Annotated in this window: 44 protein-coding genes and 1 pseudogene (1 of these 45 running past the window's edge); 29 read left to right on the forward strand and 16 right to left on the reverse strand. The window is 44.4% G+C overall.

From position 1 onward, the window contains the following. From LT679_RS00005 to LT679_RS00020, 4 genes and pseudogenes are all read left to right on the forward strand, one after another. Positions 1–415, forward strand: a pseudogene (locus tag LT679_RS00005) (phosphoglucosamine mutase); the annotation flags it as partial. Positions 416–503: 88 nt separating this feature from the next. Next, entirely contained in the window at positions 504–1,640 is a 1,137-nt protein-coding gene (locus LT679_RS00010; protein ID WP_232174846.1) for a cysteine desulfurase family protein, read from the forward strand. 128 nt (positions 1,641–1,768) lie between these two features. Beyond that, entirely contained in the window at positions 1,769–2,392 is a 624-nt protein-coding gene (locus LT679_RS00015) for a hypothetical protein (RefSeq protein WP_232174847.1), read from the forward strand. 147 nt (positions 2,393–2,539) lie between these two features. Further along, positions 2,540–2,941, forward strand: a complete 402-nt coding sequence (locus LT679_RS00020; RefSeq protein WP_232174848.1) for a hypothetical protein — start codon at positions 2,540–2,542, stop codon at positions 2,939–2,941. Positions 2,942–3,002: 61 nt separating this feature from the next. On the opposite strand, the gene LT679_RS00025 is transcribed toward LT679_RS00020, so the two are convergent. Then, positions 3,003–3,809, reverse strand: a complete 807-nt coding sequence (locus LT679_RS00025) for an SDR family oxidoreductase (RefSeq protein WP_232174849.1) — start codon at positions 3,807–3,809, stop codon at positions 3,003–3,005. 208 nt (positions 3,810–4,017) lie between these two features. Here LT679_RS00025 and LT679_RS00030 point away from each other — a divergent pair, with 208 nt between their 5' ends. Continuing rightward, complete coding sequence (locus LT679_RS00030; protein ID WP_232174850.1) at positions 4,018–6,774, forward strand: hybrid sensor histidine kinase/response regulator transcription factor; 2,757 nt, start codon at positions 4,018–4,020, stop codon at positions 6,772–6,774. A gap of 519 nt (positions 6,775–7,293) precedes the next feature. Beyond that, on the forward strand, positions 7,294–8,874 hold the full coding sequence (locus LT679_RS00035) for a M20/M25/M40 family metallo-hydrolase (protein WP_232174851.1): 1,581 nt from the start codon (positions 7,294–7,296) through the stop codon (positions 8,872–8,874). A gap of 64 nt (positions 8,875–8,938) precedes the next feature. Here the strand turns inward: LT679_RS00035 and LT679_RS00040 are convergent, their stop codons facing one another. Further along, positions 8,939–9,148, reverse strand: a complete 210-nt coding sequence (locus LT679_RS00040; RefSeq protein ID WP_228950437.1) for a hypothetical protein — start codon at positions 9,146–9,148, stop codon at positions 8,939–8,941. A gap of 61 nt (positions 9,149–9,209) precedes the next feature. Between LT679_RS00040 and LT679_RS00045 the strand changes: the two genes are divergently transcribed. Both LT679_RS00045 and LT679_RS00050 read left to right on the forward strand, forming a co-directional pair. Further along, a complete protein-coding gene (locus tag LT679_RS00045; protein WP_232174852.1) occupies positions 9,210–9,683 on the forward strand; it encodes a response regulator transcription factor in 474 nt (157 codons plus the stop codon). 110 nt (positions 9,684–9,793) lie between these two features. Further along, entirely contained in the window at positions 9,794–10,327 is a 534-nt protein-coding gene (locus LT679_RS00050; protein ID WP_232174853.1) for a DUF4199 domain-containing protein, read from the forward strand. 130 nt (positions 10,328–10,457) lie between these two features. Here the strand turns inward: LT679_RS00050 and LT679_RS00055 are convergent, their stop codons facing one another. After that, positions 10,458–11,900 (reverse strand): DUF3943 domain-containing protein, encoded by a 1,443-nt coding sequence (locus LT679_RS00055; protein WP_232174854.1) that lies wholly within the window; start codon positions 11,898–11,900, stop codon positions 10,458–10,460. A 201-nt stretch (positions 11,901–12,101) separates the two neighbouring features. Between LT679_RS00055 and LT679_RS00060 the strand changes: the two genes are divergently transcribed. The 8 genes from LT679_RS00060 (at position 12,102) to LT679_RS00095 (ending at position 26,708) form a co-directional block, all read left to right on the forward strand. After that, a complete protein-coding gene (locus LT679_RS00060) occupies positions 12,102–13,316 on the forward strand; it encodes a Pycsar system effector family protein (protein WP_232174855.1) in 1,215 nt (404 codons plus the stop codon). Beyond that, positions 13,306–15,354: a polyphosphate kinase 1 gene (ppk1, locus tag LT679_RS00065; RefSeq protein ID WP_232174856.1), complete on the forward strand. Its 2,049-nt coding sequence runs from the start codon at positions 13,306–13,308 to the stop codon at positions 15,352–15,354. Before LT679_RS00060 ends, ppk1 begins: the two co-directional genes overlap by 11 nt. Further along, a complete protein-coding gene (locus LT679_RS00070; protein WP_232174857.1) occupies positions 15,338–16,222 on the forward strand; it encodes an SdiA-regulated domain-containing protein in 885 nt (294 codons plus the stop codon). Before ppk1 ends, LT679_RS00070 begins: the two co-directional genes overlap by 17 nt. A gap of 39 nt (positions 16,223–16,261) precedes the next feature. Next, positions 16,262–16,879: a phosphatase PAP2 family protein gene (locus LT679_RS00075; protein ID WP_232174858.1), complete on the forward strand. Its 618-nt coding sequence runs from the start codon at positions 16,262–16,264 to the stop codon at positions 16,877–16,879. Beyond that, on the forward strand, positions 16,809–20,480 hold the full coding sequence (locus LT679_RS00080; protein ID WP_232174859.1) for a BamA/TamA family outer membrane protein: 3,672 nt from the start codon (positions 16,809–16,811) through the stop codon (positions 20,478–20,480). The genes LT679_RS00075 and LT679_RS00080 overlap by 71 nt, the downstream gene beginning before the upstream one ends. A 17-nt stretch (positions 20,481–20,497) precedes the next feature. Next, the gene (locus tag LT679_RS00085; protein ID WP_232174860.1) at positions 20,498–22,843 is read left to right on the forward strand and encodes a hypothetical protein; all 2,346 of its coding nucleotides are present in this window, start codon (positions 20,498–20,500) and stop codon (positions 22,841–22,843) included. A 35-nt stretch (positions 22,844–22,878) separates the two neighbouring features. After that, a complete protein-coding gene (locus LT679_RS00090) occupies positions 22,879–25,455 on the forward strand; it encodes a BamA/TamA family outer membrane protein (protein WP_232174861.1) in 2,577 nt (858 codons plus the stop codon). 233 nt (positions 25,456–25,688) lie between these two features. Beyond that, entirely contained in the window at positions 25,689–26,708 is a 1,020-nt protein-coding gene (locus LT679_RS00095) for a LacI family DNA-binding transcriptional regulator (RefSeq protein WP_232174862.1), read from the forward strand. A 2-nt stretch (positions 26,709–26,710) separates the two neighbouring features. Here the strand turns inward: LT679_RS00095 and LT679_RS00100 are convergent, their stop codons facing one another. Next, positions 26,711–28,996 carry a mechanosensitive ion channel family protein gene (locus tag LT679_RS00100; RefSeq protein ID WP_232174863.1) on the reverse strand — a complete coding sequence of 762 codons (2,286 nt, stop codon included), beginning with the start codon at positions 28,994–28,996 and terminating at the stop codon, positions 26,711–26,713. 277 nt (positions 28,997–29,273) lie between these two features. Here LT679_RS00100 and LT679_RS00105 point away from each other — a divergent pair, with 277 nt between their 5' ends. The 3 genes from LT679_RS00105 to guaB all read left to right on the forward strand — a co-directional run bounded on the left by LT679_RS00105 (position 29,274) and on the right by guaB (position 33,584). Next, entirely contained in the window at positions 29,274–30,545 is a 1,272-nt protein-coding gene (locus LT679_RS00105; protein ID WP_232174864.1) for a M16 family metallopeptidase, read from the forward strand. A gap of 104 nt (positions 30,546–30,649) precedes the next feature. Then, on the forward strand, positions 30,650–31,927 hold the full coding sequence (locus LT679_RS00110) for a M16 family metallopeptidase (RefSeq protein ID WP_232174865.1): 1,278 nt from the start codon (positions 30,650–30,652) through the stop codon (positions 31,925–31,927). A 187-nt stretch (positions 31,928–32,114) separates the two neighbouring features. Further along, positions 32,115–33,584: an IMP dehydrogenase gene (guaB, locus tag LT679_RS00115; RefSeq protein ID WP_232174866.1), complete on the forward strand. Its 1,470-nt coding sequence runs from the start codon at positions 32,115–32,117 to the stop codon at positions 33,582–33,584. A 92-nt stretch (positions 33,585–33,676) separates the two neighbouring features. Here guaB and LT679_RS00120 read toward each other — a convergent pair whose 3' ends face one another. Further along, a complete protein-coding gene (locus LT679_RS00120; RefSeq protein WP_232174867.1) occupies positions 33,677–34,078 on the reverse strand; it encodes a DUF1573 domain-containing protein in 402 nt (133 codons plus the stop codon). Between the two features lie 130 nt (positions 34,079–34,208). On the opposite strand from LT679_RS00120, the gene LT679_RS00125 reads away from it, so the two are divergent. The 6 genes from LT679_RS00125 (at position 34,209) to LT679_RS00150 (ending at position 40,130) form a co-directional block, all read left to right on the forward strand. Beyond that, positions 34,209–36,641, forward strand: coding sequence for an alpha-ketoacid dehydrogenase subunit alpha/beta (locus LT679_RS00125; RefSeq protein WP_232174868.1), 2,433 nt, complete (start codon positions 34,209–34,211; stop codon positions 36,639–36,641). 41 nt (positions 36,642–36,682) lie between these two features. Beyond that, complete coding sequence (locus LT679_RS00130) at positions 36,683–37,291, forward strand: porin family protein (protein WP_232174869.1); 609 nt, start codon at positions 36,683–36,685, stop codon at positions 37,289–37,291. A 149-nt stretch (positions 37,292–37,440) separates the two neighbouring features. Then, entirely contained in the window at positions 37,441–38,049 is a 609-nt protein-coding gene (locus LT679_RS00135; RefSeq protein ID WP_232174870.1) for a porin family protein, read from the forward strand. Between the two features lie 164 nt (positions 38,050–38,213). Next, positions 38,214–38,465 carry a hypothetical protein gene (locus LT679_RS00140; protein WP_232174871.1) on the forward strand — a complete coding sequence of 84 codons (252 nt, stop codon included), beginning with the start codon at positions 38,214–38,216 and terminating at the stop codon, positions 38,463–38,465. Between the two features lie 76 nt (positions 38,466–38,541). Beyond that, the gene (locus tag LT679_RS00145; RefSeq protein WP_232174872.1) at positions 38,542–39,123 is read left to right on the forward strand and encodes a nitroreductase family protein; all 582 of its coding nucleotides are present in this window, start codon (positions 38,542–38,544) and stop codon (positions 39,121–39,123) included. A gap of 197 nt (positions 39,124–39,320) precedes the next feature. Further along, positions 39,321–40,130 carry a murein L,D-transpeptidase catalytic domain family protein gene (locus LT679_RS00150; protein ID WP_232174873.1) on the forward strand — a complete coding sequence of 270 codons (810 nt, stop codon included), beginning with the start codon at positions 39,321–39,323 and terminating at the stop codon, positions 40,128–40,130. Positions 40,131–40,205: 75 nt separating this feature from the next. Here LT679_RS00150 and LT679_RS00155 read toward each other — a convergent pair whose 3' ends face one another. After that, on the reverse strand, positions 40,206–41,741 hold the full coding sequence (locus LT679_RS00155) for a L,D-transpeptidase family protein (protein WP_232174874.1): 1,536 nt from the start codon (positions 41,739–41,741) through the stop codon (positions 40,206–40,208). A gap of 100 nt (positions 41,742–41,841) precedes the next feature. Here LT679_RS00155 and LT679_RS00160 point away from each other — a divergent pair, with 100 nt between their 5' ends. Next, on the forward strand, positions 41,842–42,360 hold the full coding sequence (locus LT679_RS00160) for a DinB family protein (protein WP_232174875.1): 519 nt from the start codon (positions 41,842–41,844) through the stop codon (positions 42,358–42,360). Here LT679_RS00160 and LT679_RS00165 read toward each other — a convergent pair. The 6 genes from LT679_RS00165 to LT679_RS00190 form a co-directional block, all read right to left on the reverse strand. Then, positions 42,355–42,981, reverse strand: a complete 627-nt coding sequence (locus LT679_RS00165; protein WP_232174876.1) for an HAD family hydrolase — start codon at positions 42,979–42,981, stop codon at positions 42,355–42,357. The two genes, LT679_RS00160 and LT679_RS00165, sit on opposite strands and share 6 nt — an antisense overlap. A 39-nt stretch (positions 42,982–43,020) precedes the next feature. Continuing rightward, positions 43,021–44,109 carry a chorismate synthase gene (gene aroC, locus LT679_RS00170; RefSeq protein WP_232174877.1) on the reverse strand — a complete coding sequence of 363 codons (1,089 nt, stop codon included), beginning with the start codon at positions 44,107–44,109 and terminating at the stop codon, positions 43,021–43,023. 84 nt (positions 44,110–44,193) lie between these two features. After that, entirely contained in the window at positions 44,194–45,492 is a 1,299-nt protein-coding gene (gene aroA / locus LT679_RS00175) for a 3-phosphoshikimate 1-carboxyvinyltransferase (RefSeq protein WP_232174878.1), read from the reverse strand. Positions 45,493–45,501: 9 nt separating this feature from the next. Then, a complete protein-coding gene (locus LT679_RS00180) occupies positions 45,502–46,626 on the reverse strand; it encodes a chorismate mutase (protein WP_228950463.1) in 1,125 nt (374 codons plus the stop codon). A gap of 116 nt (positions 46,627–46,742) precedes the next feature. Next, entirely contained in the window at positions 46,743–47,603 is an 861-nt protein-coding gene (locus LT679_RS00185) for a prephenate dehydratase (RefSeq protein ID WP_232174879.1), read from the reverse strand. 253 nt (positions 47,604–47,856) lie between these two features. Beyond that, positions 47,857–48,828 (reverse strand): hypothetical protein, encoded by a 972-nt coding sequence (locus LT679_RS00190; RefSeq protein WP_232174880.1) that lies wholly within the window; start codon positions 48,826–48,828, stop codon positions 47,857–47,859. 101 nt (positions 48,829–48,929) lie between these two features. Between LT679_RS00190 and LT679_RS00195 the strand changes: the two genes are divergently transcribed. Further along, the gene (locus LT679_RS00195; RefSeq protein WP_232174881.1) at positions 48,930–49,112 is read left to right on the forward strand and encodes a hypothetical protein; all 183 of its coding nucleotides are present in this window, start codon (positions 48,930–48,932) and stop codon (positions 49,110–49,112) included. 728 nt (positions 49,113–49,840) lie between these two features. Here the strand turns inward: LT679_RS00195 and LT679_RS00200 are convergent. The 3 genes from LT679_RS00200 to LT679_RS00210 form a co-directional block, all read right to left on the reverse strand. Beyond that, positions 49,841–50,197, reverse strand: coding sequence for a response regulator (locus tag LT679_RS00200; RefSeq protein ID WP_232174882.1), 357 nt, complete (start codon positions 50,195–50,197; stop codon positions 49,841–49,843). Positions 50,198–50,240: 43 nt separating this feature from the next. Beyond that, the gene (locus tag LT679_RS00205; protein WP_232174883.1) at positions 50,241–53,168 is read right to left on the reverse strand and encodes a PAS domain-containing protein; all 2,928 of its coding nucleotides are present in this window, start codon (positions 53,166–53,168) and stop codon (positions 50,241–50,243) included. 156 nt (positions 53,169–53,324) lie between these two features. After that, the gene (locus LT679_RS00210) at positions 53,325–55,949 is read right to left on the reverse strand and encodes a PAS domain-containing protein (protein ID WP_232174884.1); all 2,625 of its coding nucleotides are present in this window, start codon (positions 55,947–55,949) and stop codon (positions 53,325–53,327) included. Between the two features lie 534 nt (positions 55,950–56,483). Here LT679_RS00210 and LT679_RS00220 point away from each other — a divergent pair. Together LT679_RS00220 and LT679_RS00225 are read left to right on the forward strand one after the other, a co-directional pair. Further along, positions 56,484–57,053, forward strand: a complete 570-nt coding sequence (locus LT679_RS00220; protein WP_232174885.1) for a Crp/Fnr family transcriptional regulator — start codon at positions 56,484–56,486, stop codon at positions 57,051–57,053. A gap of 60 nt (positions 57,054–57,113) precedes the next feature. Further along, positions 57,114–57,494 (forward strand): DUF4260 domain-containing protein, encoded by a 381-nt coding sequence (locus tag LT679_RS00225; RefSeq protein WP_232174886.1) that lies wholly within the window; start codon positions 57,114–57,116, stop codon positions 57,492–57,494. A gap of 51 nt (positions 57,495–57,545) precedes the next feature. Here the strand turns inward: LT679_RS00225 and LT679_RS00230 are convergent, their stop codons facing one another. Continuing rightward, a protein-coding gene (locus LT679_RS00230) for a winged helix-turn-helix transcriptional regulator (RefSeq protein WP_232174887.1) crosses the window boundary here: on the reverse strand, positions 57,546–57,671 show its final stretch. Its footprint extends 222 nt past the window's final position; the window shows 126 of its 348 coding nt (coding positions 223–348); the start codon falls outside the window, past its right edge — the gene reads right to left on this strand; it ends in the stop codon at positions 57,546–57,548.

Consider the following 57,671-nt stretch of genomic DNA (forward strand, 5'->3'; position numbering starts at 1 on the left):
TGCCATCATCGGTGGCGAAGGTAACGGCGGGATCATTTATCCTGAATTGCACTATGGCAGAGATGCGCTGGTCGGCATCGCCCTGTTCCTGACGCACCTGGCAAAGGAAAAGAAAACCATATCTGAACTAAAAAAAACTTACCCGGAATACTATATCTCTAAAAACAAGATAGAGCTGCAGGCGGGGATGGATATCGACAACTTACTTAAACAGGTCGAAGAAAAATACCAAGATCAACCCTACAGCACAATAGACGGGTTAAAGATAGAATTTGATAAAGAATGGGTACATTTGCGCCGGTCGAACACTGAACCGATCATTAGGATCTATTCGGAGTCATCAAGCGAGGCAGCAGCAACTGCTTTGGCCGAAAAACTCATTGCCGATATGAAGGCGATTTTAGGGATTGCGTAAGGTGTTAAAACGGTAATATCAGCCGTTATATTAAGGACGTAAACAACCGTGAGCGGAGCGATCTGCCCACACATAACTGATCAATATAATGCGTGTTTATTTTGATAATGCGGCCACTACGCCGCTTGACCCAGAGGTGTTAAAAGAAATGTACAAGGTGATGGAAAGTCAGTTTGGCAACCCGTCATCAATACATGCACATGGCCGCGAAGCGCGTACGCTTATCGAGCGAGCGCGTAAAACCATTGCCAACTTACTGCACACATCACCAGCCGAAATATTTTTCACTAGTGGCGGTACCGAGGCGGATAACACCGCCATTAAATGTGGTATTGTTGACCATGGTTTAAAACATGCCATCACCAGCAGGCTGGAGCACCATGCGGTGCTGCATACGCTTGAGGCGATGGAGAAAACAGGCATTATAAAACTGAGCTTTGTTGATACCGATCATAAAGGCAATATTGATTACGCCCATCTCGAAAAATTGCTGCAGGATAACGAGCGCAGCTTTGTATCACTGATGCATGCCAATAACGAGATTGGTACGCTTACTGATATTGAGCGCGTTGGCGAACTGTGCGAACAATATGACGCAATTTTTCATAGCGATACCGTACAAACTATGGGGCACTTTACGCATGATTTGAGTAAGCTGAAGGTGCACTTTCTGGTTTGTTCGGCACATAAGCTGCACGGTCCTAAAGGCGTAGGCTTTTTGCACATCAATCATCGCATCAAAATAAAACCGATGATACACGGAGGTTCGCAGGAGCGTAATATGCGTGGCGGTACCGAGAATGTATACGGTATCGCAGGTTTAGCCAAATCGCTCGAGTTGGCGTATACCGAAATGGAAGAACACCGCGCGCATGTACAAGGCATCAAAACCTATATGATAGAGCAGCTCAAGGCCGAGATACCGGGCATAAGCTTTAATGGGGAAATTGATCCGGACAAGAGCTTATACACCGTGCTCAACGTATCGTTCCCCGAAATGGAAATGGCGGATATGCTGTTGTTCAACCTGGATATTGCAGGTATATCGGCGTCGGGCGGTAGTGCCTGTAGCTCCGGTACTGATATAGGCTCGCACGTGTTAGGGGCTATCGGCGCTAATCCGTCAAGGGCATCAGTGAGGTTTTCCTTTTCAAAATATAGCACTAAAGAAGAGGTAGATTACACCGTGGCAAAGCTTAAAGATGTTTGCCTGGTAAAAGCGTAATATCCTCTATACAGGTTATTAACAAACCTGAAAAGATTATTTATACAACGGCCGGTTGATTTCTTAATTAAAGAAAACAATCGGCCATTTTTATAGGTTACTTAATTAGTAATTAAAATTGATAACCTATGATGACAACAAACGATATGGCCTGGAATGATCGGGATGATCAGTTGAGGCGAGAAAGCGAAAACAACTATACTGGTCAGGAATATTCAACTTCGGGTCGCGCTGTTGATCCTGACGAGGAAGAATTGGACGAGGATGATGAACTTGCTTTAGAGGATGATGACGAATTGGATTCAGGCCTTGAAGATGAGGAGTTGGATGATACCGACCCGTTATACGATGAAGAGGACGAAGACGACGATACTTTAACCGGAGGCTACACCAATACGCTTAGTAATGATGCCGCGTTCGACCGTAATTATGATGCCTCGGAAGGTAGCGAGTTTAACGAGGATAAGGATTTTGAAGCACATTTGAATCCGGAATCGGTTGATCCTGACCCGAACGAGATACCTGAAAAGGAAGAGTCGGAAAATGAAGGTTCGGGTTACACACCAAGCCGCGAGTACAGCGAACCCCAGGAAGGTAATGACGCCTCTTACAGTGAGCAAACAGATGTGACTCCGCCTGAGCACCGGGAATTCCCTGCCGAAGGACCTGCTAAGACAGATTTTGAAGCACGCCCGCATGGACGCACTACCGGCCGAATGTTAGGCCATGAGCCAGGTACCGAAGGTATTTAAATAACGATAAATGTAATGGAGAGGCCGGTTAGTGATAATCGGCCTTTTATTTTGTCGTCCATTTGTCATTCCGTAACAGATAGGTGGGGTAGGTTAAACCATCGCTATTCATCACAGTCATAACTATACAAACAACGATAGAACGTAATGAAAAAGTTGATATTGATGATGGCTTTTTTAGCCGGTTTAGGTGTAGCGGCCAATGCACAAACAGAGGTTAGGCCTCATAAAACAGCTCAGCAAAAGGCAGATATATTGAGCAAAAAAATGCAGAGCGAGTTAGCGCTAACGCAGGAGCAATCAGTTAAGGTGCATGATATTTTGCTTAAACAGGCAACAAGTGTTGATAGCCTTAAGGCGGTGAAAAATGAGGGTGATAAAAAGCACCATAACCGCAAGGCAATTAAAGCGATAATGGAAACAACCGATAAGCAGATAACCGGTGTGTTAAATGCCGATCAGGTTAAAAAATATAACCAGCTTAAGGCAGAGAAGGTGTATAAGATGCAGAAGAAGAGAGCCGAACAAGCTGGTAAAGTGCAAGGTTGATTTGATGTGGTAGATTGATTATGTTTAGTGAGAGAAGAGCGGGCGAAAGCCCGCTCTTTGTTTATATCAGTTTGTGCTTAAAGTGGTAGTTGAGCAGTTTTGGTACATTAATGCTGTTCACCTCTTTCCATTCATTTAATTCATCAATAAATTCAGGAGCCGTTAAATTACTTTGTTCGGCAGCTTTAGCATAAAATTGAGTCTTCGGCGGGTGTTCAGGTGTGCAGGCGTTATAGGTGTGGCCAAATGCTCTCTTCTCTAAAATTGCGCTGGTGATGCCCAGGCAATCATCCAGGTGAATCATATTAACAGGTGCTTGCCCATTGGGGATATTTGATTTACCGGCGAAAAAGCGCCCCGCGTCACGGCCCGGCCCAAACAACCCGCCAAAACGGATGATGGTAGTTGTAAAAGCAGGTTCGGCTCTAAGTAAATTCTCAACAGCAAGTAATACATTGCCTGATTCGGTCGAGGGCTGGGGCGAAACTGTTTCCGTTACCACACTATTGTTATCGCCATATACACTGGTCGAGCTTATGTAAATTACGTGCTCAATGGTATCGCTTGCCTTTGCCGCCTTTACGATATTTTTTATTTGCGGGATATAGTTCTCGCCATTACCACTCCGCACTTTCGGCGGGATTGCAATTACCAATATTTTGCTCTCAAAAAATAAAGGGTTTAAAGCATTCTGTTCATCGGCGGCATCAATTAAAAACGATTCAATGCCGTATTTGCTTAGTAATGTTAATTTTTCTGAGGTGGTAGTTGAGCCTTTTACTGCGTATCCGGATTGTACCAGTTGCTTGGCTAATGCGAGACCATACCATCCACAGCCTAAAATACTTATCGTGTCTTCTGCTTCCATTGCTGGTAAAGCTACTAAAGCAAGTCTATTTATGGCTAAGATTATTTTTATAAGATTAGATTTTTAATTCTGTGTTAAGTATCAATCTTAAAATTATAGTTTGCAATTAATGTCAAATTTACAAGTAAGTGGTAGTTTATTTTGTACTTTAGTACCACTTATAGTTGTGCAAAAAATTTATACTCCCCTTTTAATTTTTTTTGCCACCATGGCCACCCTGGCTATTGGCGGATCGTGTGCAATGGCGCAAGTTCCCAGCGATAGCCTGGTCAAAAAAGTAAAATCGATAAAAAATCCTGACTCGGCTTTGGCTTATGCCGATGCGCAGATAAGCTTAGCCAAACGAAATAAGGATCGGTCGCTTGAGGGGCGCGCCTTATACGCTAAATCATACCGCTTGTACATGAATGGCGATGAACTCGGCGCCCTTAATCTGGCCCGTAACGCCCATAAGCTGGTTACCCCGCGCGATTCATTTGTCTATATAAAATCGGCCACCATGATGGCTTATATGCTTGGCCGCCATAGTGGTGAGTTAGATGCCTTGAAAATAGCTTTCGATGCGCTTAAAGTGGCCGAGGCACATAAATGGAAACGGCTGGGAGCGGATTGCCATATTTGCATCGCGGATATTTACCGTTCAATGGACCGGCCCTCGCAGGCCCTTACCCATGCGCAGCAGGTCGCGGTTGATATGAAGTTTTCAAAAGACACTTCCATGTACATCATCGCGCTCAGTACCTTGTCGAACATATATTCCCAGCGAAATTTCCAGACCAAGTACAACATCATCAAGGCTGTGGAGTACATGGAACAAATACTAACAAAACCTTACGCGGCTAAGCTTACTACCTTTGAGCGTGCGCGATATTTGAGTAACCTGGGGCGGCTTTACGAAATGCAGAAGCGGTTTGATAAGGCAAGCATAGTTTTACTTGAGGCTGTTGACATATGCGAACGCGAAAAGTACCCGGCCATAGCAAAGCACGCGTTGAATGAGATGGCGACTTTGCGTAACGATCAGGGCCGGTATCAGGAAAGTATAGCGTTTTCTAAGCGGGCGCTGGCAATACAAAGTGATGAGCAAACCAGCCGTTTAATGCAGCGCAATATTTACAACCGCCTTAGCGACTCATACGAAGGTTTGGGCGATTATAAAGAAGCGTTAAAATATTACAGGCGTTACCGCGATCTGAGTGATACCATTACAAGTTTGGGCTTAACCAATGCCGCAACGGAATTGAATGAAAAGTACAAGCTTGACAAGCGCCTGCTACTTGAAGAAGCTAAATCAAAACTGGCCAGGCAACAGCGGAATTTTAGTGTAATTATTGTTTTTATTATAGTTATCGGTTTCATTGTATTATATAGATGGTATTATTTAAAACGACAACGGGAAGCTAAATTGCTTGTTAAGGAGCATAAGCAACTCGCAAAGTTGGATGCCATGAAAACCAGCTTTTTCGCCAATATCAGCCATGAGCTACGCACTCCGTTAACGTTAATTATGGGTCCGCTCGATGTGCTTGTCAATCAGCAGATTTTAAGTGAAGAAAAACGCAGGATGCATCTTGATACTGTTTGGCGTAACAGTAAAAAGTTGCTGGGAATGGTTAACGAGTTACTTGATCTGGGTAAAATTGAGGCGGGTAATTTGCCAATACGCCTGCAAAAAGTGAATTTGTTGCCGTTTGTACGTATGCTATGCCAGGGCTTTTCGTCAGCGGCAGAACATAGGCAAATACGCTATTCTATTATTTGTTGTATCGTTAAAGAGATGGTGGTGGAGATTGACCGCGAGAAGTTGGAGAAGATCATCAATAACCTGATATCTAACGCGGTAAAATTTACACCTGCAAACGGTTCCATCTACGTAAATGCCATTGCCAAAGCGAGCCAATTTGAGTTTACGGTATCTAACACCGGTACAGGTATTCACCCTGATGATTTGAAACATATTTTTGACAGGTATTATCAGGGCAATAAAGTTACGGCCGAAGGCGGTACGGGTATTGGTTTGGCTATCTCGCGCGAATACGCGGAATTGCTTGGCGGTAAAATAGAAATTGATAACGAGTGGGGCAAAGGCGTTGTTTTCAAGTTGAATCTACCGCTTAATATTGTTAACGAATTACCTGAACAAGAGGGTGCCGGCGCGCTGGAAGATGAGGAAGAAAGTTTACCGGCAGTTGGGGGGCAGTTTACGGTTATGGTGGTAGAAGACCACAGTGAAATGGCACATTATATCGCTACTATTTTAAAGTCCAATTATCAGGTAGTTACTGTGAATAATGGTGTTGAGGCACTTACCAGGCTTGACGAGATGCCGCATAAGCCTGATCTGATAATATCTGATGTGATGATGCCTTTGATGGATGGCTTTTTGCTGTTGGAACACTTGAAAAAACATGACGAATATCACCGTATCCCGGTAATAATGCTCACTGCGCTTTCCGATTCGCCAAATAAGCTAAAGGCGCTTACTATTGGGGTTGATGATTATATAACCAAACCATTTTTAAGTAATGAGTTAATGGCCCGAGTGGCTAACCTGCTGGGCAATGTACAAAGCCGGAAATTAGAAGCCGTTATAACAAATGGCGATGAAGCTGACGACGATGATAGTCGGGACTTAACAACCTCACCTGCAGATTTGGCCTGGTTAAACCAGGTTGAGCAGCTTATACGCAAACAGGTTGGAAAAACGGACTTGAATATCGCAATGCTGAGTTATGATCTCAACCTGAGTGAGCGGCAGTTAAACCGCCGTATCAAAGCCATAACCGGGCTCACCCCAAACAAGTACATCAGGGTAATACGTTTACAAATTGCCCGCGAGGCAATTGACAGTGGCAAACACCGTACGGTGGCCGAAATTTCGTACGCTGCAGGGTTTGAAACACCTGCTTACTTCTCTAAACTTTTTAAAGCCCATTATGGGCGGGATGTTAACGAACTTTTATAAGCAGATCGATGTCCGTTTCATTTGCGTTGATTTAGTGCGAGTTAACAAATTGTGTCGGTTTTGTTAAAACTTAAAATGGCAGTTATGTTAACGTAAATGTCAGTTTTGTTCGTAGGTATTTACCCACATTTGGGTATAAACTATAACAAACTCAATTCGAATGAATATTTTAATTGACGAGCAAAATTTAACGAGTATGGTTATCTCCCCAAAGCCCAGAGCCGTTGTTGTATGCCCGCGCTGTAATAATGATCAATGCGACCGTATACCCAGAAGCAAGATTGTAAAGGTGTTATTTTCAGATAACATGCGACATTACAAATGCGCAAAGTGTTTCAAAAAGTTTTACAGATCCAGTCAGGAATAAACTTTCACCTTAAACCATCTTTATAAACTTAGGTACCCGTTCTTTATAGCGGTTTTAATGTGATGCTCTCCGGAAACGGAGAGCATATTTTTTTTTAGTAAAATAGCTGTTGCATCATTGGGATGATTTTTAAAACTTACTAATTTAACAGCATGAAATTAACTGACCTTTACTTTAAACCGGCCAAAGCCCTGGCCGCTGTCGGCGTTTTTGCCGCGTTTTCAGGCAGCTATGCGTCTTTTGCCCAAACAAAGGATGCCGTTATTGATAATATTGTTAAGGAAGCCAATCAAAACTCACAGCTAAAAACCCTCGCGCATGAGTTGCTTGATGTTGTTGGGCCGCGCCTTGTAGGTACACCGCAAATGGAGCAGGCTAATAACTGGGCAGTTGAAAAATATAAAAGCTGGGGTGTTGCCGCCCGTAACGAAAAATGGGGCGAGTGGCGTGGCTGGGAGCGTGGCATATCACATATTGATATGGTATCGCCGCGGGTACATACCCTTGAGGCTACCCAACTGGCCTGGAGCCCGGGCATGAAAAAAAGCGTAACCGCTGAGTTGATCATTATTCCTGATGTAGCCGATTCGGTAGCGTTTAAAAAATGGCTGCCTGCCGTTAAAGGTAAGTTTGTGTTAATATCTATGATGCAGCCGACAGGCCGCCCTGATTATAACTGGAAAGAATTTGCTACACCGGAATCATTTGAAAAAATGAAGAAGGAACGTACCGCTCAAACAGAGGCATGGGCCGCGCGCATTCGTAAAACCGGCTACAATGGCCGCACGCTGCCGGTAGCGCTTGAAAACGCGGGGGCTGCCGGTGTGGTGATCAATAACTGGTCGGCCGGGTTTGGCGTTGATAAAATATTTGGCGCTTACACCAAAAGAGTACCTACCATTGATGTAGCGCTTGAAGATTATGGCTTGCTTTACCGCTTGATCGAGTCGGGGCATAAACCAAAGATCCGGGTGCAAACCGAGTCAAAAGAGCATGGCGTTGTGCCAACATTTAACACCATCGCCGAAATTAAGGGTAGCGAAAAACCAAATGAATATGTAATCCTATCAGCTCACTTTGACTCATGGGATGGCGGCACCGGCGCTACCGACAACGGTACAGGTACGCTTACCATGATGGAAGCAATGCGTATCCTGAAAAAGATATATCCAAATCCTAAACGCACCATCCTGGTAGGCCATTGGGGTAGCGAAGAGCAGGGCCTGAACGGATCGCGCGCCTTTGTTGAAGATCATCCTGAAATAGTAAAAAACATACAGGCTTTATTTAACCAGGATAACGGTACAGGCCGGGTGGTTAACCTGAGTGGCCAAGGCTTTTTGCATGCGTATGATTATCTGGGCCGTTGGTTAAGCAAGGTGCCTGATAGCATCCGTAACCAAATCGAAACATCGTTCCCAGGTGCACCGGGCCGTGGCGGGTCAGACTTTGCATCGTTTGTAGCAGCGGGCGCCCCTGCATTTTCGCTGAGCTCAAACAGTTGGTCGTACGGCAACTATACCTGGCACACTAACCGTGATACTTATGATAAGATAGTATTTGATGATTTGCGTAACAACGCCATGTTAGCAGCCATATTAGCTTACCTGGCCAGCGAAGATCCGGCTAAAACATCAAACGAAAAAAGCGTGATGCCTGTTAACCCTCGCACAGGTGAGCAGGTTAAATGGCCCGATCAAACTTCGCCAACCCGTAAAGGTGGTTTGGATTAAGTTTTATCCGCTATTCATAACAACAAAGGCACCCATTCGGTGCCTTTGTTGTTATAAGATAGTTTTACTTTTTTGATGTGGCTACTATTACAATGCCGCCTATCAGCAATACGCCGCCGAGGTAGGGTGGCCAGCTTACCGTTTTTTCTTTATCTGCCGATACTTGTATAGGTCCGGCATCTATCACTTTCTCTTTTTTGGTGTAGGTAAAGCCAGTCCATATCAGCATAGCGGCACCTATAACAATTAGTATTATTCCGGTAACTCTGTTCATAATCTTTAGTTTGTGTATGTGATAAGTAGCACGGGTGGCAAAATGTTTTATTTTTGATGACATGACCAGCACCTTTTGGCTCAAATATCGATCGATATTGCTCTATGGCTTATTGTTAGCCTTACTGCTTTTTTTGCTGAAATGGCTCGAGGTGCGATTGATCATGGTAAACCATTCGTTTGAAATATATGCCGGCAGCATCGCCCTGATTTTTACTGTGCTGGGTATATGGTTGGCTGTAAAGCTAACCAGCCCCAAAGTAAGGACTGTGGTTATTGAAAAACAGGTTTTTGTTAATCCTTCCGCAGATTTCGCTCTGAATGAAAAAGCCCTGCAAGTTACGGGTTTAAGCACCCGGGAGTTAGAGGTGCTGCAATTGATGGCGCAGGGCCTGAGCAACCAACAGATAGCAGATCAACTGTATGTATCATTAAACACCGTTAAAACCCACAGTTCAAAAGTACTCGAAAAGCTGGAAGCGGGCAGGCGCACACAGGCGGTGGATAAGGCACGTAAGCTGGGGATTGTTCCATAAAGCTCATGATTTAGTATGATAAAGGGTGATTTTCTACAAAATCACCCTAAAGTATGAGCGTTGATACCGCCATGATAACCATTTTTACCACCCACAAAACTTTATAACACATGAAAAAATATGTAATTACTTTCGGGGTTATCGCCGGCATTATTGTAAGCGCGATGATGGTTTATTCTATCACGTCGTGCTATAACTCGCTTGATTTTGAAGGCAGTGAGGTTATTGGCTATAGCTCCATGATCATTGCGTTCTCCTTTATTTTTGTAGCGATAAAAAACTATCGCGATAAAATCAGCGCAGGTATTATTTCATTTGGTAAGGCCTTCCGGATAGGGCTGTTGATTACCTTGGTGGCATCAACTATTTATGTGCTGGTGTGGTTGGTATACTTCTACAATTTTGTGCCCGATTTTATGGACAAATACACAGCCCATGCCATACAGCAAGCTAAAGAAAGCGGCTTGTCAGCTATAGAATTAAAAGATCAAACCGAGCAGATTTCCGGCATGAGCAAGATGTATAAAAATCCGTTGTTTGTAGTGTTGTTTACCTATATGGAAATTATGCCTGTAGGTTTGATCATCTCGGTGATAGCCGCGTTAATACTGAAGCGCAATACTCCAAAGGTGGTAACGGTATAGCATTGTTTGTTTAACAGGCTTAGCGTAATTGTCATTTCAAATGAGGTAAGAGGAGAAATCCGTTAGAATTTTAGTAAAACGATAGGTGTCTCTTTTTACCTCCTCAATATAAACATTAACATATAAGAGCTTACAAATCAAATGTATACCTTGCTGAAACTCGCAGGAAAGGGTATTTTTTATTTACATCCGGATGTTCATCATACTTACCTTCCAGGATGAAATAACCGGGTTCGGCAAGCACCGAAAGATTTTTAAGCGCACGGTACCTAACCTCGCTGGTTAGCGTATGTAAAAAATAATGAGAATTGTTGCCGTTTACGGTTTTAAGCCATGCGCCGCGGTAATCAAGCCCGAAAAAGAAACGGTCGGTTATATTCAGGCTACCACTGCCGCCAATGCTGGCACCCGAAGTATAATCGTAATTGCGCTCGTTATACACATAAGTGTTGGGTACAGCAGCCAATATTACCGCTCCCGCGCTGAAAGCAGTATTTAACTTAACATTATCAAGCAGTTGATACTGTGAAAATAAGTTCATCTTCACGCTTTGGCCGCCGTAAAAAAATGCTTCGTTTTCGTAATAATCATAATTGGCAGATAGTATGGCCAGGTGTTTTATCCTGTCGCTGTTGCGCAGTTCCCAGCCTGCTATAGAGCCGTAAACGTTGATTGCGTTAACTTTAGAACTATCATCCTGGCCAAGCTCAACGTTAACAATGATGTTACTGAAGGGAGTACTGTAATCATCATACGGGTTACCGTAAATAAACTTAGCCCTGGCAAACCAGCCGAATTTTCCCTTGGCACCCGGCAAACTATAGCTATTGGGGTTGAAGCGCCTTGCACCAAGGTCAAGCTCTACGCTTATTTTGGTGGAATCATAATCGGCTGTGTTACGATTAACCTTGCCCCACTTTCCGTCAATTATCCGGTTAAGGCCATTCATGGGGTTCACTATAAAGCCAATTACCTCGTTCATCTGCCGCTTAAACCCGGTGGCCCGGTTGTTTACTATCCGGTTAGCCAAACGGTGCGTCATCTCACCCAATACTACGCCTCCAAAGGTGGTATTCACAAAATCATTAGGTGATGGTGGCTCATTCTCGCCAAAGGTTTCCCATAAATAACTGCCCGCGGCGGTTGCCAGTGCCGACTGGCCAAATGTATAACCATTTGAACGGAAAGCGTTGAAATACAAGCTGCCATGATAAGGATGGCCAAATTGGTTGGTTTTAAAAATATCCTTATCCCAGGTCCAGCTACCAGGTTTTATATTGTGTTTAATTGAGCTCCAGGTAACATTTGCATACGGCGCTTTTGATATGAACTTGCTATAGCTAAAGGGGATAGCTTCTGCCAAAAGCAGCTCACCGCCGGCGCGCCAAAAATTCTTTTTACGTGGCTGGCGAAAATGATCGGGCAATTTAAGTTCGAGCGTATCGGCTATTATTTTAGCCCCGTCGGTAGCGTTTTGGGCTTTGGCGGGTTTACAACATGCAAGTGTAAAAATAGCAAGCAGGGCAAAACCGGTTAGCGGCTTGGCAAGTTTATAGGGGGCGCAGAAAAACATAATCAATAACGGTGTGGTGCGGCTATCCTCTTAATCAGGAATAGGTAGTAAATAAATAAATTGTTAAGATTGTTTTAAGCCGGCGTAAGATGTTTTTAACAGTGAGAGAATAAAAACAAGTTTAACACGTTAATACGCCGTCCTTATTTTGCATAAACACACTAATAAGCGATATTTATATCATATTCACCAAACACACACATGAATTACAAACAATTGCTGGACGAGGTAAAAGATCATGTCATTAAATACTTTCGTGATCATAATAACCCTAATCTGGTATATCATAACTTAGGCCATACCAAAAATGTGGTTGGCGCCGCTATGCAGATAGCTAACCACTACCAGCTTAATGATGAGGATTACTTTATTGTAATAGCCGGTGCCTGGTTTCACGATACCGGTTACATGGTTGATGCCTCAAAGCACGAAGAAAGCAGCGCTCAGGTTGCGACAGATTATCTGAAGCATAAAGGAGTTGACGCGGCGGTGATCGCTAAAGTTCAGGGTGTAATAATGGCTACCAAAATGCCGCAGAAGCCTAACGGGTTGCTACAGGAGATCATGTGTGATGCAGACCTTTTTCACCTGGGTACGGTTGATCAGCGCAAGGGCAGCAGGCAGCTGCGCGAGGAGATGCTGCTATTCTGCAAAATGGATATTAATAAGGCCGACTGGCGGCAAAAGACCATCAATTTGATGGAAAATCACCGCTATTTTACCGACTACTGCCGTTTGTTACTGGATGATCAGAAAGCGAAAAATCTGGAGGCTCTGAAAGAAAGGCAAAGTAAAAACGACGCTAAGCAACAGGATATATTGGTTTTTGATAAGCAACGCGAGGAAAAAAAAGATGAGGATGAGCCGGAGAAAAAAAAGAAAGACCGCCCGGAGCGAGGCATCGAAACCATGTTCAGGATCAGTTCAACCAACCATCAGCGCCTGAGCGATATGGCCGATAATAAGGCGCACATCATGATTACGGTAAACTCCATCATCCTGTCGGCCATTATCAGTTTGGTGTTGCGCAAGCTGGATCAGGACAGTACCTGGCTTATACCAACCGTGATGCTGATATCCGTGAGTTTGCTTACCATAACATTTTCCATACTGGCTACACGCCCTTCTATTCCTGACGGTCGTTTTACGCTCAATAACCTTAAAAATAAGGATGTAAACCTTTTGTTTTTTGGCAATTTCTACCGCATGTCTTTAGATGAATACAGCGCGGGTATGTTCCAGTTGATGGAGGATAAGGAGTTTTTGTATGGTAACCTCATCCGCGATAATTTTTCGCAAGGGGTGGTGTTAGGCAAAAAATACCGCCTGCTGCGTATATCATACAACATATTTATGTTCGGGTTGATTGTTTCGGTTTTCGCTTACATCATCGCGTCGATACTTAATGGAAAGTAATAATCTGTTTAACGACCGTGACCTGAGCTGGCTATCGTTTAACGGGCGTGTGCTGGCCGAAGCTACCCAATCTGCCGTTCCGTTGCTTGAACGCATCAAATTCCTGTCGATCTTTTCATCAAACCTCGACGAATTTTACCGGGTGCGTATGCCGGTGCTGGCGGCATTTCAAAAAATTACGAGTGATGGCGATGAGGCGAATACAGCTAACTTGCAGCAGGCGCGTGATATCATCATGTCACAGCAGCAATTGTTTGGCAAAACGCTGACAGGGCAAATAATCCCGCAATTAAAGCAAAACGGCATTCACCTTTTTTATAATGAGGCGATACCTGATAAGTATCATGCTTTGCTTAAAGCCTATTTTTACAGCGATGTGCTTGGCTTTTTACAGCCGGTATGTGTGGGTGTAAATGATATCAATTTCTTTCCGGAGAATAACAAGCTTTACTTTTTGGCTGTAACCGAAAACAACGGTCAGCAGGAAACGGTGATTGTGAATATCCCGTCAGACAAAGTACCTCGTTTTTACACCGCTGATCTTGATGGCGAAACGGCCGTTTTTTTCCTGGATGATATTATGCGGCTTAACCTCAACACGCTTTTTCCGTGCAAAAACGTTAAAGGCTGCTACAGCTTTAAAATAACGCGCGATGCGGAGCTTGATCTGAAAGATGAGTACACCAGCGACGTTGCCGAGCAGGTAGAGAAGCAGCTTAACAAACGCGACCAGGGTTTAGCCACGCGTTTTTTGTTTGAGCCGGGCATTCCATTATACAGCCTGAATTTAACCACGGAGCAGCTTGGCTTGGCTAATGCCGTAAGTGTTGAAGGGGGCAGGTACCATAACTTAAAGGACTTTGCCGACTTCCCGGTAAAAAATAGTGCTTTAATTTACAGCCGCTGGCCGGCGGCTGATTATCCGGATGTGCCGGGCGGTACAACCTTGCTGCAATATCTGGACGGGCGCGACGTTTTACTGAACGTTCCGTATCAATCATACCATAGTATTTTACGTTTTTTTAATGAGGCAGCCACGCATCCCGATGTAGAGGAGATTTACATTACGCTTTACCGGGTGGCAAGGGAATCAAAAATTGTGAACGCCCTTATCAGCGCGGCTAAAAACGGTAAAAAGGTTACCGTTATGATAGAGCTGAAAGCCCGGTTTGACGAAGCGAACAACATTAAATGGGCGCGTAAAATGAAGGATGCGGGCGTGCGTATTATTTACAGCATTACGGCGCTAAAGGTACATGCCAAGGTAGCGCTAATAAAACGCAGGGAGGATGACCGGATAAAATATACAGGTTTGCTGGCTACGGGAAATTTTAACGAGAGTACGGCATTATTTTATACCGATCATATTTTGATGACGAGCAACCCGGCGCTTACCAGAGAGATGGAGCTGCTGCTATTATTTCTTACCAAGCGGCAAAAACCATCATCGCCGGATTTGATACCTTTTAGCGAGTTGCTGGTATCGCAGTTTAATTTGCAACGGCGTTTTTTGGAATTGATAGATAATGAAATAGCGAATGCCGAAAGAAGACTGCCGGCATCCATCATTATAAAGATGAACAACCTGGAAGAAAAGGTGCTCATCAGTAAGTTATATGATGCCTCACGTGCGGGAGTGAAGATACAGCTGATTGTTCGCGGTATATGCTGTATTGTACCGGGCGTTGAGGGTATGAGCAACAATATTGAGGTACGCCGCATTGTTGACCGTTACCTGGAGCATGGGCGGGTGTTTATATTTGAGAATGGCGGCGATAAGCAGGTCTACATGGGCTCAGCAGATTGGATGAACAGGAATATTTATCGCCGTATTGAAGTTTGTTTCCCGGTGTATGATGTAGGTATTAAAGCGGAGATAATGCGTTTAATAGATCTGCAATTACAGGATAACGTACAGGCGGTTTATGTGGACAGGGAGATGAATAACGTTCCTGTTACATCATCAACACCAGAGGTACAATCGCAGCAGGCCATTTATAATTTTTTAAAGAATGATAAGCATGAAAAAAATATATAGAGAGTTCAAATTTCAATCGGCCTTTTTGCTGATTTTATCGCTGGTTTTCATCAGCTTTTCGTGCATGCAGAAAAAGGGTGGCTCGAAAAATCCACCGGGGTACGATCTTTCTAAACCGCAAACATTTTACATGCCTGCCAGCCTGACCGAAATATCAGGCCATACTTTTTACAAGGGCGATCCTTCGGTAGTATACGCGCAGGAAGATGAGAGCGGCCGGGTATATTTTTTCAAGCCGGGCGATAAGAACGTATCATCCACTCAGTTTGCCGGCCCCGGCGATTATGAGGACATTGCCATTTGCCGCGAGCAGGTAATTATGCTGCGCAGCGATGGCGTATTATTCGTTTTTCCGCTGGCGCAAGTGAAGGCGGGTAAGGTTACCACGGTAAAAACAATCGGCAACATTTTGCCTAAAGGCGAATATGAGGGTATGTATGCCGACGAAAGTACGGCTACTATTTACATCATCACTAAAAACAGCAAAACTGACAAAAAAATGAACACCACAGCGGGCTATAAGTTCAACCTTTTGGCAGGTAATAACTTAAAACCCGCAGGTGAGTTTAGTATATCAAACGAGGAGATAGGAACGCTCTCAGGAGAGAAAAAGAAAAGGAAGGCCAGGTTTATGCCTTCGGCACTTACCAAAAATCCGCTTACCAATGAGTGGTACATACTATCATCCATCAACAAAATGATAGTGGTTACTGATAATAACTTTAAGGTAAAGGATGTTTATCCGCTTACACGTTCACAATTTCCGCAGCCTGAAGGCATAGCGTTCGACAGGCAGGGCAACCTATACATTTCAAACGAGGGTGGTAAGGGCAGTGGCACACTGCTTAAGTATTTGTATAGCAAGTAATTTGTATATTTAAAGTAAATTTAAAGTATGCGTGTGGTGATGAAATGTTTTTTGCTGTTTATTTTTGCTGCTGTTGTATGTTTTTGCAAGCCGGTTTTTGCCCAGGGCTGGGATGCCAAACTGCTTAACAAGATCAACCCGGAGAACCCCAATTCGCAATACTGGATAAATACCAGTAACTCGGTTTACTGGGCAAGCGCGGCGGTGCCTGCGGGCTCATTGCTGTATGGTTTAATCAGCGGCGATGAAAAGGCCAAGCACAGTTCGTTTGATCTGTTTGTAAGTTTAGGCGCCAATATGCTGGTTACTGATTTGATGAAGAAATCATTTAACCGCACGCGCCCGGGCGATAAATATCCGAATATGATTTATCCGGTATCGCCAACAACTGATATGTCAATGCCTTCGGGCCATACCAGTATGGCGTTTGCAACAGCAACAACATTGTCATTACAATACAAAAAGTGGTATGTTACTGTGCCTGCTTATGCATGGGCGGCTTCGGTAGGGTATTCACGCATGTATTTAGGTAAACATTACCCCTCGGATGTGTTGGGCGGAGCGGCGTTAGGGATAGGAGCGGGTTATGCAAGCCATTGGCTTAACCGAAAGTTATTTAAACGCTACTACACCACACCAAAGCCCTATGCGCAATAAGTTTTATATTTTATTAGTACTCATTTTTAGCATACATAACGCCATTGCACAAAAAGGCCCGGTAAGTTACCGGGTCATTTTTATTGGTGACGCCGGTGAAATGGACAAGCAGCAGGAAGCTGTGCTTGCCCATGCAACAGCGCAAACTATACCCGGTAAAAGTATGGTTATGTATTTGGGCGATAATATTTACCCGCACGGCATGGGTTTGCCGGGTAGCCCGGAGCAAAAGCAAACCGAGGATATTTTACGGTCACAATACCAGCCATTCAGGGCTAAAGGCGTACCGGTTTATTTTATTCCGGGTAACCATGATTGGGACAGGATGGGTCCGCAGGGGCTGGCCAAAATAAAACAGCAATGGGCTTTTTTGGATGCGCAGCAGGATAGCCTGCTTAAACTTGTTCCGCGCGATGGATGCCCTGACCCAGTAGAGATCAACCTTACAGATAGCCTTACCATTATTGCTTTCGATAGCGAGTGGTGGCTTTTCCCCTTTAGTAAAGATAACCCTGAGGCCGAGTGCGATTGCAACAGCCGCCAGGATATTCTGGCACGAATGCAGCAGTTGTTCGATAAAAACAAAGGTAAAACGATATTGCTGGCATCGCACCACCCTTTTAAAACCTATGGTACACATGGCGGATACTTTTCGCTGAAGGATCATATTTTTCCGCTGACTGCCGCAAAGAAGAATCTATACATCCCGTTGCCGGTAATCGGTTCATTGTACCCCATGCTGCGCACGCTTTTCACTAACCCTGAAGATACCGGGCATCCGCTGTATAAAAACATGATACAGAGTGTTGATAGGGTCTTTAATGGTTATCCCGATCTGATACACGTTGCAGGGCATGAGCATGGCTTGCAATTTATCAAGAACAAAAAAATGGTACAGGTAGTAAGCGGCGCTGGCGCCAAGCGTACCTATGCCAAAAAAGGTAGATATTCGCTTTTTGCTGATGCTACTCAAGGCTACGTTACTGCCGATATGATGGCCGACAAAAGCATGGTCTTCACCTACTACATTTTTGCGGATCAGGGCGTAAAACAGGCGTTTAAATATACGCAGCCATTTGTAAAGGTTAATTACCGCGATTCGATACCCAAACCGATTGCTGCCGATAGCATGGTGATTGCGGTAAGGCCTGAATACAACAAAGGCGGTAGCATGCACCGCTTTTTCTTTGGTGAAAATTACCGTAAGGAATGGGCCGAGCCAACTAAGCTACCGGTTATCCGCCTGTCGCAAATACATGGAGGCTTAAAACCAACGCAGTTGGGCGGCGGCTATCAATCCAAATCATTACGCCTGGTTGATGGAAACGGCAAGGAATGGGTATTGCGCAGTGTTGAAAAAAGCCCCGAGAAAGTGTTGCCGGGCGAGTTGCAGGAAACCTTTGCCAAGGATTGGGTGAACGATGCCATGAGCGCGCAGCATCCGTATTCGGCATTAATAATACCACCTTTGGCTGATGCGGCGAAAGTGCCCCATGCTAACCCGATTATCGGCATCGTATCGCCGGATAAAAATTTGGGTAAGTATGGAGCCATATTCAACAACATGGTATGCTTGTTAGAGGAGCGCGAGCCTATCGGCGACTCAAAAAATACGCTGAAAACCATCAAGGCACTTAATAAAGACAACGACAATAAGTTTGACGCCCGCGAATTTGTACGTGCCCGTTTGCTCGATTTGCTGGTAGGCGACTGGGACCGCCATGAAGATCAATGGCGCTGGGCCGAAAAGAAACAAGGTGATAACACAGTTTATACAGCCGTTCCGCGCGACCGTGACCAGGCTTTATATGTGAACGAAGGCTTATTTCCAGGTATTGCGGGGTTGCCTTGGGTGGTACCTACCCTGCAGGGCTTTGATAGCGATATACCATATGTGAAATGGTCGATTTTCAAATCGAGATTTTTAAATATGTATCCGCAGGCTAACTTTAGTTACCAGGAGTGGATGAAAATGGCAAACGAGTTTGTAGCCGCAGAAAACGACCAGGTACTTGAAGCCGGCTTAAAAAGATTGCCCGCCGAAATCTACGCCATCCGACATGATGAATTGCTGGCCAAGCTCAAAAAGCGCAGGGATAACATACCGGCAGCAATGGCCAGGTACTACAAGTTTGTAAACAAGATTGTTGATATACGTACGACCGATAAAAATGAGCTGGTGGAAATAACTGGCGATACCGCGCGCTCGCTCAAAGTAGTCATCAAAAAAATAAATAAAGATGGCAAAACGGAAGATGTGCTTATGAATAACACATTCGACCATGATATTACCAAAGAGATAAGGCTGTATGTAGAGGATGGTGATGATCATGTGATCATTGATAACAAAACATCGCCAATAAAGCTCAAGGTCATCGGTAAAAAAGGGGATAAGGTTTACGAGATAGCCAATACCACCAAAAGCATCCCGCTTTATAACAAGGGTAACAACATCACATTTAAGGGAGACAGTAGCCGCTTTAAAAAGCATTTAAGGGCTGACAGCGCCAACACAGCCTTTGTACCGGTTGATTTATACAACAAGCTTATACCGCTGGCAACCGGCGCTTTAAATGCCGACGATGGTTTAATATTAGGCCTGGGTTTTAAATACATACACCAGGAGGGCTTCCGTAAGACGCCTTATTATGATGCGCATCAGCTCATGGTGAGTCATTCATTTGCAACAAAAGCTTTCCGTATTAAATATAACGCCGAGTGGATGGAAGCAATTGGAAAAGCCGACATAACTTTGCAGGCGTTAATACAAGCCCCGGATAATACCGCTAACTTTTTTGGTCGTGGTAATGAAACAGATTTTGACCGGGTGGGCAACTGGAAACGCTTTTATCGTACGCGATATAATACCATCGAGATTGATCCGGCCTTGAGGTGGAGAACATCACCGGGTACTTCGGTAAGCATAGGGCCATCGTTTCAGTCTTACCATTTGGATAAAGACGATAATGCCGGCCGTTTTATCAACAATACATCGCTTATCGGCTCATATGATAGCGCAACGGTTGATAAGGATAAACTGCACGCCGGTGTTGTGTTCAACTTTATAAGCGATAAGCGTAATAACCCGGTGCTGCCAACCTGGGGCAACATGGTTAACATTAAAGTGGAGGGATATGCAGGGTTAAACAGCTACTCAAAGTCGTACATACAAATATTGCCAGAAGTGGCCTTTTATAAAAGCCTTACATCAAGCGGCTCAATAGTACTTGCCGACAGGATTGGCGGCGGTGTTACCATTGGTAAAACGGCGTTCTATCAATCATTATTCCTTGGCGGTATTCAAAATTTGCAGGGTTTTCGTCAGTACAGGTTTGCCGGCCAGCATAGTGCCTACAATAACCTGGAACTGCGAATTAAACTGGGCGATTTTGCCAGCTACATACTACCAGGCCAATTTGGCATAACCGGCTTTTTTGATATTGGCCGCGTTTGGGAAAAAGGCGAACAAAGCGATAAATGGCATATTGGCAACGGCGGTGGCATCTATTTTGCACCTGCACGTATGGCCGTTTTACAATTAGTCGCCGGGCATTCTGACGAAGGCTGGTACCCCTACATATCTATGAAATTTAGATATTAAGATAACACACCAATAAAATGCACACCGAAATACTTGAAATAAACCAGGACCAATGCGTTGTTTGCCAGGTTGAAACAAGGCTGTCCTTTAAACCGCTTGTAGATCACCTGCAGGAGCGGTTAAAAACCGAGCATCCTATAAAAGCGCAGTTCTACAAGTTTTTGCTTGAAAAACTGAGCGAGTTACAGGCTACGGATTACATTGTAAAAGTGGCTGAACTGGAGAAATACCAGGAGATGCTGGTACTTATATACACTATACTAACGCCGCTGGTAGCCAGCGAAAAAGAATTTTTTTGGGCGATGAGTACCCCCGTGCCCGATAAGATATTTTTTAGCACCGACGCCTTTTATAACTTTTACACTAATAACGCTGAGGTAGCGCACGTTGAAGGGTTTGAAGAAACGGATCATATTGAGAAAAAACAGCTGCAATTTATTTATCAGCTGATTTTAAAGCGGTTTTACAATTTTACCTCGGTATTTAAGGATGAGAAGGTGTTAACTTACACCGATCCGGTTAGTCACCTAAACAAGTACTTTAGCATACATGCCGACACCAGCTTCATCAATATCTTTGTTGACGGCGAACTGCCCGTGCTCGACTTTGAAAAAATTGGCGAGCAAATGCATGAAGGGCGGGAGCTGGAAATACTCGCCGATATATTGCCGCTGCACCACTTCAGGCTCGAAGGCTTTACTATACTTACACTTACCGATATCACCATGACGCGTGCTATCGATAACCTGCGTTCGGTTTTGGTTGAGCATGCTGACGAACGTGCAGCTTATCCGCTGGTGATCCAATCGTTAAAAACATTGGCGGGCAATGCCGATATTGAGTTTGGCATTATGCCGTTTTTAACGCTTAATGATAAGCTTGTTTTTGACTCGGACGATTGTAAGGACAGCGTGTTGATTGATGCCGCGTCAGAAGCGGGTATTGCCGATGAGGTAATGTACGCCCTGGTTGAAGAATATCGCAAAAATCCGCGCCCTATCATTTATACCAAGATAACCGACGAGAAAGCGGTAGATAACGTGATGCTTCGCATCATTAAACAGGCCGGCATCTGCGCCTACACGCTCATCCCGATTTACTATAACAAAAAGCTGGCGGGTGCTATGGAACTGCACTCAACCAAGGAGTTGATTATTGATGAGGTGCTTTTATCAAAGCTACAACGTGCGCTGCCATTGCTGGCTCAATTGTTTCAGTACAGTATTGACAGGTTTAATTCTGCTATTGATTCCATCCTTAAAGATAAATTTACGGCCCTGCAACCATCCGTACAATGGAAGTTTAATGAGGTAGCGCTTAACTACCTGCGCGGACTAAAAAACAGCGACCGGCTACCGGTTATTGATACCGTGGTGTTTGAAAATATGTATCCATTGTTTGGCGCTATCGATATACGCAATTCAACTATTGAGCGCAACATGGCCCTTCAGGAAGACTTATCGCAGTTGCTCAATATGCTTTGCGATGCGCTTGTAGCGGTGAAAAAGCATGTAGATATGAGCTTGATAGATAAGCTTATATATAATGTTAAGGAATGGAAGGTGCGGATAAGCGATTACACCAACTCTAATGACGAGGTTATGCTTCGGGCGTTTCTGGATAACGAGGTTGATCCGTTGTTAAAGCATATCCGCTCAGGGCACCCGGCAACTGCCGCAGTAATAAACGAATATTTTAATTCGGTACGTGAGGAGAGCGGCATTGCTTACCAGAAAAGGCGTGAACTTGAGGCGTCAATGCAGCTTGTAAACACCTCCGTAAGCCATTACCTGGAAAAAGCCCAAGCTATGTTGCAAAAATCGTATCCGTGTTATTTCAGCAAATTCCGTACGGATGGGGTTGAATATGATATTTACATCGGCCAGGCAATAGCGCCCGAAATGCCGTTTAACGAGGTTTACCTTAAAAACCTACGTTTGTGGCAAATACGCTCAATGGTGGAGATAGCGCGGTTAACCGCCGGGTTATCAAAAAATATGCGAAAGCCGCTGCATACTACCCATATGATATTCATTCATTCAAACCCGATCAACATCAGTTTCAGGAATGATGAGCGGAGGTTTGATGTGGAAGGTGCCTATAACATCCGCTACGAAGTAGTTAAAAAACGGATAGACAAGGTATTGGTTAAAGGTACAGCTGAGCGCCTCACGCAACCGGGAAAAATAGCGCTGGTTTACTTTAACCAGAACGAGGCGGGTGAGTATCTTGAGTACATTCAATATTTACAGGAGCAGGGATATTTAACAGGCGGTGTTGAGCAATTGGATCTGGAAGAATTGCAAGGCGTATCCGGACTTAAAGCGTTACGTGCCACGGTTAATTATGTTGATGCCGAATAATATTACCCTATTGAATAGCATAAAAATAACGCGCTATGCCTAAATCATTTTACCGGTTTTTAGTTATAGCGTTGCTGTATTTAGCGCCGGCGAACCTTTTAGCTCAAACTCTGCAAGATAATGACAGCATTGTTGTAAGCGCAGCGCCCGAGTATAATAAGGTAAGTAAATTGCACCGGTTTTTTCTGGGTAATCATAACCGGGCAATATGGGCGGCACCTGTTAAGCTACGTGTTGTTCATTTATCAACCGAAAAAGGTGGTATGAAAATAGTGCAGCTCGGCGGCGGTATGCAAACCCGGTCGTTACGCTTGCAGGATTCAACCGGCAGGCAATGGGCTTTACGCACCTTGCAAAAATACCCCGACCGCAAGCTGCCCGAAAATCTGAAGAAAACAGTTGCGCGGGATATTTTGCAGGATCAGGTATCGTCAGCTCATCCTTACAGCGCATTGGCCGTGCCGCCGTTGGCCTCCGCCCTGGGTATACCGCATTCCAACCCGGAGATTGTTTACGTAGCCGACGACCCGGCATTGGGCGACTATCGAAAAGATTTTGCTAACCAGGTTTTTTTGTTGGAAGAGCGGGAACCGCTTGATGCCGAAAAAACTTATAATACCGGTAAAGTACAACAAAAAATACGCGACGATAACGATAACAAGGTAGACGAGAAGCTGGTATTACGTGCCCGTTTGCTGGATATGTTGCTGGGTGATTGGGACCGGCACGACGACCAATGGCGCTGGGAAAAGCTTGGGGGTAAAAACGGCGATATTTATAAACCCGTTCCGCGCGACCGTGACCAGGTGTTTTATTATACCGATGGTGTTTTTCCATGGATCGTATCGCACCAATGGCTGGCTTCAAAATTTCAGGGCTATGGTGATCACATCAGGGACATAAAAGGCTGGAACGTGCAGGCGCGTTATTTCGATAGGTATTTCTTAAACAGATTGGATGAGAATGATTGGAAAGAACAAATTGCTTACGTACAAAAAACATTGACCGATGAACTGATCACCGCATCAGTCAAAAGAATGCCTGATACCGTTTACAAGATATCCGGCAACAAAATAGTAGCCAACTTTATATCGCGCCGAAACCTGTTGATGAAGCAGGCTCTGGAATACTACCGATTTATAAGTAAGTATGTAGACATACCGGCAACCGACAAGCACGACGGTTTTGCCATCACCAACAATGCTGACGGCAGTTTGCGGGTTACGGTTAATAAGATCAAGAAGAACGGCAGTGTGGATCATTCCACTTACAAGCGTACCTTTTATCCGGATATTACCAGCGAGGTGAGGCTGTATGGCTTTGATAACAGCGACAGGTTTACCGTTAGCGGATCAACACCTTCAAAAATAAAGCTGCGCATTGTGGCCGGTACTGGTACTGACACCATACGCATAGCTGATAGCCTGCATAACAAGAAGAATATCTATGTGTACGATTTAAAGCAGGAAAGCAACGTGTTACCATCCCCCTCTCAAGCCAGGTTAAAGCTGTCAACGGATAGTTCGGTTAACCGTTACGAGCGCGAAAGCTTTAAGTACGACCGCTTTGCCATCATAACCCTGGCCAACTACGGGGTTGATAAGGGTATCTCGCTGATTGGTGGTTTCTCTTACGAAAAACACGGCTTCCGTAAAGAGCCATACGCGTATAGGCACGAATTCCTGACGGAATACTCACTGGCGCGAAAATCATTTGTGTTTACTTATACCGGCGATTTTATCAAGCTATTTGGTAATACCAACCTGATGGTTAACCTCAAAGCGCGGGGGCCTAATAACGTAAGTAACTTTTTTGGTTTGGGTAACGAGAGTATATTTGTTAACCGAGGACGGCGCGAGATCGGTTATTACCGTAACCGCTATGATTTAATAACCGGCGATGTATCGCTTTATCAAAACATAAACAAATGGCGTTTCAGCGCTGGGTTGGCCGGGCAGTTTTATACCGCATCGAAAAATAATAACGAACGGAAATTTTTAAATTTGTATGATCAGCAAAACCCGGATCAGCAGGTATTTGCCGACAGGGCTTATGCCGGTTTCATAACAAATGCCGGGTTAGATACGCGTAATAAAGCACTGATTCCTACGCAAGGTGTGTTTTGGAATACCACTTTTTCGGGCTATGCAGGGGTAAGCGGCGGGCATAATAAATATATGCAGCTGCAATCGGAGTTTGGCTTTGTTGTTAACCCGGATCGTGATTCGGTTTGGGTGATTATAAACCGCACCGGCGGCGGCCGTATTTTTGGTGATGCGGAATATTTCCAAAAAGTGAAGTTAGGTGGCCTGGCTAACCTGCGCGGCTTCCATACTAATCGTTTCACAGGCGAAACCATGCTTTACAATAATCTGGAAACCCGTATAAAGTTATTTGATTTCAACTCCTATCTGCTTCCCGGTTCGTTTGGCTTGATCGGGTTTACGGATGCCGGCAGGGTATGGTCGCCCGGCGAAAATTCAGATAAAATACACGTTGGCTACGGCGGTGGCTTGTATTTGATACCTGCCCGATTAGTGCTTATCGAGGCTACAATGGGTTTTTCGCGTGAGGGTGCCATCCCTTATATCTCCCTGGGCATGCATTTTTAATAAGGATTTGAGGCTATAAAGCCAATTGATGCAATAGTTGCTAAAACATTTTAAATATTTGTAAAAAGATTTCTTTAAAGTGTATCAATTACAATAAATTTGAAATTCAACCATTGTGTATTATAATTATATTTTATTTTGCTTTTTAGTACTTAATTGATTTAATAGTCGCCACTGCTTGAGAGCAAAACCATATAAACCTTAACAATTTTTTAGATCTAATATCCCGTCAAATGTCGAAGAAGAGGCTGTCAATAGTTGATATAGCAAATAACCTTAATATATCTAAAACCACGGTATCATTTATACTTAACGGTCGTGCTAAAGAAAAGCGCATCAGTACCGATATGGTTGAGAAGGTGCTTAAGTACGTTAAAGAAGTTGGTTATAAGCCAAATTCACTTGCCAAAAGTTTGCGTACCGGTAAATCAAACACTATTGGGCTTATTGTTGAGGATATTTCTAACCCGTTCTTTGGTTCAATTGCCCGTTTGATAGAAGATAAGGCCTATAAAAACGGTTACAAAATTATTTATTGCAGCACGTATAACGATACGCAGAAGACCAAGGATATGATCAATATGTTTCGCGACAGGCATGTTGACGGCTATATTATAGCCCCGCCGCAAGGGGTGGAAGAGGATATAGCTTCGCTGATCACCGAGTCGATGCCTGTGGTATTGTTTGACCGCTATTTGCCGACTATTGATACCGATTACGTGGTGGTGAACAATCAGTTCAGCGCCTATAATGCCACGCAATACCTGGTAGGGCAGGGCTATAAAAACATAGCGCTGATAACCTTTGCTAACGACCAGACCCAAATGGTTGACCGTATAAAAGGTTACCAGATGGCGCTAAAGGAGCATGGTCTGAAACAACTGATTAAGGAGTTACCTTTTGCTGAAGATCTGACGGAATCTATCACCGCGTTCCTGAAATCGCGCAAAGGTATTGATGCTGTATTGTTTGGCACTAACCGCGATGCTACCTATGGTATTAAAATAATGCACAGCCTTGGCATTCGTATTCCTGAGGATATAGCCGTTATCTCATTTGATGATTCGGACGCTTTTGAACTTCATTCGCCGCCAATTACTACCGTAGCGCAACCTATTGAGGATATGGCCGAGCACATAATCACCATTTTGCTTGATAAGCTGAACAATAACGGCGTAGGTACTAAAAATCAATCCATCGTATTACATACTGATTTAGTGGTAAGAGGCTCATCGCAACCTGCAAAAAAGTAGTGTTACATAGTTTTTATAGCAAGGTCTTTAAAGCGGCTTAGCAACGTTTGAAGCAGGCGGCTTTTAAAACCGGCTTCCGCGTAAATATTGGTTATCCACACCAGTATCTTGAGTTCGATGTTATCAGCAGCGAACGAGTTGATCAACAATTCGGGCGGTAAATTTTTAACGGTGTCGCTTTCTTTGCCAACTTCCTCTTCAACTATTTTGCGGATGGCCTCAATATCAGTATCAATTGCTACTTTAAAAATGATCTCCGTTTTTAAATAATCATTGCTCAGCGTCCAGTTCACTAACCTGCCTGATAACAGGTCGCCGTTAGGAATAATTACCTCGCTGCCCTGTGGCGTGAGCATTTTGCTGGAGCGTATGCCTATATCCTGCACTTTGCCTTTTTTATCAGCTAACTCTATGTAATCACCAATACGGAAAGGCTTTTCAAAAATCAAGATGATGCCTGATACGAAGTTATTCACAATGTTCTGCATACCTAAACCAATACCTACCGATAGGGCTCCCAAAACAACCGTCAACTTATCCAACGGAATGCCTGAGGCTGTAACCGCCAATAGTACACCAATGATGACGATAATGAGTCGTATCAGCGCCAGTTTTGAGCCTTTATGCTCTATTTTATCATTAATGTTGCTGCTGATACCGCCTTCACCAAATAGTACGCCTACGTGTTTTTGCAGCATATTGGCCAGGTAAACAATTACAGCAAAAAACAGCACATTGCTTAGTGTAAATTTAACGCTTCCAAAGGCGCGCTCCTTTATCAGCACCTGTTGTATGAAGGCGTAAATACCACCAGCTATGCTTAGGTTGATCATAAACACAAGCAGCCATAATATAACAGCTACAACCGTTAATGCTTTTTTAAACGATGCGCGTGAACGGTTAATGTTTATCCGGGAAAATATTCCTTCGGAGCAGGCGCTTACCTTTATTTGTAGTTCAAGGGCATCAGTTAATATTTGTATAAACACTGCCAGGCCTATTACCTGCGCAATGCCTATTATGGCTGTAGTGCTGTACACTTTTGCCAAGCTTATGCGGCCAAGTATGTTCAGTAAAACGGCAAGGGCATTGAGGAAGATGAAAATATACAGAACCGGATTGGTGAGCCTTTTAGCAACACCCTCATTACGTAACCGCCGGATAAATACAACTCCACCATATATGGCGATAACATTTAAGCCTATTAACCATAGCCGCATCCAAACGGCATCCTGCACTATGGATGTGCTGAGCACAATAACCGCGTACAAGGCAATAATCAGCAGCCAATATCTGGTATCCTTCCGGTTGAGATTTTGCCAAAAGAGTATAGTTAACGCAGCTAATGATACGAACTGTGTTAGCTCGATATAAAGCGACGGCGAATCGGGCTCAAAAAGCGGTGCCAGGTTTAGCACTACAATCAGCGCCGCCAGTACGGGGTATGGGCGAATGTACTTAAAACTTAGCTCACCCGTTTTTTCCCGCAGATCCGGTTTTTGTATTTTTTTGAAGTTACGAAAAACCCATAAGTAAAAAGCAATACCCGTAATAATTAGCAGCACGCGGTTATCCCACGATGAGTCAAAAAAGTAGCCTAATATTTTGTTGTGCCCTTTAAAGGACGACCTGAACAGTTTCAGCAGGTCGTTATTTTCACTTTTTGTTGGGGCCGACCATATATACGGTACTTCGCGCCCAATGGCACTACGCCCTGATTGTTGCAGCCGTTCATCAATGGTTCCCTGCATGTCGTTAACCGTGAGGTACAATGCCGACACATCAGCAAGCAATGTGCTCACGGTATCCAGCCCGGTGCTGGTAACCTTGCCTGCACCTTGTAACCGCAATTTTATGTCGGCCAATTGAGCGGTGTACAGCCGTTTTTGAGTAGTATCCTTATTATCAACAGTAAGCAACGAATCATTGCTGAGCGCTACTACTTTATCCGCCCGCTGCTGCAGGTCGTTATTAAGCTTGGTTAAACGTGCCTGCCAGTCGGTGAGCTTTGATTGGGCATTCTTCAAAATCAGGTTATAACTCAACAGGCTTTTGGTGTCAATTACTTTTTTAGGTATAGCGAGATCTGCTTTTACCGGGCTGATGCTGGTTTTAACATCATTTAAGCCATTCTTTATATCGTCAATCCGATAACCTTTTTTATTTGCTGCATTAATTTCGGTTATGGCTGCCTGCGCCTGTTGTATTTTAAACAACAGGGTATCAGGTATGGTATTTACAGTATCGGCACCTGTAGGTTTGTTTTGCGCCGCCGCTGTGAGGGACATAAAGGCAAAAGATGCCAATGCCATCATCACTAAAAAAACAAAAAGTATAAAATTGCTTTTAACGCTATGTGTGCCTTTTTTTACCATAATAAACCAAGTAATTATAACCTGAAGTATAAAACTTGTTTAAATGGTAATGGTTTTCTTAATATGAAGTATAGTTAAATTAAGGGTTAAACAGACGATTGCTTTTTTACAAAATCAAAACAAGTTAACCACACAGCAATACCTAAAAATTATACCTTTACCATCTTGTTAAAACTCATGATATTGATACATGGTTAAATTCAACCGTTTTACACTGAGCAATGGCCTGAGGGTAATTGTTCATGAAGATAATACCACGCCTATGGCTGTGGTGAATATATTGTACGATGTGGGCGCACGCGACGAAAACCCTGAACAAACCGGTTTTGCCCATTTGTTTGAGCATTTGATGTTTGGTGGTTCGGTTAATATACCGGTTTATGATGAACCCCTGCAACGCGTAGGTGGTGAAAACAACGCATTTACCAGCAACGATATTACCAACTATTATATCACGCTGCCATCGGCCAATCTGGAAACAGCCTTTTGGTTGGAAAGCGACCGCATGCTGAGCCTGGCGTTTAGCGATAAAAGCCTTGAGGTGCAGCGTAACGTGGTGATTGAAGAATTTAAGCAGCGTTACCTCAACCAGCCTTACGGTGATGTGTGGTTAAAGCTGCGGCCGTTGGTTTATAAGCAGCATCCTTACCGCTGGGCTACAATTGGGCAAGAGATAGCCCACATTGCCGATGCGAAAATGGAAGATGTAAAAGCTTTCTTTAAAAAGCATTACAACCCGCAAAACGCCATTATGGTAGTTGGGGGCGATGTAACTACCGAGCAAGTGAAGCAGCTTGCTGAGAAATGGTTTGGGCCAATACCTGCCGGCGAAAAATATAACCGCAACCTGCCTGTTGAGCCGGAACAATATGATGAACGCCGCGAAACGGTTACCGCAAAAGTGCCGCTCAATGATGTTTATATCGCGTTCCAGATGTGTGGCAGGCTGGATGAAGGGTTCCATGCGGCAGAGTTGATATCCGATATTCTTTCGCGCGGTAATTCATCAAGACTGTACCGTAACCTGGTTAAGGAGAAACAGTTGTTTAGTGAGGTACATGCCTACATAACCGGCAGCCTGGATAAGGGCATGTTTATAGTTGAGGGTAAGCCCCTGGAAAATATTACCATTGAAGCTGCCGAGGCTGCTATATGGCAGGAGCTCGAGCGTATTAAAACAGAAGTTATTGCCGCCGACGAACTGACCAAGGTGCAGAACAAAACCGAGTCGACCATGGTGTTTTCAGAAATGGCACTGCTTGAAAAGGCAATGAACCTGGCCTGGTTTGAGTTGCTGGGCGATGCTGAAATGCTGAACCACGAAACAGACAAGTTTTTAGCCGTAACACCTCAGCAAATTAAAGAACAGGCTAACCTGATTTTTAGAAAAGATAATTCATCAACCCTGATTTACCTGGCCGAAAAGTCAGTTAACAGCAATGAACTGGCCGTTAGTGAGTAGTTTGCAGTTGCCGGTTAGCAGTTTAAAGTTGCCGGTTTGCTATTGCTGATTTGCAATTACTAATGATTATGACCAATGTCTATTGACTAATGCCGAATGACCAAATGACAGACAGAACAACAGCGCCTGAATTTCAGGCGATAAATGATATAAGTTTAATTGAGCCGCGGCATATAAAGCTGGCTAACGGCTGCAACGTGTTTTGCTTTAACAGCGGCGGGCAGGAGTTACTGCGCGTAGAATGGATTTTTGGCAACCTGCGCTTCAATACCTCCAAGCCTTTGCTCAACCAGGCTATCATGGCTTTGCTAACTGAGGGAACACAGAAATATACATCGGCGCAAATTGCTGATAAGATTGACTTTTACGGTGCTTTTTTACAGGCCGATTATGGCTTTGACCATTCACAGGTTACGTTGTTTAGCCTTAATAAGCATTTGAGCCAAACGCTGCCAATGGTAAAAGAGGTGTTAACTAATGCCATTTTTCCGCAAAAAGAGGTAGATACATACGTGCGAAACCAGCAGCAAAAGTTGCAGGTAAGCTTGCAAAAAAATGATGTGGTTGCCCGCCGGGTATTTAATAAAGCTTTGAATGGCGATACAATTTATGGCTTTGCCGCAGAAGCTGCCGAATACCAGGCGCTTAACCGTAGCGATTTACTGGAGCATTATAAACAAATGTTCCGCCCCGATAATTGTACGTTGATTATAGCCGGTAAGATAGAAGAAGAGGCTTTAGGCATGATCAACGATCTGTTTGGCAAAAGCTGGGAAAGCGCCGGTGAAAAACCTGACACTACCCAGCCGGAGGTGGCACGTAGTGCAGAGCATTTATACTACGTAGAAAAAGCCGATGCCTTACAATCAGCTTTACGTTTAGGTGTGCCTGCGGTTAACCGTACCCATTCGGATTTCCCTGCACTACAAGTGCTAAATACAGTTTTGGGTGGTTACTTTGGATCCAGGCTGATGGCTAATATTCGTGAGGATAAGGGTTATACCTACGGTATCGGCTCAGGTATAAGCTCGTTAAAGTATAGCGCAACCTGGTTTATCGCATCAGAAGTAGGTGCTGATGTTTGCAAGGCCGCCATTGCCGAGGTTGAGAAGGAATTGGACTTACTTAAATCAGAGGTGATTGGAGAGGATGAACTGGCGCTGGTGAAAAATTATATGCTTGGCTCATTATTAGGTAGCCTCGAAAATATATTCTCGCATGCTGATAAATTTAAGAACGTTTACTTTGCCGGTTTGGACCTCGATTATTATAAACGTTACACCGAAAAAGTGAAAGCTGTTACCGCTGAAGAGTTAAAAGCATTGGCCGGTCAATACCTTAATTTTGATAACTTTTATAAGGTTATTGTAGGTAAGTATTAATTCTTGATAGATTAAAACCTCAGAAAGGCGGACAAAACCGTTCGCCTCTATAAAGTTAAAAAATTTTTCATTATCACCCCAAAGCAATTTTAGGTGTGGTAGCATCGAATTAGCTACCCACCATTCGGAAATTCAAAATAAAATCTTACCTTTGCCCGGCAAATAATAACTCCTAAAATTATTTGCTATGCAGCCAGACTCCTCAAAATTTGTCGCCGAAGGTTTAACGTATGATGATGTATTGCTGTTACCGGCATACTCAGAAATACTGCCCCGCGAAGTTGACACATCCTCTTATCTTACTAAAAAAATAAAGCTGAACGTACCGTTGGTTTCCGCCGCTATGGATACCGTTACCGAGGCACAATTGGCCATTGCCATCGCGCAGGCGGGCGGCTTAGGTATGCTCCATAAAAACATGAGCATACAGCGCCAGGCTGATGAGGTACGCAAGGTAAAGCGCTCCGAAAGTGGTATGATACAGGATCCGGTTACACTTAACGAGAACGCTTTGTTAGCTGATGCTTTTAAAATTATGCGCGAGTTTCGCATCGGTGGTATACCTGTAGTGAGCGATAAAGGCGAGCTTAAAGGCATCATCACAAACCGCGACCTGCGTTTTGAAAAGGACGCTAACAAAAAGGTAGAGGATGTGATGACCAAAAACAACCTGATTACCGCGCCGAAAGGTACTACACTTATTCAGGCTGAAGAAATATTGCAGCAGCATAAGATTGAAAAGCTGCCGGTGGTTGATGAGAACGGTGTGCTGATCGGCTTAATTACCTTTAAGGATATTCAGAAATTTAAAAATTATCCAAACGCTTGTAAGGATGAGCATGGCCGCTTGCGTGTTGGCGCTGCGGTAGGCGTAACCGCCGATACTATGGATCGCGTGGATGCGCTGGTTAAAGCCGGTGTGGACGTAATAGCTATTGATACGGCTCACGGCCATTCAAAAGGAGTAATTGATAAACTGAAAGAAGTTAAAGCCAAATACCCTGACTTGCAGGTGATAGCCGGTAACATTGCCACAGGCGATGCCGCTAAAGCCCTTGCCGAAGCTGGCGCTGATGCGGTTAAAGTAGGTATTGGTCCGGGTTCAATATGTACTACCCGTATCATTGCCGGCGTAGGTGTACCACAACTATACGCCGTTTACGAGTGTGCCAAAGCCCTTGAGGGTACAGGTGTACCGGTAATTGCCGATGGCGGTATAAAGCATACAGGTGATATTGCTAAAGCTATAGCAGCCGGTGCAAGCTCTATTATGGCAGGTTCGTTGTTCGCAGGTGTTGAGGAGTCGCCGGGCGAGAGCATAATTTATGAGGGCCGCCGCTTCAAATCATACCGGGGTATGGGTTCAATAGAGGCTATGGAGCAAGGATCAAAGGATCGTTATTTTCAGGATGTTGAGGATGATATCAAAAAACTGGTACCGGAAGGTATTGTAGGCCGTGTGCCATACAAAGGTACTTTGGCCGAAATAGTTTACCAATATGTAGGCGGTTTGCGCGCCAGTATGGGTTACTGCGGCGCTAAAGATATACCAACACTGCAAAAAGCTAAGTTTGTACGTATCACAGCGTCGGGTATTCGCGAGTCGCACCCGCACGATATTACCATTACTAAAGAGGCACCAAACTATACCCGTTAATCAGGTATAGTTTAGTCCATAAAAAAATCCCTTACCGTTATGGTAAGGGATTTTTTCGTTTAAGGCTTTCGCCTCTATCTGTAAAAGTAAAATTATCTGGTTGTTGCTTTGGCATCTTTAGCTACAACCTCACCCACAATAATTAAATTTTTCTGAGGGGTTTTAGCGTTTGAGGTTACCACAATGGTTTTGCTGAACGGAGATACAGCGGCTGCGTTGTAAGTTACTTTGATATTTCCTTTTTCGCCTTTTTTAACAGGAGTTTTAGTGAAATCAGCAATAGTACAACCACATGTTGGCCTTACATCAGCAAGTATAAGCGGCTCCTGGCCTACGTTGGTAAACACAAATACGGTTGAAACCGGTGTGCCCTGAGGAATTTTACCGAAATCGTGTTTCTCCTCAACAAACTTAAATTCAGGTTTAGTGTCCTGCGCGGAAGCGGTTAAGGCAAAGCCAAATACAACAGCGCATATCATTAATAACTTTTTCATATTCACAATAGTTGGTGTAACAAATATACTGGTTTAATTGATAACCAAGATTAATTGACGGTTGTTTGATTGTAAAATATAAAATTACAAAATAGAATTTTATAATTTTACCGCTCAAACGGAATTTTATATGTCAAAAACTGCCCTCTATACCGCCGGAAATGATGATGCTGCCGAGCTCAGTTTTGATGATTTTAAAAAGATCGTCATTAATGATTACCGTATAGCCTTTGAAAGCAGGCAGGCAAGTTTGCTTGGCCGCCGCGAAGTACTTACGGGCAAGGCTAAGTTTGGCATATTTGGCGACGGTAAGGAGGTGGCGCAAATCGCCATGGCCAAGGCATTCCGTAACGGCGACTGGCGCGCGGGTTACTATCGCGACCAAACCTTCATGTTCGCTACGGGCATGAGTAATCTTAAAGAATTCTTCGCGCAATTGTACGCGCACCCGGATATTGATAAAGAACCTGCATCGGGCGGCAGGCAAATGAACTGCCACTATGCTACCCGTTTTGTAAATGAGGACGGATCGTGGATAAACCAGGTGGAGAATATGAATTGCTCGTCAGACATGTCGACAACCGGGGGGCACTTGCCGCGTTTGCTGGGTTTAGCATATGCATCAAAACTATACCGCCTAAACCCTGAGCTTAGCCAGTACAATAATTTTTCGGTAACCGGTAATGAAGTTGCTTTTGGTACTATAGGTAACGGTTCAACATCCGAAGGTTTGTTTTTCGAAACCTTTAACGCCGGCGGTGTTCTGCAAGTACCTATGGCCATCTCCGTATGGGACGATGCATATGCTATTTCGGTACCGGCAAGTTTACAAACCACTAAGGAGGATATTTCTGAAGCCTTGCAAGGATTTCAGCGCGAAAAAGGAACTAATGGTTACGAGATATTTAAAGTACGCGGGTGGGATTATGTTGCCCTTTGCGAGACTTATCAATATGCTATCCGTATCTGCCGCGAACAGCACGTGCCGGTACTGATACACGTTACCGAGATGACGCAGCCGCAGGGCCACTCCACCTCTGGCTCGCATGAACGTTATAAATCAAAAGAGCGCCTGGCCTGGGAAGATGAGTACGACTGCCTGAAGCAGATGCGCAAATGGATGCTGGAAACAGCCATTGCCACTGCGGAGCAATTAGACGAATTGGAAGCCGATGCTAAAAAACATGTTCGTGATTGCCAGCGTGAGGCCTGGAACGAGCTGAATACCGAGATAAACGCCGAGATGGATGAAGCTGTTAAGCTGATAGACCGGTTGGCGCAACAATCATCCGCAAGGACGGAGTTATTTGATGTTATTAATCATTTACGTGCCGAGGTAGATCCCGGACGTAAAGATATGACCACCGCTATACGCAGGGCGTTGCGCTTAACGCTGAATGAACAATTGGCTGAGCGTACGCCATTGTTGAATTGGCTCTCTAATGAGAATGCTAAGAACAGTGAGCGTTACAACACTAAATTGTTTTCAAATACACCTCACTCGCCGCTAAAGGTTGACGTTGTGGCTGCTGAATATGCCGATGACGTGAAAATGATTGACGGCCGGGAGATACTTAACGCTTGCTTTGATGCCAATTTTGAGCGCGATGCGCGTATTGTTGCCTTTGGTGAAGATGTTGGCGCTATTGGAGACGTAAACCAGGGGTTTGCAGGTTTACAGAGCAAGTACGGCGATCTGCGCATTACGGACACGGGGATACGCGAATCAACCATCATAGGGCAGGGCATAGGGTTAGCCATGCGTGGATTAAAGCCTATTGCCGAAATACAGTATATGGATTACCTGCTGTATGCCTTGAACGTATTGAGCGACGATCTGGCAAGTTTAAGCTATCGTACCGCAGGCGGGCAGAAAGCGCCTGTTATTGTACGTACGCGCGGCCACCGTTTAGAGGGTATATGGCACTCCGGCTCACCAATGGGTATGATATTGCACTCAATGCGAGGCTTACATATATGTGTACCGCGTAACATGACGCAGGCTGCCGGTATGTATAATACCTTGCTCCGTGGCGATGAGCCAGCCTTGGTGGTTGAAAGCCTTAACGGTTACCGCCTCAAAGAAAAATTACCGGCTAACATTGGCGAATTTACCGTGCCGCTTGGTAAAGCTGAAGTGTTGAATGAGGGTACCGATATTACGGTAGTATCATACGGATCAACACTGCGTGTGGTGCAGGAAGCACTGCCTGAACTGCAAAAGCTTGGCGTGAGTGTAGAAGTAATAGATCCGCAAACGCTTTATCCGTTTGATCTGGACAATGCTTGCGGCACATCCCTGCAAAAAACCAATAAGCTGCTGGTGGTTGATGAGGATTTGCCCGGAGCGGCTTCGGCTTATATTTTACAGCAGATTTTGGAAAACAAAAAAGGATATTATTATCTGGATGGCCAGCCAAAAACATTGACTGCTAAGGAGCACCGCCCGCCTTATGGCTCTGATGGCGACTATTTTACTAAGCCCAATGTTGACGATGTGATTGAAGCGGTTTATTCCATGGTTAGCGAAAGCAACCCAAATAAATTTCCGCCGATATTTTAAAATTCTATATTTGCGCGGAATTTTAAAAACTTATCACAACCATGACTAAATTTTGCAAAGTTGTGTTGGCACTGGTGTGCTTTTACACAACTGCCTCGGCGCAAACAAAAAACACAAACGAATTCGGCATTCAAATCGGTATTAACGGTTCAACTGTAAACGCTGATGGTATGACCAACAGTAACTACCGCACCGGATTCAATGCCGGTGTATCAATCGATCATTACTTTTCAGAAAGCTGGAGTATTAAAGGAAAATTACTTTACGATCAGAAAGGTTGGGACAGGGGATACCTGGCAACGCCGGGAGAAACCTATTACACCAATTACCGGTTAGATTATTTAACTATTCCCGTTTTGGCTAACTGGCATTTTGGCCGTACTAAAAACTGGTATCTGAACTTTGGCCCTTACACAAGCATCTTGCTCAGCGCATCGGAGACGGAAGGTGGTATGGACCTTAAGCCGTTTATGAGCGGTGCTGAATTTGGGCTTGATCTGGGTATCGGCGTGAAAATACCTGCCAGTGACAAGATTAAATTCTTTATTGAACTAAACGGGCAGGGCGGACTCAGCGATCTGTTCAAAGATAATAGCGGTTCTGCCGTTCGTAGCACGGTATCAAGCATCAACGTTGGTATCAACTTTTAAAGACAACATTCAACCCATTAATAGTGCCCTCCTGATATATTGGGGAGGGCATTGTTGTTTTATAAAATTATGGTAGCAAAAGCGATCCAAATAAATTTCCGCTAACATCTTAAAATGATATATTTGGTCTATAAACTTTAAAACTTATCATGAAATTTCTTTTTAACATAGTGCTGGCACTTGTGTGTCTTTACTCATCGTCATCTGCACAAACAAAAAATTCTAATGAATTTGGCGTTCAGTTTGGCATGAATGCGTCACGCTTGAATTCCGACGTTACAAATAATACTCACTATAAAGTTGGTTTTAACGCGGGCGTTTCAATAGATCATTACTTTTCTGAAAGCTGGAGCGTTAAGGCGAAGGTTCTATATGATCAAAAAAGTTGGGAAGGCTTGTCTTTATTAATGAAGGGCGTTTTATATAACGCCCAATATGATTTAAATTATTTAACCGTTCCTGTTTTAGCCAACTGGCACTTTGGCCGTACGAAAAATTGGTACCTGAATTTTGGCCCATATACAAGTATATTATTAGATGTTGAGGAAGTAGGATCTGACAGGGATGTTAAATCCGGATTAAACAATATCGATCTTGGTCTTGACTTAGGTATCGGCTTTAAAATTCCGGTTTCAAATAAAGCTAAACTCTTTTTTGAACTTAATGGTGAAAAAGGATTAACCGATGTTGCTAAGGAGGGTTCAGGTCCAGCATTTCAAAACAACGTTTCGAGCATTAGTATCGGGTTGAATTTTTAAAAGAGTATTTATTCAGGGTATTGTTGTTCCCATTAAAGGTATCGCATCCGGACCTTTTATTTCTGAATGAGTACGTAAATTCAGTAAACCATCGCTATCCACTGTGTATATTCAATAATTTTAAACAATATAGTTATATCGTTTCTTTTTTAAACAGGAGGCATATGAAATTAGGAGAAGAAATACTAAAGGTTCTTAATAAAATATATGAACCTGATACAATGGTTGAGAAGCGATTTAAACGCTACGATATCGCTTTTAAAACGGATGGTTATGGCCGGCCGATTCTTTTATTTTTTGGAGAGAAGGATGAGAGGGGACATATTAAAGGCGAACGCTTTGCCCGCCGCTTAATCACCGCGCCTGATGGCACAGTGATTAAGGATCATTGGGAAAATAAGGGCCGGTCTACCTGAATGTGCAAAAGTGTTTTGCTTGGCTACCCATAAAATTTATTTAATTTGCGCCCGTTTTAAACAAGAAATATATTTTATGGATAACAGCACATTTTCAACTATATCAACCGTAATTAAAACCCGCCGCACCATTAAGCCGGGTATGATGAACGGTCAAAAAATCCCAAATGGCCATGTTGCCGCTATACTTGAGCTGGCCGACTGGGCACCGACCCATGCCTTTACTGAACCATGGCGTTTCGTGATCTATGAAGATCCTACAGCGTTTTGTAAACAGCATGCCGAGTTATACAAAACGCATACACCTGCAGAAAACTTCAAAGAGGCTACTTACACCAATCTGCAAAATATAGGTAACAATGCATCACACGTAGTAATTGCTATTATGAAGCGCGGAAGTAACCCAAATATTCCTGCATTGGAGGAGATTGCAGCCGCATCTGCATCGGTACAAAACATTTTATTAGCGGCTACATCATTAAACATCGCTTCTTTTTGGAGCACCGGAGGTATGACCCTGAAACCGGCGATGAAAAACTTCCTCGAGCTTGGTGAGGAGGATGCTGTATTAGGCTTACTATATCTGGGTTATACGGATAACCAGCCAGAGGGGCGCCGTACAACACCGTTGGAGCAAAAAGTTAAATGGGTAAAATAATCACGTTTTATTAACCTATTCGTTTGAAATAGCCTTAAAAGAAATTAAATTTCCTTTAAGGCTATTTTGTGTAAATTGGATGACAATAAATTACCGCATTGTGCGTATATTTGTATAACAATTTACACAAGTACAATCCTTTCTGACCTAAATCTCAACGCTTTTAAAATTATTAACTGAACTAATTTTAATTGAATATGAGAAAATATTTTTTGTGGGCAATTTGCAGTCTTTTAATTGTGTTTTCAATAGCTTTTATAAGCTGGAGCCCCGCTTCAAGCGATAAAAGGTTAAATGATGTTAAAGTTGCCTCAACCTCGAAACATACTGCCTCGCTAAGCGAATTATATAGCCAGTATGTTACCGATATTTATAATACCGCGCAGTTACAGCTTACCGGTATGGATGCCCTCGTTTTTCAAAAAGCCATAACAGGTTATATTAACCTTAAAACGGCGCACAAGCTGCCTGAAAACAGTAACGTGATCACTGTGGTCGATTTCAATAAATCAAGCCGCGAAAAACGTATGTGGATTATTGATGTTGCAGCAAAAAAACTGCTGCTTAATACTTGGGTATCGCACGGGCAAGGTAGCGGTGATGATATGGCTACGGCCTTCTCAAACACTGAGCATTCGCACCAAAGCAGCCTTGGCTTTTATGTAACCGATGATGTTTATGTAGGTAAACATGGCCGTTCCTTACGCTTAAACGGCATGGATGCAGGTTTTAACAGCAATGCGCGTCAGCGTGCTATTGTGGTACACGCTGCAGATTATGTTAGCCAGGCTTCAATTAACCAGTTAGGCCGCTTAGGTCGCAGCCATGGTTGTCCTGCGGTGTCACCTGAAGTTTGCGCAACTGTTATAAACACAATAAAGGGGCAGAACATGCTGTATATCACAGGTAACGATAGCCGCTATGCTTCAAAATACCTTAATGAGAATATAGCTGAAAACTTTTTATTTGCTACCGCTTCTACCCAAAATGTAGCTAAAGTACTTTAATAAAGATACCTCCTAAAAGCAAAAGGTGTAAGTTGATTAAACTTACACCTTTTGCTTTTAAACCAATTTATTGAGTTATACGGTTAACAATTTTTTCATTTGGCCGTATAGTACCACGTCTAAACCATAAACGTCAGGCCTGAATTGTAATTTTCCGCTATCATCAACCCAGCAGGTTACATAGGTTAGATAAACCGGTACTTTGTTTGGCAAATCAACATTGGTTGGCTTATCACTCGGGTTTTCCATTTTGTCAACAATAGTTTTATACTTATCGCCGTTGCCAAACAGGGCTTCCGCAAGTTTTTGGGGCTGTTCAACACGCACGCATCCATGGCTCACCGCCCGCATATTTTGGTTAAATGCATTTTTTGCCGGTGTATCGTGCAAATAAACACTGCTGCCGTTTTTAAACAGGAATTTAATTTTACCCAAAGCGTTTTGATCACCAGGGCGCTGCTTGAAAGTATATTCGGTTTTTGAAGCGCTCCCCCAATCAATGGTTTCCGGGTCTTCAACCTTCTGTCCGTTGCGGTAAACATCAATTCCTTTATTATCCAGGTAATACGCGTCCTGTGCCGCTTCAACCATAATTTCTTTAGAGGCTATACTGGTTGGGATATTCCACACCGGGTTAACCTGTACCGTGTATATCTGGCTGCTAAGCTGCGGCGTTTCACGTGAAAACGGACGATCAATCTTATCGCTTTCATCATACTCCACCAGGCTAACTTCTTTATCCATATTACGGCCCTCACCCACACACACTTTCATGTTTAAGGCTGATTTGCCGTTTTCCATCACATCTAAACGGTAATCAGGAATATTTACGATCACGAATTTTTTAGCATCAGGTTTGTTTTTCCAGCGCAGGCGCTCGAGGTTAACTGCTAAGTAGCGCTCGCTCTCCTCCGGCGTCATGCCTGGTGCCTGTACTTTGTCTGCCAGCGCTTTTTGCAATGCCTTGTATTGCGCGCTTTTTGGCTGTATGCTGTCCAAATAATTTTTTAATTCCTTTACGGCAAAAACGCTTTTCATTGACGTGCTGTCAGGGCGCTTTGTCTCGGTATAGTAACGCTGGTATATCTTACGCGGACTGATCAACCCGTATTGTAATGCGTTTGAATATCTGATCAATGAATTCGCGGTCAATAATTCCAGTTTAGCAAGTGTGTTATATGCCGTATTAACATCTTTTACGGTCTTTTTATCTTTAACGCGTGTTATCAGCGCTTTTATGCTATCTGCACGGAATATTTGTGGGTTAATACCGTGCTGGGCTGAATTGCTCAGATAGGTCGACAATGTTTGTAAATCATCATTCTTTAAGTGGTTAAGTACCAGCACGGGCTCATATTCGTTTTCGGCGTAATATGATTTGATGACTTCAGGGTAGGTAATCATCGACTTATTATCAGTCATGGCTTTCTTAAATGCTTCTGCAAAACCCTCGTTAGTCATATCTTTAAAGGTTTTGTTACCTGTCGCATCAGCCATTTCTTTTCCTAAGTCAGACTTACTCTTTTTACACCCAGGGATAATGGCTACAAAAGCAAGTGTGATCGCGGCTATAAAAAGTACCGGTTTTTTATGGGTTATTTTAAGTATCATATAAAATGGTAAATGTGTTGCACCGTTTAATGCAATACCCGTACCACAGTATTTACATGCTGCTTACTTTGTGTGTAAGCTTTTTACATAGATTAGCATTATGGAAAATAAAAAACTGCCAGAGGTTTGGCAGCGTGGGCCTATAGCTGGCATTCCACAGCTACTGCAACCCGTTGCGCATGCGTTATTACAGGCAGATGAGGAGATTAAAGCGCTTATGACGGATTTTCCGGACGTGCTACTTTACGAAACACCGGCCGACCTGGCTTCGCCGGCTTTCCATTTACAGCATTTAACCGGCGTGCTCGACAGGCTTTTTACTTATGCCCGCAAAGAAATGCTGAATGAACAGCAGCTCAATTATCTATCTCAAGAGGGTAAGTTGGCTCAAATACCATACACTGCAATGGCTTTAGCTGATGCTTTTAGTAAGCAGGTAGATAAAGCCCTGGAGCAGTTGCGTAATACCGATGAGTCAACTTTGACAGATTTTAGAGGAGTGGGCAGGGCGCAAATACCATCAACGGTAATTGGTTTATTGGTACATGCCGCCGAGCATACCATGCGGCATACCGGGCAGTTGTTGGTTACGGTGAAAATATTAAAGGCAGGATTATAAGATCAACTCGCCGATATCGCGGTGATTGGTTATGCGGTAGTCGGCATCGGCGTTGGTAAATCTCTTTTCAGGATCGTACAGAACGGTTTTGATGCCTACAGCCTTAGCTTCCTTAATTTCTGATTCCGGATCATCACCGATGATCAGCACTTCTTCGGCTTTGTAGTTATATTTTTCAAGAATCTGGGTGAAAATATGGCGCTTGGTTTTCTCCGTGCTCTCCGGGTCAACCACGTAAATCTGCTTAAAATCTCCGGCTATACCCAACATCTTTACTTTACTGTTTTGCAGTTTTACAAACCCGGTGGTCACCAAAAATTTATCAACGGCAATCGTTTTAATATAGCGGTAATCATCAAAAGCATGCATAGGCTTATTGTAGGTAAGGTTTCTTAGCAGTTCAGTCGCTTGTTCTATTAATTCATCGTTGAAGCCATATTCGTCCGCCACCTTTTGAAATGGGCGGCGGGTAAGCTCGTTTTTAGCCGTTTGGATATCTGAAGCGCTGATTCCTTCAGCCAGATCATCTATGAGTTTAAATAATCCGGCAAAAACTTCGTCGGCTATAGATTCAACAGGGTAGATGGTGTTATCGAGGTCGTATATTAAAGCACGTATCATTTAAAGATAACGTGCTTTTTATGGGGATGTTTGTAACGATTATACTTTAGCAGCCCTGTTGCGCAGCACATGATCGGCCAGTACCAACGCTGCCATGGCTTCAACAATAGGCACCGCGCGTGGTACAACGCATGGGTCGTGACGACCTTTGCCGCTGATCTCTGATGCCTCGCCGGCGCTATTCACGGTCTGCTGGTTGTGCATAATGGTAGCCACCGGCTTAAACGCCACACGGAACTCGATTGGCATACCATTGCTGATACCGCCCTGTATACCGCCTGAAAAGTTGGTAATAGTTTCCACCTTGCCGCCATTATTGAGGAAGATATCATTATGCTCTGAGCCACGCATCTCGCTACCATCAAAGCCTGAGCCGAACTCAAAGCCATGCACAGCGTTAATGCTCAGCATAGCCTTGCCTAAGTCGGCATGTAATTTATCAAACACCGGTTCGCCTAAGCCAGCGGGCACGTTAGTAGCAAAGCAGGTAACTTTACCGCCTACGGTATCGCCTTGCTTACGGATGCCGTCAATAAATTCAATCATTTCTTCGGCAGTGGCAGGGTCAACACAACGCACAATGTTTTGCTCACGGGCTTCAATAAACTCAGCGGCATTTTTAATATCAACATTAGGGGCGTTTATTTTGCCAACGCTGCTTACATGCGCAAACACCTCGATGCCCTGCGTTTTCAGGAATAGTTTAGCCAGCGCGCCTGCCGCTACACGTGCCGCTGTTTCGCGTGCTGATGAACGGCCGCCACCGCGGTGATCGCGAATGCCATACTTAGTATAGTAGGTAAAGTCGGCATGTGACGGACGGAACACATCCACATTGTGGCCATAATCCTTTGAGCGCTGATCTTCATTCGGGATGATCATGGCAATAGGCGTCCCCGTTGTTTTACCCTCGAACGTGCCCGAAAGTATCTGTACCGTATCGCTCTCCTTACGTTGTGTGGTGATTTTTGACTGACCGGGTTTGCGTTTATCCAGCTCGGCCTGAATAAAATCAAGGTCAACCGGTAACTGCGCCGGACAACCGTCAACGATCACACCTATAGCCTGGCCATGCGACTCGCCAAATGTTGTTATTCTGAATATTTGCCCGAAGGTATTGCCTGCCATGGTGCCCCCTAACCCCCTAAAGGGGGAATTTGTTATTTTTATTGAATGAGTAATTATAGTTATATGCCCGGTAAAATTCCCCCTTTAGGGGGTTAGGGGGCCAAAGCCCACCTTCTCCAGATCCTGCCAGAATGCCGGGTATGATTTTTCCACCACACGTGCATCTTCGATCTCTAACTGCGGAATTACCAGTGCCAGCGGCGCGAAGGCCATGGCCATACGGTGATCCTCGTAGGTATTGATGAATATACGCTCCGGAATGAACTTTTCGCTGCAATCCAGTTTATAAACCAAGCCTTTTTCAATCAGCTTAACGCCCATTTTGCCAAGTTCGTTTTGCAAAGCGGCAACCCGGTTGGTTTCCTTTATCTTAAGGGTTTCCAGTCCTGTAAAGGTTGCTTCGTGGCCTAATGCCGCGCATACCACAATAACGGTTTGCGCCAGGTCAGGGCATTCCTTCATGTCGAATATTTTGCGTTGTATAGGCTTTGGCTCCTTTTTTAAGTACACTCCGCCATCCTTAAACTGTGAGGTGATGCCGAAGTTAGCCATAATCTCGGTGATCACGCTATCCCCCTGTAAGCTGTATGAAGTAAGTCCGGGTAAAAACAGCTCTGCCTCATCAGCTAAAGCCGCTATGGCGTACCAGTAAGATGCAGCGCTCCAGTCAGGCTCCACAGGCAGCGATGTTTCGCTAAACTCCTGGTTAGCTATGCTGATCACGTTGCCCTGCCAGCTATGCTGTATGCCTGCTTGCTTTAACATTGCCAAAGTCATCTCCACATAAGGGCGTGAGGTAAGCTCACCTTCGATATGTAATTCCAACCCTTGTGGCAACTTTGCGGCTATCAGCAACAAAGCGGTAATATACTGACTGCTGATATCACCCTTAATGCTGATCTGATTAGTTTGCTGTTCAAAACCACCGCTGATTTGCAACGGCGGATAGCCATCCTTTTCAGCATAGGTAATATTAGCGCCCAGTTTACGCAGGGCGTCAACCAATATACCGATAGGGCGCTGTTTCATACGCTCGGTACCGGTAAGTATTACCTCTCCGGGTTGCAGGGCAAAATAAGCCGTTAAAAAACGCATCGCCGTCCCTGCCGGACCGATGTTAACTGTTTTTAGTCCATGGTCGATGGTCGATAGTCCATGGTCAGCACTTTGTCCATGGTCTATTGTCGATGGACTATGGTCCTTCAGTATCCCTGCCAGCGTAACGGTATCAGCCGCGTCCGACAGGTTTTTAACCTTTACGCGGCCACCACTCAGGGCTTCAATAACGAGTGCGCGGTTGCACTCGCTTTTTGAGCCTGTAAGTTGTATGGTGCCGTTAGCGGTTTTATCTGCTTTAGTAAGGATGATGTTATTGCTACTCATCGTCCCTGATTACGCTTGGGTTAATTTCTCTTCAACTTGCTCCTGACCTTCGTTCAGGATGATGCCCTGACGACGGATAGATTCGGTGTGAACCAGCTCTAATAATTTCTCGGTAAACTCAGCATCCAGTTTCAAAGCCTTGCCATAATCGGTAGTCTTTTTCAGGATCTCTTCCCAACGGTTAACCTGTAGAATGGTGATGTTGTTATCTTTTTTGTATTTACCGATTTGCTCAGCAATGTTCATACGCTCAGCAACTTTCTGGATGATCAGGTCGTCAATCTTATCGATTTTTGCACGTAATTCAGCCAGTTTATCGCTAACGGCAGCGCTTTTAACTTCAGCTTTACGCAGGGTAAGGTTGTCAATAATGTCTGATAGGGCAGCAGGAGTAACCTGTTGTTTAGCATCCGTCCAGGCAACTGAAGGGTCAATATGCGATTCGATCATTACACCCTGCATATCCAGGTCAAACGCTTTTTGGGCGATGTAGCCGATCAGGTCGCGGTTACCGGTGATGTGGCTCGGATCATTGATGATCGGCAAATCAGGTACCTGTGTTTTCAGGCTGATGGCCAGATCCCACATTGGGTCGTTACGGAAGGTAGTGTTTCCGTATGACGAAAAACCGCGGTGAATAGCCGCCAGTTTAGTAATACCCGCATTGTTGATACGCTCTAAGGCGCCAATCCATAGTGATAGGTCAGGGTTAACCGGATTTTTAACCATCACCGGTACATCAACACCTTGAAGGGCGTCAGCAATTTCCTGCACGGTGAAAGGGTTAGCGGTTGAGCGTGCACCTACCCAAAGGATGTCAACACCGGCGGCTAAAGCTTCTTCAACATGTTTAGCGGTTGCCACCTCAACTGCAGTTGGCAGGCCGGTTTCTTCCTTGGCGCGTTTTAACCACTCCAGGCCAATGCTGCCAATACCCTCAAACTCACCCGGACGGGTACGCGGTTTCCAGATACCTGCACGCAGGGCGGTGATTTTTCCGGTTTTAGCCAGCAGTTGTGCCGTAGCTACTAATTGATCTTCAGTTTCGGCACTGCAAGGGCCTGCAATTACCAATGGTTCTTTACCTGACGTTATCCAGGTGTTTAATGGTTGTATGTTTAAATTCAGTTTCATGATCGTTGTTTGTTTAGTCCATGGGCCATAGTCAATAGTCCATGGTGGTGTTCAAATTTTGTTAATTGTTATGAATTGAATATTTCTTAATTACTATATTAAAGTTTTGCTATGGTCTATTGTCCATCGGCTATTGTCTGCACTCCCTCCTCATACCGTTTATATTCGCCCAGTATGTTAAAGTTTTGGGTGTACTTTAATATGTGGCGGAGTGCGGTATCGTATTCATTTTGGGCAGCCCATTCTATGTCGACGTAAAAATTGTATTCATTACGTCTGCCTAAAACCGGCATGCTTTGAATTTTGCTCATGTTGATATGGTTCTCGGCAAAAATGTTCAACACCTTGGCCAGCGAGCCTACCTCGTTACTTACCTGGAAGCATAACGATGCCTTGTTGGCCTCTACCTTAACAGCGTTATCATGCGTGGTGAGTATTAAAAAACGGGTAAAGTTCTTTTTATTCGATTCAATGCGGCGCTCCAATATCTGCAAGCCATATAGCTTAGCGGCCAGCGTATTGGCTATGGCCACGGTATCAGTAAGCTGTTCATCGCGGATGCGTTTGGCACAGGCAGCGGTATCATTGCTTTCGATCACCTTGATCTGCGGGTAATCATCAAAAAAATCAACACACTGGCGTATAGCAATCGGGTGCGACATGGCCGTTTTAACATCCTCAAAGGCTACGCCCGGCAGCGCCATCAGGTGCAGTTGTATAGGCAGATAAACCTCGCCAATAACCGGAAAGTTATAGTTTAACAGCAGCGAGTAGTTGGGCAGCAGGCTACCGGCAATACTATTCTCGATAGCCATAACCACATAATCAGCCTCGCCGTTTTTAAGGGCTTCAAAAGTTTGTTTAAAAGAGTTGCATTCAATGGTTTGAATGTCCTCGCCAAAATACCTGAAGGCGGCCTCTTCGTGGAAGGAGGCGCGTATGCCTTGTATTGCAACCCGTGGTGTTCCGTTTATCATAACCCTGTTAAAGCAAAAAGTCCCGGCCTTTATCGGGCCGGGACTTTTCAGTTTCTTCTGTATGTTAGTTAGTGCATATCAGTCCCGGCTCTTACCTGTTAAAGTAAAAGTAAAAACCGTAAAAATATGCGTTGTTAGTTATCATTGTTTTGTTTGATGCCGCTAATGTAAGTGTTTGAAATATTTGTTCCAAATAAAAAATAAAAATTTAATTGATTATACCAAGTACAGGACTTTTTAGGAATGTTAATCGCTATTGCAATTTAACTCGTGAGATTTCTTTACCTTCTTTAACGTTTACTTTGATGGCATATACTTGCAAAGGTCCATTCGGTTCTTTATAATCATACTTGGCCGTCACAACATTATTCCCCTCATTAGTATATCCAAGGAAATTAATTTCGGTGAAAAAAGGTGGATATGAAAATGTATCTAACTGCCAGTAATTATACTTTTCTGTGTCAAGGTCTCCGGACACTATTTGATTGGGGTAAAAAGCTACATATTGAGTTTTGCTTAATGGATAGCTATTTAATGGATGTGGAAAATAATAATTGTGGGCTTGGTTAATTATCAACGGCATCTTAAAATCAAAATCTTCAAAAATCTTAATTTGAGAATCTTCCACACTTTGACTGAAAAATAAATAAGAATTATTAAACCATGGCCTTATGCCCTGTAGCCTGTAATGTTTATCGCCTTTTCCTAACCTTGTATTTAATACAGCTTCTTTCATTGATGTCATATCTACCACAACACCATCACATTTATAACTATAAATATTGTAGTCAGGCTTAGGGCGTACATAATCTTTTAGTAGAATGATCATGTTTTTATCATCCTTATCATAAGCTGATTGCAATAAAAATTTGTCAAGTTTTTTTATTGTATTGTTTTCCGAAAGTATTGTGTCTGGATAAGACGGATAAGTTTTTTGGTACACAACTTGACCGTTGAGAAATATGCCATACCAATACTTATCAGCTATATTGCCAGATAAATACGTGTACTTAGTTATGCCGGCTTTTCCGATAGCGCTATGAATACGCAGACCTTTAATTTTGCTTACATCTACATTATGAGCTTTAGTTATGCTGTCATTAAATTTTTGCTCTTCAGTAGTAAGTGGCGACGTTACTTCTTCAGGTTTTGGATCGTTTTTCTTGGTGGAGCAAGCAGAAAGCAGTAAAAATACTGCGAAGATTTTTAGTAAGCTTAATTTCATTTGGTTTAGATATCTGGCAACGAATATACGCAATATGAGTATCATTTTAATGAGCCTAAACCAAAACCCGCCCATAACGTTATTTAATAAAACACTACACCATGAATAACGATCCAAAAGATATAAAACAAACCAACGACGACAGCAACCTGCACCGCGACGAGATAGGCGAGAACACCGGTACCGATACGCAACTCAACAAAAGCGTTAAAACCGATGCTGCTGAGCAGGAAAAATCAGAAAGCTCAAATAAAGAGCAAGGCCCGGCGGGGGAGAACCTGTAGCGGTTACTTGTCTGATTATGGGGCTGTCACTCTGAGCGCTGATTTTCTGCATACAAATTAAATAAATTGTTGCCCATCAGGCGATTTGTTTAATTAGCTTGAAATGCTGGATAACAATATATTATTCAATTTTAGCGACCTGTATATAAAAAACATATTTCAGGTCGCCGGATTGGTGTTCCAAAGCGTGCATTCGTAAGGATTGAAAAGGATTGGAATAAAACAAAAAACCCTCTAAATCAGCGACTTAGAGGGTTTTGCGATTGGTAAAAATCGCTTTTCGTGCGCCCACCTGGGCTACACTCATATCTCTATTTCGTACTGAATTTCAATCAATTACAGTGTCCACAACTGGCCTCGGTGGCCGTTTTGGTGTATCACCTTTCCGACATCACAAAAATACCGAAACCGACCCGAAAATACTAAAAATCCGGTAGGTTTTTAATTGGGTCCCTGGTTCGAGCCGGACCACACGCATCTTTTTACCCAACGATCAAACCGGTTAATTAAGAGCGAAAATTTGACCAATTGCAGTAGGCCACCTCAATAGTAACTTTATAAGGGTTTATGGATACATTCATGGTGAGAGGATGCGCCGAAGTTTGCGGTGATCTTATATGACCGTAACAATTTCCGGAAGAGGGAGCTTCCAAAACCAGCAAATAAAAAATGATAAAACGGGATCAGTTAATTTATTTATTTTGTGTTCCCACAAAATAAATGGCTTGCTATGCTGCGATCACAGAATTGATAATAGCCGCCAAATTCTCTACATCAAAAGGCTTTTCTACAAATCTATCCGCTCCGGCTTCCTTTGCGATCATTTTGCCATTGATCGCAGCTGAAAAAAGCACGACCGGGATACGGGAAAGTTGCGGTGTTTGTTTGATCTGCCGGGTCAGTTTATCTCCAGGAAAAGGCATCCAGATGTCGATCAGCATTACGTCCGGTCTTTCTGCGATTGCCTGATCGATCACCTTATTGCTATTGATCTGCGTGATGACCTGGAAGCCTGCAAATTCAAGAAGCATGCTGGTCATATCCAGTATGTCATTGTCATCATCACAAACCAAAACTTTACTCATTGGAACCCTCATTTCTTTATAGAGCAATTATAGTGCCTTTAGTTTAATGGGTTACCGGAATTTCAAACCAGAAGGTACTGCCTTCGCCTAAAGTACTTTGCACGCCGATCTTTCCGCCGTGCCGTTCAATGATCTCGCGGCATAGATACAGCCCGATACCAAAGCCCTTGGTAGTCTTCATATGTTCTCCGTCCACCCTATAAAAACGGTCAAATACATACGGCAGGTCTTTGGCCGGAATACCCATGCCTTCGTCTTTGACGCATACACGCACTTGTCTATTTTGCGTTACTGCAGACACATTGATTGTTGTTCCCTGTGGGGAATATTTGACCGCGTTATTAATAAAGTTGATCAGTACCTGCTCTATTTTGTCCTGATCGGCGAGGACAGGGGTATGCTCTACCGGATGATAAATTACAGTATGTGAGGTAATGGTCGCTAATGATTCCGATTCAGCTGCCTTGACCAGGTCCGCCATATCGAAGGGTTTGTTATCTATATTTATCTTTCCTTCGCCAACGCGAGCAACATCCAGGAAGCCGGTGATCATGCTGCTCATTTTACCGACCTGGCGTTTAGCTTTTGCGGCTACATTATTTGTAAATTGATCATCATTTTTCTTCGCACTCATCTCCAGCATTTGCAGATAGCCGTTCAGAGAGGTCAATGGCGAACGGAGTTCGTGGCTGACAATGCCGATAAAATCTATCCGGCGCTGCTCCTCCTGCTTTTGCTCGGTGATATCCAGCACGGAGCCGATGAACCGGAGCGGTGTGCCCTCTTCACTGAATAAGGTCTTACCGATCGCTCTTACCCATCGCTCGGGCGAGTGTTCCGTAGCCGAGATCCGGTATTGAATGTCGTAGCTACCGCCACTGGATCGATCGTACGTTTGTGATCGCTTAGCCGCCTGTCTGACACGTTCCACATCATCCGGGTGCAGCCGTTCGAAAACTACACTGTTATCCTGGAAAGTATCCTGATCCGGGAGATTGAAGATCTCGCGGAAACGGGCATCCCAATTATAGACCTTGTTCACCAGGTCCCAGTCGAACAGGCCCAATTGGGCAGCTTCTTTCGCCGAGGTCAGCTGTTCTTCTTTTTCTTTTACTTTGAGTAGCGTCAGGGTTAATTCATCAGCTTGCATTTTTTGCACGGTAATGTCCTGTGCGATTCCGGAGAAGCGGTAAGCGCTACCTTTATCATCAAAGAACGCCTTACCACAGCAGTGGAGCCAGCGTAGACGCTGATCTTCTGCACCGATCGTCCTGAACTCAATGTCATACGCGCCGTTAGATGCGGGATCGAGGGCATACATTACAGCCTCGTTAACGTGGGGCATATCATCAGGATGCATATACTTCAGCACCTGCTCATAAGGCACCACATCGTCTTTGGAAAAACCGTAGAGTTCCTTGCAGCGTTCATCCCAGCTGACCTGGTTGTTTACAATATCCAGGTCCCAGGTACCCACATCCGCAGCTTTCATCGCAAAGCGCAGGCGCTCTTCCCTGATCTCCAATTCCCGGTGCAGCAGGGTGCGCTCCTCCTGAATAGATCGCAGCTCGTCATTCATCGCTGTCAGTTCTTCGTTAGCCGCCTGGTATTCTTCATTAACGGCGCTCAGTTCTTCATTGATGGCCGAAAGTTCTTCGTTGAGCTCCTGTTGCTGCACTTCACTGGCCTCCAGTTTCTGCCTCGCCTCAACAGCTCCGGTAATATCGACCACCGTGCCAACAAAGCGCTGAGGTTCAGCCTCACTATTGAAGTAGACCTGGCCTACCGCCTTTACCCAGCAGATGTTACCGTTAGCGGCATCGACCACGCGGTATTCAACATCGTAAACGCCCCCGGTAAGTTGCTGATCGTAAGCATCAATGACCGCTTGTAATGTCCGTTCCCGGTCATTGGGGTGCAGTCCCTCCGCAAAATCGCTGCTGTAACCTATGGCTTTATCTGGATCTACGCCAAATATTTTGCGGGTGCGTTCATCCCAATACAATTTATCATTTACCACGTCCAGGTCGAACACCCCGAAGTGCGCCGCTTTCTGGGCTAAATGGAGCTGGACCAGCACGGCGTCAACGTCCGCCTTGGCATTACGCTGGTCGGTCACTTCATTGGCCACGATCTGTACACTGATGACCTCGCCTTTCCCGTTCCTGATAGGCTGGTAGACGAAATTATAATAGGTGGTCGCCCATGCCCCACCGCGTTCGATCATCGTTTTGACATCATTGCCATAAAGGGAATGACCCGCGTCCCTGACCTTTAAGATCAGGTTGGTTAACAACTCGCTTTCAAAGCTGGAAAGCACTTCAGCCAAAGGTTTACCGATGGCCTGCCTATCCACACCCCATAATTCCAGCAGTTTGGTATTGGCCGTATCTATCTTAAAACTCACCGCATCGATCACGCCTACGGCAACAGGCGCGCTTTCCAATAGTAATTCTGCTATCTGACTCGTTATGACCAGCGTATCATGCGTATGTTCTAACTGGTCATAGGCGGTGCGGAGTTCTTCGCCGGAAGCTTCCATTTCCTCATTGACTGCGCTGAGTTCTTCATTGACCTGTTGTAGCTGTTTGGAATACAAAGTGCGTTCTGTAACATCGACCGCTGTATTCACCACGCCATAGATCCTGCCGGCACTATCCCTAAGCGGTTTAAAGGAGAGATCAAAATATTTGGTCTGAAGCTGCCCGTCTACCAGCAGCTCAGCCTGGCCATCCGGGTTATGGTGTTCCTTTCCACTCGTGTAGACATCGTTCATCAATTCAAAAAAGCCCTGATCTCGGATCTCCGGGATAGCGTCCAATAACTTCATTCCGGTCACATCAGCTTCTTTGGACCAGATCGCCAGCATCTGCGGGTTGACCGCACCGATCAGATGTTCAGGACCTGTGAAAATAGCGGCTCCTATCGGAAGTGCATTAACCAAAGTTTGTTGAGCGTAAGGGGAAAGCATGCGGGCAAAATATTATCAAAAGTAATTAATTTAATTAATAGGACATCAATTTTCAGTTTTGGCGCATTTTCGGATCAATATTGGCATCAGTGTGATAACTGTTAATAGCTAAAAGATCGATCCGGCGTCAAAACACGGCTTATATCGAAGGATGATCTAATTATTTTCCAACTTAGCACCCAGGTCGACGGCGATGGCCGGCTCGGAGGAACCTTCTGTCAAAATGGGGATGCTAAAATAAAAGGTAGAGCCTTTTCCAAGTTCGCTTTCTATCCACACCTTGCCCTGGTGACGCTTCAATATCTCTGATGAGATAAACAGACCCAAACCCAATCCTTCGAACCGCATGGCCGTGTTATCGACGCGGTAATAACGGTCAAATAGCTTATTGACATGGGTGGGATCGATCCCGATACCAAAATCCTGTACGGAAACTATCAAGCGGTCGGATTCCAATGCACTGTTGACAATGACCTTCTCACCCTGTGGGGAATACTTGACCGCATTGGAAAGAAAGTTGTTCATGACCTGCTCCAGACGAAAATGATCTCCCGTAAAACTGATATCTACGGCATTTTTCAGGATAATTTCATGCTTGACCGCCATGTGCCGGATGTTCTCCACGCTTTCGGTCAGTAACTGTCTAAAGCTGAAAGGCTGCATATCATACTCGAGTTTACCGGAATTCATCCGGGTCACATCCAGCAGATCTGCGATCAGCTTTTCCAGGCGCTTGATATGATCTGCGGATTTCTGTGCAAAGCCTGCTAAACGGTTAATATCCCCGCCCCGGAGCAGAAGCTGATTAAAAGCTTTGATACTGGTGAGCGGCGTTTTAAGTTCATGGCTGGCGATCGATATAAATTCATCTTTCTTCTGCTCGTTTATCTTTTGCAGATCGATATTCGTATTGGTGCCCAGCCAAAGTTGGATCCTGCCATTCTCGATCAACGGTACGGCACGACCCAAGTGCCATTGGTAGTTGCCATCGGCGAACAACAACCTGAATTCAACGACATACTCATTACCGTTCTCGATCGCGTGTAGCCACAGATCCATCGCCCGGGGCAGATCTTCCGGATGAATAAATCGCTGCCACCCTTCACCAACGATAGTATCCATGCTTGCCCCGAAATCTTTGATGACCACCTGGTTCACGTAATCTATCGCGCCTGATGCGTCCGCGGTCCAAACCTGCTGCGGTATCGTATTCAACAGAAAGCTAAAACGTTCCTTGCTTTCCTGTAGCTGCCCGATCAGCTCGTGTAAATGTTCCTGCGTACTGACCAGCTCTTCATTCGTGGAGGCCAGTTCTTCATTAGAAGCGACCATCTCCTCATTGATCGCACTCAGCTCTTCATTGGAAGCCGCCAGTTCCTCAGTCGTTTCCTGTAACTCTGTCTGGCTTTGCTCTAATTGCTGACGTGACCGGACCGACCCGGTCACATCGACCACAGAAGCCAGGATAGATTCGACCTGCTGGTCCTGATCGATGATCGGATCATAAGAGAAGTTCACGTAAATGTTCTTCTCAGATCCATCCGGATGCTTGATCAGTACCGGTAATTCCGGAAAGGCGATACTTTCAGCAGTATCGAATACACGCGCGAGGAGTTCCGGAAAAGGCTGTCCAACCAGTTCCGGGAACACATCGATCAATCTTTTCCCCAGCGTTTGGCCGGCATTGCGCTGCCAGATCTCGTACATAGCGGCATTCGCCTGTTCTATGACGAGTTCCCTTCCGCTCAATATCGTCATCGCGACCGGGGTGGTCTGTACCATGGCTTCCAGTCGGTACTTAGCCGCCCCGATAGCTTTATTGGCCAGCACCTGTTCGGTAACTTCCGTGGCAACGATCATTACACTGTGCGTTTCCCCGCTCTCATCCGTAATGGGCTTGAAAACGAAATTAGTAAAGATCTGTCGCAGATCGCCATCGTATTCCATCAATCCGGGTGCTTCGCTGCCATAATAAGCTTCGCCGCTGGCATACACATTTTCGAGGATCGGAAAGAATGCCTGTCCCTCGATCTCCGGCAATGCGTCATAGATGGTCTGCCCGATCACGGCAGAAGACTTGCCCCATATCTTAAGTATATATTGGTTCGCTTGTTCTACGATAAAGTTCGGCCCGCTTAACACGGCGATGGCAACCGGAGCATCATCGATCAGGTAGCGCATTTTTGCCTCGCTCGATTCGAGCGAAGCAGTTCGCTCCGTTACACGATCCTCTAATTCGGCATTTAACTGATTAAGGTGTTCTTGCGTCTGCTGCAGCTCCTCGTTGATCGCACTCAGCTCTTCATTTGCTGCCGCCAGTTCTTCATTGAGAGCTTGCTCATTCTCCAGATCATTCAGGTGCTGCTGCTCTTTTTCGACCGCCTTGCGGCCTGAGACCGCATCAGTAACATCTGATGCGGTATGTATCATGCAATATATGCGACCGTCGGCATTTTTGAGCGGCCGGTATTCGTAGTCGTAATAACTCGTCTGCAACCTGCCGTTGTTCTCGAGTACAGCGGGTACACTTTTCCCAGAGAAGATCTTCCCGGTTTGGAATGTTCCCCGCATCTGTTCTATAAATGGCTGACCGACCAGTTCCGGGACAGCGATCTCTAAAGGGAGGCCAACAATGTCGCGTGTCTTGCCCCAGAAATGCAACATAGCTTCCGTGACTGCTTCAATGATCAGATCTTCCGTGGTGTAAATCGCCGTTGCGATATGTGAACCGGAAAAAATGTCCAGCAATTGATCACTACTAAGCAGCCTGGTCTTATTCATATGATAAAATCAAAATGATAAAGATAATAAATTATTTACAAAGAAAATCTGAACGCCATCAAGTGCATAGCAGCACAAATTTGTTGTTAATTGTAAATCGAACGGCTTTTTTTATAAGAGTATTAAATACGCCTGAAGATGGTCAATATAGTTTCTTAAATATTACCCTCGTTCCAGCATCACGCATTGCCTATAGTGTTTAGCTTAAAATGCTGAAAGCGATGAAGTCACCCGGAAGAACGATGCTAATGCTCGTCTTCGCAAATTGTCCGTGATCAGGTCCTCAAACCATACAAGTTAAAGGTCCGCACCGGTAGGATCTTTAACATCCACTATCTGACTAAAAAGGGGCTGTTGGATTATCCTATCCTCTTTTTAAGCCGTTATATAATGGATCATAAGGAAAGTTATTATGCGGGGCTTGCAGGGCTTCATATATTTGAACTTGAGTGTGATTCAAAATATTTCAGGTAATGAGCCGTTGGTTCGCCTATGAATCGTCATCTTTGATTTACTTCAAAATAAAATTGAATAATGAATGGACTTGAGAGTTATATCCACCACCATTTCGGCATTAGTCCGACTGACTGTCAAAGAGTGAGCGGCCTGTTTAAGATCGAAACCCTGGAAAAAGGTAATTATTTTTTAAGATCAGGTAAGTTCTGCGACAAACTCAGCTTCATAGAAAGTGGCATTTTGAGAGTATACGTGGATTTGCCCGAAAAAGATGTTACCCAGTGGATAGGTACTGCCGGTTTTTTCGTAACGGATGTTCAGGGTTTCATGTTTCGTCACCCTTCGCGGTTTAACATGCAGGCGCTAACCGACATGCGCTTGTTTACCATTTCTTATGAAGCCTACCTTACGATGGGAACACTGGTACCCAAATGGCACGAGTTTGAAAAGCTATTCATGGGAAAATGTTTTGTGATGATGGAAAACCGGATTCTTGACTTCATCTCCATGACGGCCGAGGAGCGTTACCTAAAAATGTTCGATCAGAACCGGGAACTTTTTAATCAGGTACCGCTTCAATATTTAGCCTCCATGCTGGGTATGACACCGGAAACCTTTAGCCGGATCAGAAGAAAACTGGTTTCTTGATTTTTGTCAAGAGTAAACGGAACGTTCAGCGCTTACGTTTGACTTAACAAAATCAGCACCATGAATCAGGAAAAAGCGATGGACTTCACCATCAAAATTGAAGAGGCAGCCATAACTGCAGTTGCCATATATTTCTTATCCAAATTCAATCTCGGTTTGCCGGCATGGCTCTGGGCATTACTGTTCTTTAGTCCTGACTTATCTATGCTTGGCTACCTGGTGAACTCGCGTACAGGCGCTTTTACGTACAACTTATTTCATCACCGGGGGATTGCACTGGCGCTTGTGGCTGCTGGCGGCCTGATGCATCTCGATATACTTTTAACCAGTGGCTTACTTTTAGCTGCCCACTCTTCTTTTGACCGTATGCTGGGTTACGGCCTCAAATTCAATGATAATTTTAAGCATACCAGTTCCGGCTGGATGGGGAAAGATAAATAATCCGGCATTACTTATTACCTAAATTTACTGATGATAAGTAAGACACCAGTGCTAACCCTCCTTGATAGCTTTCAGCATAACTTCGCGGTGTCTTTTGGCCCAGTCATGCAAATGGATAATGACCGGCGCACAGCTTTTGCCATGCTCAGAATGCGCATACACCACGGAGTTTTCCGC

Origin of the sequence: Mucilaginibacter roseus (assembly GCF_021215455.1) — a bacterium.
Classification (GTDB): Bacteria; Bacteroidota; Bacteroidia; order Sphingobacteriales; family Sphingobacteriaceae; genus Mucilaginibacter; species Mucilaginibacter roseus.

Bases quoted from the DNA above. Each gene is read 5' to 3' on its own strand.
- LT679_RS00010 (WP_232174846.1), top strand. From the start codon at position 504: ATGCGTGTTTATTTTGATAATGCGGCCACTACGCCGCTTGACCCAGAG.
- LT679_RS00015 (WP_232174847.1), top strand. From the start codon at position 1,769: ATGATGACAACAAACGATATGGCCTGGAATGATCGGGATGATCAGTTG.
- LT679_RS00020 (WP_232174848.1), top strand. From the start codon at position 2,540: ATGAAAAAGTTGATATTGATGATGGCTTTTTTAGCCGGTTTAGGTGTA.
- LT679_RS00025 (WP_232174849.1), bottom strand. From the start codon at position 3,809: ATGGAAGCAGAAGACACGATAAGTATTTTAGGCTGTGGATGGTATGGT.
- LT679_RS00030 (WP_232174850.1), top strand. From the start codon at position 4,018: ATGGCCACCCTGGCTATTGGCGGATCGTGTGCAATGGCGCAAGTTCCC.
- LT679_RS00035 (WP_232174851.1), top strand. From the start codon at position 7,294: ATGAAATTAACTGACCTTTACTTTAAACCGGCCAAAGCCCTGGCCGCT.
- LT679_RS00040 (WP_228950437.1), bottom strand. From the start codon at position 9,148: ATGAACAGAGTTACCGGAATAATACTAATTGTTATAGGTGCCGCTATG.
- LT679_RS00045 (WP_232174852.1), top strand. From the start codon at position 9,210: ATGACCAGCACCTTTTGGCTCAAATATCGATCGATATTGCTCTATGGC.
- LT679_RS00050 (WP_232174853.1), top strand. From the start codon at position 9,794: ATGAAAAAATATGTAATTACTTTCGGGGTTATCGCCGGCATTATTGTA.
- LT679_RS00055 (WP_232174854.1), bottom strand. From the start codon at position 11,900: ATGTTTTTCTGCGCCCCCTATAAACTTGCCAAGCCGCTAACCGGTTTT.
- LT679_RS00060 (WP_232174855.1), top strand. From the start codon at position 12,102: ATGAATTACAAACAATTGCTGGACGAGGTAAAAGATCATGTCATTAAA.
- ppk1 (WP_232174856.1), top strand. From the start codon at position 13,306: ATGGAAAGTAATAATCTGTTTAACGACCGTGACCTGAGCTGGCTATCG.
- LT679_RS00070 (WP_232174857.1), top strand. From the start codon at position 15,338: ATGAAAAAAATATATAGAGAGTTCAAATTTCAATCGGCCTTTTTGCTG.
- LT679_RS00075 (WP_232174858.1), top strand. From the start codon at position 16,262: ATGAAATGTTTTTTGCTGTTTATTTTTGCTGCTGTTGTATGTTTTTGC.
- LT679_RS00080 (WP_232174859.1), top strand. From the start codon at position 16,809: ATGCAAGCCATTGGCTTAACCGAAAGTTATTTAAACGCTACTACACCA.
- LT679_RS00085 (WP_232174860.1), top strand. From the start codon at position 20,498: ATGCACACCGAAATACTTGAAATAAACCAGGACCAATGCGTTGTTTGC.
- LT679_RS00090 (WP_232174861.1), top strand. From the start codon at position 22,879: ATGCCTAAATCATTTTACCGGTTTTTAGTTATAGCGTTGCTGTATTTA.
- LT679_RS00095 (WP_232174862.1), top strand. From the start codon at position 25,689: ATGTCGAAGAAGAGGCTGTCAATAGTTGATATAGCAAATAACCTTAAT.
- LT679_RS00100 (WP_232174863.1), bottom strand. From the start codon at position 28,996: ATGTCCCTCACAGCGGCGGCGCAAAACAAACCTACAGGTGCCGATACT.
- LT679_RS00105 (WP_232174864.1), top strand. From the start codon at position 29,274: ATGGTTAAATTCAACCGTTTTACACTGAGCAATGGCCTGAGGGTAATT.
- LT679_RS00110 (WP_232174865.1), top strand. From the start codon at position 30,650: ATGACAGACAGAACAACAGCGCCTGAATTTCAGGCGATAAATGATATA.
- guaB (WP_232174866.1), top strand. From the start codon at position 32,115: ATGCAGCCAGACTCCTCAAAATTTGTCGCCGAAGGTTTAACGTATGAT.
- LT679_RS00120 (WP_232174867.1), bottom strand. From the start codon at position 34,078: ATGAAAAAGTTATTAATGATATGCGCTGTTGTATTTGGCTTTGCCTTA.
- LT679_RS00125 (WP_232174868.1), top strand. From the start codon at position 34,209: ATGTCAAAAACTGCCCTCTATACCGCCGGAAATGATGATGCTGCCGAG.
- LT679_RS00130 (WP_232174869.1), top strand. From the start codon at position 36,683: ATGACTAAATTTTGCAAAGTTGTGTTGGCACTGGTGTGCTTTTACACA.
- LT679_RS00135 (WP_232174870.1), top strand. From the start codon at position 37,441: ATGAAATTTCTTTTTAACATAGTGCTGGCACTTGTGTGTCTTTACTCA.
- LT679_RS00140 (WP_232174871.1), top strand. From the start codon at position 38,214: ATGAAATTAGGAGAAGAAATACTAAAGGTTCTTAATAAAATATATGAA.
- LT679_RS00145 (WP_232174872.1), top strand. From the start codon at position 38,542: ATGGATAACAGCACATTTTCAACTATATCAACCGTAATTAAAACCCGC.
- LT679_RS00150 (WP_232174873.1), top strand. From the start codon at position 39,321: ATGAGAAAATATTTTTTGTGGGCAATTTGCAGTCTTTTAATTGTGTTT.
- LT679_RS00155 (WP_232174874.1), bottom strand. From the start codon at position 41,741: ATGATACTTAAAATAACCCATAAAAAACCGGTACTTTTTATAGCCGCG.
- LT679_RS00160 (WP_232174875.1), top strand. From the start codon at position 41,842: ATGGAAAATAAAAAACTGCCAGAGGTTTGGCAGCGTGGGCCTATAGCT.
- LT679_RS00165 (WP_232174876.1), bottom strand. From the start codon at position 42,981: ATGATACGTGCTTTAATATACGACCTCGATAACACCATCTACCCTGTT.
- aroC (WP_232174877.1), bottom strand. From the start codon at position 44,109: ATGGCAGGCAATACCTTCGGGCAAATATTCAGAATAACAACATTTGGC.
- aroA (WP_232174878.1), bottom strand. From the start codon at position 45,492: ATGAGTAGCAATAACATCATCCTTACTAAAGCAGATAAAACCGCTAAC.
- LT679_RS00180 (WP_228950463.1), bottom strand. From the start codon at position 46,626: ATGAAACTGAATTTAAACATACAACCATTAAACACCTGGATAACGTCA.
- LT679_RS00185 (WP_232174879.1), bottom strand. From the start codon at position 47,603: ATGATAAACGGAACACCACGGGTTGCAATACAAGGCATACGCGCCTCC.
- LT679_RS00190 (WP_232174880.1), bottom strand. From the start codon at position 48,828: ATGAAATTAAGCTTACTAAAAATCTTCGCAGTATTTTTACTGCTTTCT.
- LT679_RS00195 (WP_232174881.1), top strand. From the start codon at position 48,930: ATGAATAACGATCCAAAAGATATAAAACAAACCAACGACGACAGCAAC.
- LT679_RS00200 (WP_232174882.1), bottom strand. From the start codon at position 50,197: ATGAGTAAAGTTTTGGTTTGTGATGATGACAATGACATACTGGATATG.
- LT679_RS00205 (WP_232174883.1), bottom strand. From the start codon at position 53,168: ATGCTTTCCCCTTACGCTCAACAAACTTTGGTTAATGCACTTCCGATA.
- LT679_RS00210 (WP_232174884.1), bottom strand. From the start codon at position 55,949: ATGAATAAGACCAGGCTGCTTAGTAGTGATCAATTGCTGGACATTTTT.
- LT679_RS00220 (WP_232174885.1), top strand. From the start codon at position 56,484: ATGAATGGACTTGAGAGTTATATCCACCACCATTTCGGCATTAGTCCG.
- LT679_RS00225 (WP_232174886.1), top strand. From the start codon at position 57,114: ATGAATCAGGAAAAAGCGATGGACTTCACCATCAAAATTGAAGAGGCA.